Origin of the sequence: Kitasatospora sp. NPDC093679, assembly GCF_040683455.1 — a bacterium.
GTDB lineage: Bacteria > Actinomycetota > Actinomycetes > Streptomycetales > Streptomycetaceae > Kitasatospora > Kitasatospora arboriphila.
This window is the reverse complement of record NZ_JBFBDW010000050.1, coordinates 1-55,604: the sequence shown is the minus strand read 5'-3', so window position 1 is coordinate 55,604 and position 55,604 is coordinate 1. Positions and strand designations below refer to the sequence as shown.

General features: G+C 73.3%; 56 protein-coding genes, 1 tRNA gene and 2 pseudogenes (1 of these 59 running past the window's edge). 35 read left to right on the top strand and 24 right to left on the bottom strand.

Annotated features, from left to right (window positions below):
- Positions 1-2,169: the 3' portion of an FtsX-like permease family protein gene (locus tag AB0O09_RS30570; RefSeq protein ID WP_363547155.1), read on the top strand. It extends 303 nt beyond the left edge of the window; 2,169 of the gene's 2,472 nt are visible here — the last part of the coding sequence; its start codon lies beyond the left edge, outside the window; it ends in the stop codon at positions 2,167-2,169.
- 206 nt (positions 2,170-2,375) lie between these two features.
- Here the strand turns inward: AB0O09_RS30570 and AB0O09_RS30565 are convergent, their stop codons facing one another.
- Positions 2,376-4,229: a glycosyltransferase gene (locus AB0O09_RS30565; RefSeq protein WP_363547152.1), complete on the bottom strand. Its 1,854-nt coding sequence runs from the start codon at positions 4,227-4,229 to the stop codon at positions 2,376-2,378.
- A 368-nt stretch (positions 4,230-4,597) separates the two neighbouring features.
- Here AB0O09_RS30565 and AB0O09_RS30560 point away from each other — a divergent pair, with 368 nt between their 5' ends.
- The 4 genes from AB0O09_RS30560 (at position 4,598) to AB0O09_RS30545 (ending at position 7,528) form a co-directional block, all read left to right on the top strand.
- Complete coding sequence (locus AB0O09_RS30560; RefSeq protein ID WP_363547149.1) at positions 4,598-5,926, top strand: glycosyltransferase; 1,329 nt, start codon at positions 4,598-4,600, stop codon at positions 5,924-5,926.
- A 204-nt stretch (positions 5,927-6,130) separates the two neighbouring features.
- On the top strand, positions 6,131-6,358 hold the full coding sequence (locus tag AB0O09_RS30555) for a hypothetical protein (protein WP_363547147.1): 228 nt from the start codon (positions 6,131-6,133) through the stop codon (positions 6,356-6,358).
- A 35-nt stretch (positions 6,359-6,393) separates the two neighbouring features.
- The gene (locus AB0O09_RS30550; RefSeq protein WP_363547145.1) at positions 6,394-6,684 is read left to right on the top strand and encodes a DUF3040 domain-containing protein; all 291 of its coding nucleotides are present in this window, start codon (positions 6,394-6,396) and stop codon (positions 6,682-6,684) included.
- A 139-nt stretch (positions 6,685-6,823) separates the two neighbouring features.
- The gene (locus AB0O09_RS30545; protein ID WP_363547142.1) at positions 6,824-7,528 is read left to right on the top strand and encodes an SDR family oxidoreductase; all 705 of its coding nucleotides are present in this window, start codon (positions 6,824-6,826) and stop codon (positions 7,526-7,528) included.
- Positions 7,529-7,847: 319 nt separating this feature from the next.
- On the opposite strand, the gene AB0O09_RS30540 is transcribed toward AB0O09_RS30545, so the two are convergent.
- Complete coding sequence (locus AB0O09_RS30540; protein WP_363547140.1) at positions 7,848-8,825, bottom strand: ABC transporter substrate-binding protein; 978 nt, start codon at positions 8,823-8,825, stop codon at positions 7,848-7,850.
- A gap of 258 nt (positions 8,826-9,083) precedes the next feature.
- Between AB0O09_RS30540 and AB0O09_RS30535 the strand changes: the two genes are divergently transcribed.
- On the top strand, positions 9,084-10,532 hold the full coding sequence (locus AB0O09_RS30535) for an aspartate ammonia-lyase (RefSeq protein WP_363547137.1): 1,449 nt from the start codon (positions 9,084-9,086) through the stop codon (positions 10,530-10,532).
- 88 nt (positions 10,533-10,620) lie between these two features.
- Here the strand turns inward: AB0O09_RS30535 and AB0O09_RS30530 are convergent, their stop codons facing one another.
- Positions 10,621-11,895, bottom strand: a complete 1,275-nt coding sequence (locus AB0O09_RS30530) for a cyanophycinase (protein ID WP_363547135.1) — start codon at positions 11,893-11,895, stop codon at positions 10,621-10,623.
- A gap of 356 nt (positions 11,896-12,251) precedes the next feature.
- On the opposite strand from AB0O09_RS30530, the gene AB0O09_RS30525 reads away from it, so the two are divergent.
- The 6 genes from AB0O09_RS30525 to AB0O09_RS30500 all read left to right on the top strand — a co-directional run bounded on the left by AB0O09_RS30525 (position 12,252) and on the right by AB0O09_RS30500 (position 18,643).
- Positions 12,252-13,205, top strand: a complete 954-nt coding sequence (locus AB0O09_RS30525; RefSeq protein ID WP_363547132.1) for an ABC transporter substrate-binding protein — start codon at positions 12,252-12,254, stop codon at positions 13,203-13,205.
- A 1-nt stretch (position 13,206) separates the two neighbouring features.
- Positions 13,207-14,172, top strand: a complete 966-nt coding sequence (locus AB0O09_RS30520) for an amino acid ABC transporter permease (protein WP_363547130.1) — start codon at positions 13,207-13,209, stop codon at positions 14,170-14,172.
- 4 nt (positions 14,173-14,176) lie between these two features.
- Entirely contained in the window at positions 14,177-14,941 is a 765-nt protein-coding gene (locus AB0O09_RS30515) for an amino acid ABC transporter ATP-binding protein (RefSeq protein ID WP_363547127.1), read from the top strand.
- The gene (locus AB0O09_RS30510) at positions 14,938-16,164 is read left to right on the top strand and encodes a M20 family metallopeptidase (protein ID WP_363547124.1); all 1,227 of its coding nucleotides are present in this window, start codon (positions 14,938-14,940) and stop codon (positions 16,162-16,164) included. Before AB0O09_RS30515 ends, AB0O09_RS30510 begins: the two co-directional genes overlap by 4 nt.
- A gap of 145 nt (positions 16,165-16,309) precedes the next feature.
- Positions 16,310-17,617, top strand: coding sequence for a cyanophycinase (locus AB0O09_RS30505; RefSeq protein ID WP_363547122.1), 1,308 nt, complete (start codon positions 16,310-16,312; stop codon positions 17,615-17,617).
- 141 nt (positions 17,618-17,758) lie between these two features.
- On the top strand, positions 17,759-18,643 hold the full coding sequence (locus AB0O09_RS30500) for a MurR/RpiR family transcriptional regulator (protein WP_363547120.1): 885 nt from the start codon (positions 17,759-17,761) through the stop codon (positions 18,641-18,643).
- A gap of 66 nt (positions 18,644-18,709) precedes the next feature.
- On the opposite strand, the pseudogene AB0O09_RS30495 reads toward AB0O09_RS30500, so the two are convergent.
- The 3 genes and pseudogenes from AB0O09_RS30495 to AB0O09_RS30485 form a co-directional block, all read right to left on the bottom strand.
- Positions 18,710-19,216, bottom strand: a pseudogene (locus AB0O09_RS30495) (NAD(P)-binding domain-containing protein); the annotation flags it as partial.
- A 21-nt stretch (positions 19,217-19,237) separates the two neighbouring features.
- On the bottom strand, positions 19,238-19,612 hold the full coding sequence (locus AB0O09_RS30490) for a hypothetical protein (protein ID WP_363547118.1): 375 nt from the start codon (positions 19,610-19,612) through the stop codon (positions 19,238-19,240).
- 20 nt (positions 19,613-19,632) lie between these two features.
- The gene (locus AB0O09_RS30485; protein WP_363547115.1) at positions 19,633-19,989 is read right to left on the bottom strand and encodes a hypothetical protein; all 357 of its coding nucleotides are present in this window, start codon (positions 19,987-19,989) and stop codon (positions 19,633-19,635) included.
- 26 nt (positions 19,990-20,015) lie between these two features.
- Between AB0O09_RS30485 and AB0O09_RS30480 the strand changes: the two genes are divergently transcribed.
- From AB0O09_RS30480 to AB0O09_RS30470, 3 genes are all read left to right on the top strand, one after another.
- Positions 20,016-20,834, top strand: coding sequence for a MarR family transcriptional regulator (locus AB0O09_RS30480; protein WP_363547112.1), 819 nt, complete (start codon positions 20,016-20,018; stop codon positions 20,832-20,834).
- Positions 20,831-21,496, top strand: coding sequence for a TMEM175 family protein (locus AB0O09_RS30475; RefSeq protein WP_363547109.1), 666 nt, complete (start codon positions 20,831-20,833; stop codon positions 21,494-21,496). The genes AB0O09_RS30480 and AB0O09_RS30475 overlap by 4 nt, the downstream gene beginning before the upstream one ends.
- Positions 21,497-21,686: 190 nt before the next feature.
- Entirely contained in the window at positions 21,687-22,385 is a 699-nt protein-coding gene (locus AB0O09_RS30470) for a YoaK family protein (RefSeq protein WP_363547107.1), read from the top strand.
- 306 nt (positions 22,386-22,691) lie between these two features.
- Here the strand turns inward: AB0O09_RS30470 and AB0O09_RS30465 are convergent, their stop codons facing one another.
- The 8 genes from AB0O09_RS30465 to AB0O09_RS30430 all read right to left on the bottom strand — a co-directional run bounded on the left by AB0O09_RS30465 (position 22,692) and on the right by AB0O09_RS30430 (position 32,195).
- A complete protein-coding gene (locus AB0O09_RS30465) occupies positions 22,692-24,227 on the bottom strand; it encodes an NAD(P)/FAD-dependent oxidoreductase (protein ID WP_363547106.1) in 1,536 nt (511 codons plus the stop codon).
- Positions 24,224-24,943, bottom strand: coding sequence for a methyltransferase domain-containing protein (locus tag AB0O09_RS30460; protein ID WP_363547104.1), 720 nt, complete (start codon positions 24,941-24,943; stop codon positions 24,224-24,226). The genes AB0O09_RS30465 and AB0O09_RS30460 overlap by 4 nt, the downstream gene beginning before the upstream one ends.
- Entirely contained in the window at positions 24,940-26,124 is a 1,185-nt protein-coding gene (locus AB0O09_RS30455; protein WP_363547101.1) for a lycopene cyclase family protein, read from the bottom strand. The genes AB0O09_RS30460 and AB0O09_RS30455 overlap by 4 nt, the downstream gene beginning before the upstream one ends.
- Positions 26,121-27,143 carry a DUF5914 domain-containing protein gene (locus tag AB0O09_RS30450; protein WP_363547098.1) on the bottom strand — a complete coding sequence of 341 codons (1,023 nt, stop codon included), beginning with the start codon at positions 27,141-27,143 and terminating at the stop codon, positions 26,121-26,123. The genes AB0O09_RS30455 and AB0O09_RS30450 overlap by 4 nt, the downstream gene beginning before the upstream one ends.
- A complete protein-coding gene (locus AB0O09_RS30445; RefSeq protein ID WP_363547095.1) occupies positions 27,140-28,141 on the bottom strand; it encodes a phytoene/squalene synthase family protein in 1,002 nt (333 codons plus the stop codon). The genes AB0O09_RS30450 and AB0O09_RS30445 overlap by 4 nt, the downstream gene beginning before the upstream one ends.
- Positions 28,138-29,694 (bottom strand): phytoene desaturase family protein, encoded by a 1,557-nt coding sequence (gene crtI / locus AB0O09_RS30440; protein WP_363547092.1) that lies wholly within the window; start codon positions 29,692-29,694, stop codon positions 28,138-28,140. The genes AB0O09_RS30445 and crtI overlap by 4 nt, the downstream gene beginning before the upstream one ends.
- Positions 29,695-29,721: 27 nt before the next feature.
- A complete protein-coding gene (locus AB0O09_RS30435; RefSeq protein ID WP_363547090.1) occupies positions 29,722-30,903 on the bottom strand; it encodes a polyprenyl synthetase family protein in 1,182 nt (393 codons plus the stop codon).
- Positions 30,904-31,718: 815 nt separating this feature from the next.
- Positions 31,719-32,195 carry an SRPBCC family protein gene (locus tag AB0O09_RS30430; RefSeq protein WP_363547087.1) on the bottom strand — a complete coding sequence of 159 codons (477 nt, stop codon included), beginning with the start codon at positions 32,193-32,195 and terminating at the stop codon, positions 31,719-31,721.
- Positions 32,196-33,265: 1,070 nt separating this feature from the next.
- Between AB0O09_RS30430 and AB0O09_RS30425 the strand changes: the two genes are divergently transcribed.
- From AB0O09_RS30425 to AB0O09_RS30415, 3 genes are all read left to right on the top strand, one after another.
- Positions 33,266-34,114: a YihY/virulence factor BrkB family protein gene (locus tag AB0O09_RS30425; protein ID WP_363547085.1), complete on the top strand. Its 849-nt coding sequence runs from the start codon at positions 33,266-33,268 to the stop codon at positions 34,112-34,114.
- A gap of 322 nt (positions 34,115-34,436) precedes the next feature.
- Positions 34,437-35,162 carry an MEDS domain-containing protein gene (locus tag AB0O09_RS30420; protein WP_363547082.1) on the top strand — a complete coding sequence of 242 codons (726 nt, stop codon included), beginning with the start codon at positions 34,437-34,439 and terminating at the stop codon, positions 35,160-35,162.
- Positions 35,159-36,130: a sensor histidine kinase gene (locus AB0O09_RS30415; protein ID WP_363547079.1), complete on the top strand. Its 972-nt coding sequence runs from the start codon at positions 35,159-35,161 to the stop codon at positions 36,128-36,130. The genes AB0O09_RS30420 and AB0O09_RS30415 overlap by 4 nt, the downstream gene beginning before the upstream one ends.
- Before the next feature lie 457 nt (positions 36,131-36,587).
- On the opposite strand, the gene AB0O09_RS30410 is transcribed toward AB0O09_RS30415, so the two are convergent.
- Positions 36,588-37,760 (bottom strand): AI-2E family transporter, encoded by a 1,173-nt coding sequence (locus AB0O09_RS30410; RefSeq protein WP_363547077.1) that lies wholly within the window; start codon positions 37,758-37,760, stop codon positions 36,588-36,590.
- A gap of 177 nt (positions 37,761-37,937) precedes the next feature.
- Positions 37,938-38,786 (bottom strand): SigB/SigF/SigG family RNA polymerase sigma factor, encoded by an 849-nt coding sequence (locus tag AB0O09_RS30405; protein ID WP_363547074.1) that lies wholly within the window; start codon positions 38,784-38,786, stop codon positions 37,938-37,940.
- A gap of 285 nt (positions 38,787-39,071) precedes the next feature.
- Here AB0O09_RS30405 and AB0O09_RS30400 point away from each other — a divergent pair, with 285 nt between their 5' ends.
- The 4 genes and pseudogenes from AB0O09_RS30400 to AB0O09_RS30385 all read left to right on the top strand — a co-directional run bounded on the left by AB0O09_RS30400 (position 39,072) and on the right by AB0O09_RS30385 (position 41,472).
- Positions 39,072-39,932: a hypothetical protein gene (locus AB0O09_RS30400; protein WP_363547072.1), complete on the top strand. Its 861-nt coding sequence runs from the start codon at positions 39,072-39,074 to the stop codon at positions 39,930-39,932.
- Positions 39,933-40,020: 88 nt separating this feature from the next.
- A pseudogene (locus AB0O09_RS30395) lies at positions 40,021-40,140 on the top strand (IS630 family transposase); the annotation flags it as partial.
- Between the two features lie 389 nt (positions 40,141-40,529).
- On the top strand, positions 40,530-40,949 hold the full coding sequence (gene mscL, locus AB0O09_RS30390; RefSeq protein WP_363547070.1) for a large conductance mechanosensitive channel protein MscL: 420 nt from the start codon (positions 40,530-40,532) through the stop codon (positions 40,947-40,949).
- Positions 40,950-40,974: 25 nt separating this feature from the next.
- Positions 40,975-41,472: a hypothetical protein gene (locus AB0O09_RS30385; protein ID WP_363547067.1), complete on the top strand. Its 498-nt coding sequence runs from the start codon at positions 40,975-40,977 to the stop codon at positions 41,470-41,472.
- Positions 41,473-41,551: 79 nt separating this feature from the next.
- On the opposite strand, the gene AB0O09_RS30380 is transcribed toward AB0O09_RS30385, so the two are convergent.
- The gene (locus AB0O09_RS30380) at positions 41,552-41,965 is read right to left on the bottom strand and encodes an ATP-binding protein (protein WP_363547064.1); all 414 of its coding nucleotides are present in this window, start codon (positions 41,963-41,965) and stop codon (positions 41,552-41,554) included.
- A 251-nt stretch (positions 41,966-42,216) separates the two neighbouring features.
- Here AB0O09_RS30380 and AB0O09_RS30375 point away from each other — a divergent pair, with 251 nt between their 5' ends.
- From AB0O09_RS30375 to AB0O09_RS30365, 3 genes are all read left to right on the top strand, one after another.
- Positions 42,217-42,576 carry an STAS domain-containing protein gene (locus AB0O09_RS30375; RefSeq protein WP_363547061.1) on the top strand — a complete coding sequence of 120 codons (360 nt, stop codon included), beginning with the start codon at positions 42,217-42,219 and terminating at the stop codon, positions 42,574-42,576.
- Between the two features lie 134 nt (positions 42,577-42,710).
- Positions 42,711-43,058, top strand: coding sequence for a PRC-barrel domain containing protein (locus AB0O09_RS30370; RefSeq protein WP_363547170.1), 348 nt, complete (start codon positions 42,711-42,713; stop codon positions 43,056-43,058).
- Between the two features lie 452 nt (positions 43,059-43,510).
- Positions 43,511-43,789: a GlsB/YeaQ/YmgE family stress response membrane protein gene (locus AB0O09_RS30365; protein WP_363547058.1), complete on the top strand. Its 279-nt coding sequence runs from the start codon at positions 43,511-43,513 to the stop codon at positions 43,787-43,789.
- A gap of 132 nt (positions 43,790-43,921) precedes the next feature.
- Here the strand turns inward: AB0O09_RS30365 and AB0O09_RS30360 are convergent, their stop codons facing one another.
- The 3 genes from AB0O09_RS30360 to AB0O09_RS30350 form a co-directional block, all read right to left on the bottom strand.
- On the bottom strand, positions 43,922-44,035 hold the full coding sequence (locus AB0O09_RS30360) for an HVA1 family protein (RefSeq protein ID WP_363547055.1): 114 nt from the start codon (positions 44,033-44,035) through the stop codon (positions 43,922-43,924).
- A gap of 83 nt (positions 44,036-44,118) precedes the next feature.
- Positions 44,119-44,718, bottom strand: coding sequence for a hypothetical protein (locus AB0O09_RS30355; RefSeq protein WP_363547053.1), 600 nt, complete (start codon positions 44,716-44,718; stop codon positions 44,119-44,121).
- Entirely contained in the window at positions 44,709-45,362 is a 654-nt protein-coding gene (locus tag AB0O09_RS30350) for an RNA polymerase sigma factor (RefSeq protein WP_363547050.1), read from the bottom strand. Before AB0O09_RS30350 ends, AB0O09_RS30355 begins: the two co-directional genes overlap by 10 nt.
- A gap of 181 nt (positions 45,363-45,543) precedes the next feature.
- Here AB0O09_RS30350 and AB0O09_RS30345 point away from each other — a divergent pair, with 181 nt between their 5' ends.
- The 8 genes from AB0O09_RS30345 (at position 45,544) to AB0O09_RS30310 (ending at position 49,695) form a co-directional block, all read left to right on the top strand.
- Positions 45,544-46,020: an Asp23/Gls24 family envelope stress response protein gene (locus AB0O09_RS30345; protein WP_363547047.1), complete on the top strand. Its 477-nt coding sequence runs from the start codon at positions 45,544-45,546 to the stop codon at positions 46,018-46,020.
- A gap of 34 nt (positions 46,021-46,054) precedes the next feature.
- Positions 46,055-46,231, top strand: coding sequence for a hypothetical protein (locus AB0O09_RS30340; protein ID WP_363547044.1), 177 nt, complete (start codon positions 46,055-46,057; stop codon positions 46,229-46,231).
- Complete coding sequence (locus AB0O09_RS30335) at positions 46,228-46,611, top strand: Asp23/Gls24 family envelope stress response protein (RefSeq protein WP_363547041.1); 384 nt, start codon at positions 46,228-46,230, stop codon at positions 46,609-46,611. The genes AB0O09_RS30340 and AB0O09_RS30335 overlap by 4 nt, the downstream gene beginning before the upstream one ends.
- Before the next feature lie 52 nt (positions 46,612-46,663).
- Positions 46,664-47,338 (top strand): DUF6286 domain-containing protein, encoded by a 675-nt coding sequence (locus tag AB0O09_RS30330; RefSeq protein ID WP_363547038.1) that lies wholly within the window; start codon positions 46,664-46,666, stop codon positions 47,336-47,338.
- 37 nt (positions 47,339-47,375) lie between these two features.
- Complete coding sequence (locus AB0O09_RS30325; protein WP_363547035.1) at positions 47,376-47,981, top strand: alkaline shock response membrane anchor protein AmaP; 606 nt, start codon at positions 47,376-47,378, stop codon at positions 47,979-47,981.
- 244 nt (positions 47,982-48,225) lie between these two features.
- Positions 48,226-48,540, top strand: a complete 315-nt coding sequence (locus AB0O09_RS30320) for a hypothetical protein (protein WP_363547032.1) — start codon at positions 48,226-48,228, stop codon at positions 48,538-48,540.
- 18 nt (positions 48,541-48,558) lie between these two features.
- The gene (locus AB0O09_RS30315) at positions 48,559-48,927 is read left to right on the top strand and encodes a transposase (protein ID WP_363547168.1); all 369 of its coding nucleotides are present in this window, start codon (positions 48,559-48,561) and stop codon (positions 48,925-48,927) included.
- A gap of 42 nt (positions 48,928-48,969) precedes the next feature.
- Entirely contained in the window at positions 48,970-49,695 is a 726-nt protein-coding gene (locus AB0O09_RS30310; RefSeq protein WP_363547029.1) for an HAD family hydrolase, read from the top strand.
- Positions 49,696-49,816: 121 nt separating this feature from the next.
- On the opposite strand, the gene ugpC is transcribed toward AB0O09_RS30310, so the two are convergent.
- The 4 genes from ugpC to AB0O09_RS30290 are packed head-to-tail and all read right to left on the bottom strand — an operon-like array spanning position 49,817 to position 53,949.
- Positions 49,817-50,992, bottom strand: coding sequence for a sn-glycerol-3-phosphate ABC transporter ATP-binding protein UgpC (gene ugpC / locus AB0O09_RS30305; RefSeq protein WP_363547026.1), 1,176 nt, complete (start codon positions 50,990-50,992; stop codon positions 49,817-49,819).
- 34 nt (positions 50,993-51,026) lie between these two features.
- Complete coding sequence (locus AB0O09_RS30300; protein WP_363547023.1) at positions 51,027-51,857, bottom strand: carbohydrate ABC transporter permease; 831 nt, start codon at positions 51,855-51,857, stop codon at positions 51,027-51,029.
- A complete protein-coding gene (locus AB0O09_RS30295) occupies positions 51,854-52,783 on the bottom strand; it encodes a sugar ABC transporter permease (RefSeq protein ID WP_363547021.1) in 930 nt (309 codons plus the stop codon). The genes AB0O09_RS30300 and AB0O09_RS30295 overlap by 4 nt, the downstream gene beginning before the upstream one ends.
- Positions 52,780-53,949: an ABC transporter substrate-binding protein gene (locus tag AB0O09_RS30290; protein WP_363547019.1), complete on the bottom strand. Its 1,170-nt coding sequence runs from the start codon at positions 53,947-53,949 to the stop codon at positions 52,780-52,782. The genes AB0O09_RS30295 and AB0O09_RS30290 overlap by 4 nt, the downstream gene beginning before the upstream one ends.
- A 348-nt stretch (positions 53,950-54,297) precedes the next feature.
- Here AB0O09_RS30290 and AB0O09_RS30285 point away from each other — a divergent pair, with 348 nt between their 5' ends.
- Together AB0O09_RS30285 and AB0O09_RS30280 are read left to right on the top strand one after the other, a co-directional pair.
- A complete protein-coding gene (locus AB0O09_RS30285) occupies positions 54,298-54,774 on the top strand; it encodes an ester cyclase (protein ID WP_363547016.1) in 477 nt (158 codons plus the stop codon).
- Positions 54,775-55,516: 742 nt separating this feature from the next.
- A tRNA-Met gene (locus tag AB0O09_RS30280) sits at positions 55,517-55,590 on the top strand.
- Positions 55,591-55,604 lie beyond the last annotated feature (14 nt).

The window sequence follows — 55,604 nt, the reverse complement described above, 5'->3', positions numbered from 1 at the left end:
GTGAAGGCGGTGGCGACCGAGGTGACCTTCCCGGTGCTGCTGCCCGGCGGCCCCACCGACGGCTCCTGGGGACACGGCTGGGAGTCCGCCCCGCTGGCCGGCCTCACCCTGGCCTCCGGCCGGGCGCCCGCAGCCCCCGACGAGGTCGTGCTCGACGCGGCCACCGCGGCCCGGGCCCGCCTGTCGCCCGGTGCCACCACCGCCGCCCGTACCGCCTCGGGCACGCTGGCCCTCCGGGTGGTCGGCGTCACCGGCCAGCGGTTCGACAGCCAGAGCGCCGTGTTCTTCTCCTCCGACCGGGCCCGCCTGCTCGCCGGCCACGAGGGCCTGGTCGGTGCGATCGGGGTGTTCCCGGCCGCGCCGTCGGCCGCGGCCGACGTCCGGGCGCTGCTCGCCGGCCTCCCCTCCGTCCCGGCCGCCGTGGTCCGCACCGGCGACGACCGCGGGCCGCTGGAGTTCCCCGGGGCCGCCGGCGCCCGGGTCCGCCTGGTCAGCACGGGCGCCGTCCTCGCGGGGACGTCGCTGCTGGTCGCCCTGCTGGTCGTGGTCGGCACCTTCGGTCTGTCGATCCAGCAGCGACAGCGGGAGATCGCCGTGCTGCGGGCGGTGGCGGCGACCGGACGGCAGGTCCGCCGGATGATCGGCGGCGAGGCGCTCGTCGTCGGCCTGGCCGCCGGGACGCTCGGCGCCATCGCCGGTCTCCCGCTGGGCGATCGGTTGCACGGGCGCTTCGTGGCCCTGGACGTGATTCCGGCGAACCTGCCCGTCGTCCACTCGCCCTTCCCGGTGTTCGCCGCCGCTGCCGCGACCCTGCTGTCCGGCTGGGGAGCGGCCCGGATCTCGGCCCGGCGGGCCGCCGCCGTGAGGCCGGTCGAGGCCCTGGGCGAGGCCGAGCTCACGCCGCCGCGCCTGGCGTGGACCAGGATCGGGGCCGGCGTGCTCGCCGCCGCGGGTGCCGTCGTGCTCACCGTCCTGCTCACCGCGCTGCACTCGGACCAGGCGGCGACACCGGTCTGCTTCATCACCGTGCTGCTGTGGTGCACCTCGTTCGCCCTGCTCGGCCCGCTGCTGGTGGGGGTCGGCACCGCCGTCCTCGGCCTGCCGCTGCGGGCGTCCCGGGTCGGCGGCTACCTCGCCGCCCACAACCTCCGGGCCGGCGCACACCGGCTGGCCTCGGTGGTCACCCCGCTCACCCTGCTGATCGCGATGGCCTGCACGATCCTGTTCACCGGCACGACCGTGGACCACGCCGCCACGGCGCAGCGGGACGGCGGCACCGTCGCCGACTTCGTCGTCGGCCCGCGCGTCCCGCCCACCGCCGCCCGGGCGGTCGCCGACGTCCCCGGCGTCCGGACCGTCACCCGGGTGCTGCACACCCAGGTCCGCGACGGGCTGACCAGGCGCAGCGTTCAGGCGGTCACCCCCGAAGGGCTGTCCGACACCCTCGACCTCGGCATCACCGCCGGCGACGTCGGACAGCTGGCGGACGGCACGGCGGCGGCCGCCGACGGGCTCGGCTACCGGCTCGGCCAGCGGATCCGGCTGACCCTTGCCGACGGCACCCCGACCGAGGTGACGGTGGTCGCGCTGTACGGCCGCGGCCTCGGGTTCGGCGACCTGACGCTCGCCCACCACCTGGTCGCCGCCCACGTGGACGTGCCGCTCGACGACGAGCTGCTGGTGCGCGGCGACGGCCTCACCCGGCAGGCCCTCACCGCCGCCCTTCACGGCGACCCGGGACTCGGGGTGCTCGACCGCGCCGCCGCACAGGCCTCGCAGACCCGGGTCGGCGCCCAGGTCGGCTACGTCACCCTCGGGCTGATCACCACCTTCGTGGCCGTCGCCGTGCTCAACACCCTGGCCATGAGCATCAGCGACCGCCGCCGGGAGTTCGCGGCACTCGCCCTGACCGGCGCCACCCGCCGGCAGATCCGTCGGATGCTCGGCTGGGAGACGGCCACCACCCTCGCCATCGCCACCGTCCTCGGCCTTGCCGTCGCCCTCGCGGTCCTCACCAGCTACGCCGAGGGCATCACCCGCGGCACCGCCGGCGTCAGCGCCCCCACCGAAGGCCTCGCCCTCGTCCTCGCCGGCGCCGCCACCCTCGCCGCCGTCGGCACCTGGCTCCCGGCCCGCACCACCCTCCGCGGCCTCCGCCGTCGCTCATGACCACCGGCCCCGGGGCCGGTGGGGCGGAACTGCCGGGTCCGCCCGGCCGGACCCGTACGGCCGGGAGACGAGTCGTCAGTGCGGATCGGGGGCCGTCCGATCACGGGCAACGAGGACGGGTGCGAAACACTGCGCGATGAACGGCCCCAAGGCCACGAGGGACCGTCCGGAGACCGTGCCCGCCGCCCCGCGCGCGACAGCGACGATCAACCTCCGAACGAGGCCGCGTAGGCCTCGGCCAGGGCATCGGCCATCGCACGGACGGAGTAGCTGCGCCGTACCGTGTTCCGGCCGCGCGCCGCGATCGCGGCCAGGCCGGCGTCGGAGACGTCGCACGCCGATGCCAGCGCCGCGGCGAGTTCGGCCGTCGCCGCGGTGGGAAGCAGGAAGCCGTTCAGCCCGTGCCTCATGTAGTGCGGGACGCCGCCCCGCAGCGGGCCCGCGGCGGCGAGCCCGGCCTCCATGGCTTCGAGGATCGCGAGGCCGAACTCCTCCTTGGCGCTCGGGCACACGTACAGCACCCCGCCCGGCTTCTCGGCCGCGAGCATCCGTTCCAGCACGCGCACCTGCCGGTTCGGCACGGCCGGCCACAGCGCCACCCGGCGACGGGCCTCGGGGTGGGGGGCGAGGACTTTGCCGATGGCGGCCCGCATGTCGCTCTCCACCGGTGTCGGCTCGCCCGGGGAGCCGCCGACCAGAAGGAGCGTCGTCGACCGGTGCAGTCCGGCCTGCAGCCATGCCTCGACCAGCCGGTCCTGCTGTTTGACGGGGTGCAGCCGCCCGACGTTCAGCAGCAGCCGCAATCCGCGGTCGGCCGGGTCGAGGCCGTCCGGTCGGCGGCCGTCGGCGAACAGGCGGGCTGCCATCGCCTGCGCAAGTCCGTCATCACCCGGTTGCGGTACGAACGGCGGAATCCCTTCCGGCACCTCGACAACAGGCCGCGGCGAGGGGCCGGCGAGCTGCGGGAAGTGCGCGGCGAGTTCACGACTTCCCGCGCGCCCCGGGATCCCCACCAGGAGGTCCGCGCGTGCGACCAGGCGGTCCGCGACGAAGATCCGGTGCAGGTCGGCGCGGAGCGCCCCGCCGGTGTCGACGTCCGGCAGGGCCGGCAAACCGGCGTGGCGCTCGGCCATCGTGCGGTGCGGGTCCGGCGCCACGGTGAAGGCCACCCCGGCCCCGCACCGTCGGGCCGCGTCCGCGACCGCGAGTGACCCGTCGTCGGCGAACCGCACGTGGACCAGGCGCGGTCGGGCTCCCGGCAGTTCCAGCAGGCGAGCCGCCCACCAGGCGAGAGCGGAGCGGTGCTCCGCAATCACTGCCGGATCCGGGGGACCGTCGGCGTCCACGGGGATGCCGACCTGCCAGTGGCTCGGGCCGAACGGGGACACCAGGCCGGCCCGCCCGCCGCGCAGGGCGGCGCGGTCGGCGGTGACCAGGGTGAGGACCCGACCGATCCGGCCGGTGCCGGTGAGCGCCCCACCCAGGGCGGCGAGCAGAACGCCCATCCCGCCGCTCATGCCGACCCCCGGCTCGGCCGGATTCCCCAGCAACACGGACTGCGCCACCACCGGGCCCGGTTCCGCGCCGGGCAGGGCCTGCACGGTGTTCCGGAACGCGGCGGCCTGCGGCGCCCGGGGGCGGGCCCGGTGCCAGCACGCCGCGAGCAGCAGGACCTCGTACGCGTCCGGTGGGTGAGGTGCGGTCGACGGCAGCACCTCGTACCCACGGGGGATGCCCGCCAGGTAGCGCCACGCCGCGTGCCGCACCCGCCGGTCCGGACACAGCCAAGGAGCGCATTCGACCGGCCGCAGCGGGCGCAGCCCCGTCGCCTCGGACAGGTCCAGCAGGAAGGCGGCCTCGGCCGCGGGCGGGCCCGACAGGAGCCGCGTCCGCACCTGGGCGGTCGCCGCCTCCGGGTCCGTGGCGGCGTACCGCGTCCAGACCTCCGTGAGTGCCGTCCCCAGTTCCGGTGAACGGGGCGCCAGCAGAAGGAGATCCGGCCGAGGAGCCGTCCCGGGGCACCGGGCGAGCCTGCGCACCGCCGCGACGGCCAGGTCCACGGCCCGTCCGTCGCGGTCAGCGGTCCGCGGCAGATCCGGGCCAGGCCGTCCGCCACGGCGGTACTCGGCGCCGGCGAGTATGCCGAGAAGGTCCCGCGGCGCGCCGGGCGGAGCATGGCCTGCCCAGAAGTGGCGGCGCCACGCCTGCAGTTCGTCGGCCACGCCCGACGCCCGCGCACGTTCCTCCTGCTGCTCGTACCACCCCGGCTGCGACTGCATCCGTTCCTGCCTCCCATGCACGGCGGATTGCCGGGGGACGGTTCGGTGCGTGGGCCGGCACGGATTGGTCGCGCTCCCTCGCCTGCCGTGCACGGGCCGGCCTGGCATCATCGACGGCAGCCGCGATGCCTGCCGAGGGAGGATCCGTCGTGCACGTGGTCGTCATCAGCCCGCCGTTCGCCTCGCACGCCGCGCCGCTCGCGGTCCTCGGCGCGGCCCTCCACCGCCGCGGAGCACGCGTCGACCTGGCCTGCACCCGCCCCTTCGCCCCGCTCGCCGCCCAGGCCGGCCTCGGCTTCCTCGACCTGTCGGTCACCCGCAACGCCAACCACGGAATCGCCGAACGGACCCGACAGGACCCCGCGGAGGAAGCCCGCCTGCGCGAGTTCCTCGCCGCCACCGCCGACGGCCCTGCCGCTGCGCTGCTCACCCAGGCCGCGCACCGCCGGGCCGACATGCTCGCCGAACCCGACCGGGTTCTGGCGGACGTCCGGGACCTCCACCAACGGCTGCGGCCCGACTGGTACCTCGTCGACCAGCTCGCCTACTCGGCCACTCTCGCCCTGCACTGCCTCGACCTGCCGTACGCCACGTTCTGCCCCGGTCACCCCACGTACGTCCCGGCCGGCCCCGATGCCTACTTCGGCCTGCCCTACGCGTGGCCGGACACCGTCCGGCCCACGCCCCGAGACCTCGCCCGCCTGACCCGTGCCGTCGCCGAGAACGACCGCGCCTTCACCGCCGCCTTCCACCGGGTCGTCGAGCGCCACGCCCCGCATCGGCCCCGCCCCGAACGGGCCTTCGCGCTCACGTCCTCCCGCGCGGTCGTCCACAACTACCCCGACCTGCCGTGGCTGCCCGCCGCACCCGCGGGCACCGCCGTCCACTGCGGCCACTGCACCCCCGACACGCCGCCGTTGGACGATCACTGGACCACCGTGGTCGACCGCCTCACCGCCGACGGCCGACCGCTCGTCCTCGTGGCCCTCGGCACCTTCCTGTCCGCCCGCCACGACGTCCTGGCGACGGCGGCGGCCGGGGTGCTCGAACACACCTCGGCCGCGGTGATCGTCGCGGCCGGAGACCGCGTGCGCGAGGTGTCGGCAGCCCTCACCGCTTCCGGCGCTCCGGCCGACCGCCTCCACGTGGCACCGCGCATCCCGCAGCACGCCCTGCTGTCCAGGGCGTCCGCCATGGTTCACCACGCCGGCAACAACTCGTTCACCGAATGCCTCGCGGCGGGCGTGCCCGCCCTCGCCCTGCCCTTTTCCAGCGACCAGTTCGCCATCGCCCACGACCTCGAACGAGCTGCCCTCGGCCTGTGCCTCGACCCGAACACCCTCACGCCGGCCGTCGCCGGCGCCGCTGTCGCCCGGCTCCTGGCCGACGACGCAGCAGCGAGCGAAGCGGTGCGCGAGGAACTCCACCTGCGCGGCCCGCGCTGGGCCGCAGCACAACTGATGCACCTCATGGCGTGACACCGCCCCCCGGGCCCGCTCCGCCCCGCGTGTGCGCGTGGGGCGCTGCAGGGCTCCGAGGTGGCGGCCCCGCGCCGACAGCGGTGGACGGTCATCCACGGCGATCGGCGACGGCTCCCTCGGCGGCCGCTTGACCGGCGTCCCGGTCCTGCGGATGCCCGTGCAGCCGTCGCCATGGATCCGCAGGCGATGACCGGGCCGCCCGTGGTTGCGACTCCCGCCGGCGACCTCGGGCAGCTCGACGACCTCGACGACCTCGACGACCTCGACGACCTCGACGACCTCGACGACGTGGAGCCGCGGACCGCGGCCGCCGACGACCTGCACGAATGCCCCGCCACCGACGGCCCGGTCGAAGTCCTGCCGCAGGACAGCACCCGCCTACCGAGATGCGCAAACGCTGCGACTGCCGTCGAGACCCCCGGGCGGTGACGCTGGACCCACGACCACGAACGGGGGTGCTCACCGTGACCGCGCCACTGACCGCCGGCGAACTGCGGACGCTCCACGAGATCGAACAACACCTGCGACTCACCGACCCCGGGCTGGACAGGGTGCTCGGCACGTGGAACACAGCGCGTCGGCTCGCCTGGCACCCCAAGGTGCTGGTCCTCATGGTCGGCCTGTCGACCCTCGCCGCCGCCGCTTGCGCACTCTGGGCCGCCGCAGGCACGCACACAGCCGCCGTCCCCGCCGCCGCCGCGACCGCGGTGCTCGCCGCCGTCTTCCTCAGACTGGGCCGACTCAACCGCCCCTGACACATGCCACCCGCGCGACGCACCACGGCGCGGACACCTTCTCGAAGCCCGCAAGCTGCGCGAGCACCCGTCCGGTCCCGCACCGGACCGGCAGCGGCCCGAAGCACCCCGGAGCCCGACCTGTGGAGAAGAACCGGCCATGGAAGCCGCCGACGTGAGAATCCTCGTCGCAGGGGCAACCGGCGCACTCGGCAGTGCAGTGGCCGTACTGGCCGCAGAGCGAGGCGCCCGTGTCGTCCCGGCCGGCCGCGACCCGCACCGACTGGAGCAGGTCGCCGGGCGCCTGGGAAGCCCGGCGATGCTTCGATTCGACGCCTACGACTCGGACGGCTGTACCCGCCTCGCCGCCCGGGCGGCCGATCGACTCGGGGGACTCGACGCCGTGCTGGTGACCTCCGGGACCGTCGCCTTCGGCCCCGCGGAGCGGACGTCGGCAGTGATCGAGGAGCACCTGATGGCCGTGAACGCACTGGCACCGATGGCGGTGCTGCGCGGAGCGCTCGCCGTCATCGGCCCGGGCGGTGCCGTCGGAGCGATCACCGCAGCGATCGTCGACCGGCCCGTGAAGGGCATGGCCGCCTACCAGGCCTCCAAGGCCGCCCTGTCGGCGTGGCTCGATGCGGTGCGGACCGAGCAGAGACGAAACCGGATCTCGGTGTTGGACGCGCGCCTGCCGCACCTGGACACCGGCCTCGTTGACCGCGCGGTGGCCGGGACCCCACCGCCGACACCACCGGGCGCGGACCTTTCGGCCTGGGTCGCCGCCCTCCTCGAAGGCATGATCTCCGGAGCGTCCGTCCTCATGCCCCACCCCGTCCACGGCGCACCCACGCTGCGCCGCTGAGGCAGGGTCAGGGCGGGCGTCCGTGGGGAACGATCGGCCGGGGCGGCCGGACGCGATGGGGACGTCACCGCCTCACTTCGCTTGACAGGTGGGCCCGGTAGGCGTCGCACACGCCGAGCAGACACCGGTGCCCCGTCGAGGACCGAGCCCCACCTCGACTGAACAACCTCCGGGCGTGCCCGCACCGGCACGCCCGTCCGTGCGCGCGATACGGCCGGGCCGCGGTTCCTGCCCCAGGAGCCGCGGCCCGGCCGTGGTCGCGACCGGCTGCCGGTCACAGGTGTGCCGTGCGCCCCGTCGGCAGAATCCGCTGCACCGGTCAGTCGAGGGCGCCGTTGATCGTCGCCTGCGGGATGGCGATGTTCGGCACGTGGTAGGCCTCCAGGATCTTCTTGTAGGAGCCGTCGTCCATCAGGGACTGGAGTGCCGCCCGGACGGCCTCCTTGAGGCCGGGAACCGACTTGGAGATGCCGATGCCGATGGGCGACGCGCTGGTCGGCCCGACGGCCTCCTTGCCGGTGACGGTGTCGAAGGCGGTGCCGTTGTCGGCCGTGTCGGCGACGAAGGCCGCGGTGACCTCGTCGAGGAAGTCGGCGGAGACCTTGCCCGAGCGCAGCGCGAGCTGGGCCTCGGAGTCCTTCGGGAACGCCAGGACGGTGATGGCCGGCTTGCCCTGCTGCTTGCACAGCTCCTGCCGCTGCTCGAGGATCTTCTGGTGGTTGGTGCCGGTCTGGACCGACACGCTCTTGCCGCAGACGTCCGTGACGACCTTGATGCCGTCCGGGTTGCCCTTGCGCACCAGCCACCCGGGACCCGCGTTGACGTAGTCGACGAAGTCGACCGCCTGCTGACGCTCCTTCTTGTCCGTCATCGCCGACATCACGGCGTCGAACTTGCCGGCCTGGACGGCCGGCAGCAGGCCGTCGAACTTCTGGCCGGTGAACTCGAACTTCACGCCCAGCCGGGCGCCGATGGCCTGGCCGAGGTCGTGGTCGATGCCCGTGATCTCCTTGCTGCCCTCGGAGACGTACATCTCGAACGGCGGGTACGGCACGTCGGTGGCGACCCGCACCTTGCCGGCCTTGCGGATCGCCTCGGGGAGCGTGGCGGTGAGCTTCCCGTCCGCCGAGATCGGCACGCCCTTGACCGTCACCGAGGCGGACGGTGCGGCGGCGGCCAAAGCCGCGTCCGAGGACTTGCCGGAGGAGCTGGAACAGGCGCTGAGCGACAGTGCGGAGGAGGCCAGCGCGAGGGTGACGGCCGCGTGGCGGAGCAGGGGGGAGCGGAAGGAGGTCATGGGGCGCCCTCTGTCGAAGGAGGAAGGGGTGGCGCGCCGTCATCGGCGCGAAGCAAAAGTTACATCCATGCGATGAACCGGGTGAATGTATCGAACGTTACGTTACGGCAACGGTGCATTCCCGCGGGTGGGAGTAGCGATCGGCCTGGCATGGGCGGTGGCTTCGCTATCCGCGTCCGTTACATATGGACTCGATGCATCCAGCATTGTAACGTGCGATACATCCCTTCGGCTCCCAACCCCACCTGGACCCCTTTCATGACCAGCACCAGCGGCCCCGCCTCCTCGCCACCTTCCTTCGAAGCCCGTGGATCCCTGCGAACCGAGCACGACCTGATCGGCGACCGCGACCTCCCGGCCGACGCCTACATCGGCATCCACACCCTGCGAGCCGTCGAGAACTTCCCGCTCAGCGGCATCCCGCTCTCCGCCCATCCCGAACTCGTGTCCGGGCTCGCCTCCGTCAAGCAGGCCGCCGCCCTCGCGAACCGCGATCTGGGCGTCCTCGACCCGGAACGGGCCGGGGCCATCGCCCGCGCCTGCGAGGAGATCCGGGAAGGCGCCCTCCACGACCACTTCCTCGTCGACGTCCTCCAAGGCGGCGCCGGCACCTCGACCAACATGAACGCCAACGAGGTCGTCGCCAACCGCGCGCTGGACTTCCTCGGGGCGGCGCGCGGCGACTACGTCCGCCTCAGTCCCAACGACCACGTCAATCTCGGGCAGAGCACCAACGACGCCTACCCCACCGCCGTGAAGACCGCGCTGTACGCGGCCGCCCGCGGACTGAACCTCGCCCAGGGCGTCCTGGCGGACACCTTCGCCGACCGCGCCCACGCGTTCGCCGACGTCGTCAAACTGGGGCGCACCCAGCTGCAGGACGCCGTCCCCATGACGCTCGGTCAGGAGTTCGCGGCCTTCTCCCTCGGGGTGCGCGACGACACGGCGGCGATCGAGCACGCCGCCCGCGCCCTGTGCGAGATCAACATGGGCGGCACCGCCATCGGCACGGGTCTCAACGCCCATCCCGGCTTCGCCGAGGCGTGCACCGGCCACCTCGCCCGCATCACCGGCATACCGGTACGGACGGCCCGCGACCTCGTCGAGGCCACCCAGGGCGTCGGAGCGTTCATCGAACTCTCCGGCGCCCTCAGGCGGTTCGCGCTCCGCCTGGTCAAGGTCTGCAACGACCTGCGCCTGCTCGCCTCCGGTCCGCAGGCGGGCCTCGCCGAGATCCGGCTGCCCGAACTCCAGGCGGGGTCCAGCATCATGCCTGGGAAGGTCAACCCGGTGATCCCCGAGGCCGTCACCCAGGTCTGCTTCAACGCCGTCGGCGCCGACACGACCGTCGCCCTGGCCGCCCAAGCCGGCCAGCTGCAGCTCAACGCCTTCGAGCCGCTGATCGCCCACGCCCTCCTCACCGCCCTGCGACGCATGACCGCCGCCTGCAGGCTGCTGGCCGAGCGCTGCGTGGCCGGCATCGAGGCCGATGCGGAGCGCACCTACGCCCACGCCAGCGGCTCCGCGGTCCTCGCCACCGCGCTGAACCCGGTGATCGGCTACCGCAGGTCCACCGAACTCGCCCGCCGCTGCGTCGTGGAGCGCCGCACGGTGCGCGATCTCGCGGGAGAGGCGCGCGTGCTGCCGTCCGAGCAACTCGACGGCATCCTCGATCCGCGCCGACTGACCGGGCTCCAGCCGGACTGACGGCACGCCGGGCGCCGGGGCGCCGAACGGGCCGGGCCGGCGCGCCGCACGGCGCACCGGCCCGGTTCCGCGGTCGGACCGCGGAAGCTCAGTAGACGTACAGGTGGGTGTTGAGGTTGGTGAAGGACACGGCGGTGCCGCTCTTCCACGCCTGGTAGCCCGTGCCCTTGGTGAGGTCGGCCTCGAAGGTGGGGCCGCTCTCGTAGCTGATGCCGTACTGGTAGGTGCTGCGGCCGGCGTTGACGAGCTCCCTGGCCATGTTGACCATCTGGTAGGGGTGGTCGGTGGAGGAGTCGGGCGAGGAGAAGACGTCGCTCCAGCGACTGCCGACGCTGCCGGTGCCCGGTGCGTAGCCCGGCTTGGTGGAGGACGCCGTCCACGTGGCGGGGGTGTAGGTGTCGCCGCTGGTCAGGTAGCTCCACTTGACGTTGTCGATCGACCAGTAGCCGCTGTGGGTGCCGACGGTGGCGGTGCGGAGGTCGAAGACGGAGACGCCGTTGGTGCCGACGACGGCGTCGGTCTCGTTGGCGGAGCCGGGGTTGGTCACGACGAGTGCGGTGTCCTCGTCGATGCCGAAGGCACGGGTGTGGGCGGTGTCGGCCGCCAGGCGGGTGAGGCGTCCCTGGCGTCCGCGGGCGGCGAAGTGGGTGTCGAGCAGGCCGGAGGTGAAGAAGTTGAAGCCGCCCGCGGGCCGGTAGGTGAGGTCGTCGGGGTGGCTGCTGCTGACGGTGGTGTAGGAGCCGTAGCGCAGCGCGTCCCAGCTCTCGCCTCCGGTGACCATGTCGCGGCCGTTGGCGATGGTGGTGCCGGCGCTGGTGCCCATGACGGCGGCGCCGGCGGTGAACCTGGCGCGGATGGCCGCCAGGGCGGGGGAGTCGCTGTTGTCGCTCTTGAGCAGGGTGGTGACCAGGCGGCTCTGGTCGCCTCCGCCGAAGAAGAAGCCGGTCATCGAGTTGATCTGGTTGATGACGCTCTGGCTGGAGTTGTTGGCGATGTGGTCCAGGTCGATGGGGATCCACTGGGCGTCCGCGGCGCCGTAGGTGTTCTTCAGCAGGTCGACGTAGTAGGTGCCGTTGCAGACCGAGTTGCTGCAGGTGGCGGGGTCGCCCGCGTTGGGGTCGTTGGCGGGGACGTCGGAGGCGGCGGTGATGACGCCGATCCGTGCGCCGCTCCCGCCGGCCTTGGTGAGGAACGTTCCGTAGACCGCGGAGTTGGTGGGGGCGACCGCGCCGCCGGCGAGCACCAGGCTGCCGGTGATCGGGGCGGCGTGCGCGGCCTGGGCGGGGGCGAGCAGCGCCAGGGCGAGCGCGGCGGCGCCCGCCAGGGAGGCGGTGCGGACGGCGGGACGTGCGGACACGGACATGCGTGCTCCTCGGGGAGGCCGGCCCCGGAGTCGTGGGGCGGGGCCGGCGATGTGGGGGCCTGCCCCGGGCGTACGGCCCGGGGCAGGGGAGGGCCGCCGACGGGGGAGCGGCGGCGCGCCGAACGGCGCTCGGGAACGGAAGATACAGATCCCGCGTGGTCGGCGATAGATGTAACGGAAGTCCGGGGGGAAATCTTGGTCTTGCGGTGCGGAAACGATGCAGCGGCAACCCGAGGGCCGGGCCGTTATGCATTTGTATCTTGTGTTACATCTGTTCATCTTCCAGCGTTAGATGTAACGTCATGGCTCGCGGCGCGGCCCCACGGGCGCCGCCAAGGTTCCCGAAAGGTAGCGACGTGAACTCCCTCGTCTTCCGCAGACCGGCCCTGCTGGCGGCCGTCACCCTGTGCGGATCCCTCGCCCTGTCCGCCTGCACCGGTGGAGGCGGCGAGCCGGCTCCCCCCGCGGCCGCCCCGGTCACGATCGCGGGCGTCACGATCACCCCCGACGCCGCCCTGCACGCCTCGCTGCCGGAAGCGGTCAAGAAGTCGGGCAAGGTCCGCGTCGCCACCGACATCCCGTACCCCCCGTTCGAGATGTACGTCTCCGAGGGCAGCAAGGAGATGACCGGCCTCGACCTCGACCTCGGCCGGGCCCTCGCCGCGAAGCTCGGCGTCACGTTCGAGTTCCAGGCCCAGAAGTTCGACGGCATCGTCCCCGCCATCCAGGCCGGCAAGTACGACGCCGCGATCTCCGCCATCACCGACAACAAGGAGCGCGAGCAGGTCGTCGACTTCGTCGACTACTCCGCCTCCGGCACCGGCGTCATGGTCGCCAAGGGCAACCCGCAGAAGATCGTCACCCTCGACGACCTGTGCGGCCGCTCCGTCGCCGTCCAGACCGGCACCAACCAGCAGAAGCTCCTCGAGAAGCACCAGGAGAGGTGCCGCGAGCTCGGTAGGAACGCCATCCACCTCCAGGCCTTCCCCAAGGACTCCGACGCCCAGCTCGCCCTGCGCTCCGGCAAGGTCGTCGCCGACGTCCTCACCAAGCCCGCCGCCGGATGGACCGTGAAGACCGCCGACGACGGCGCCGCGTTCGAGGTCGTCGACGACCCCGCCGCACTCGGCGGCTACAACGCCTCACCCAACGGCATCGCGATCGCCAAGAACCTGCCGCAGCTCACCGACGCCGTCCAGAAGGCACTCCAGCAGCTGATCGACGAGGGCTCCCTCGCCACGATCCACGCCAAGTACGGCGCCGCGTCCATCGCCGTCAAGCAGGCCACCAAGAACGGCGCGGTGGACTGACATGACCGCCTCTCCCGCCTCCGCACCCGCGACCCGGACCGAGGAAGCCGCCGTGCGCGCCGACGAACTCACCGCCGTCCCCGTACGCCACTGGGGCCGCTGGATCGCCACCGCCCTCGCCCTGCTCTCCCTCGTCGGACTCGTCGGCTCCCTCGCCAAGAACCCCAACCTGCACTGGGACGTCGTCGGCCACTACCTCTTCGCCGACCTCATCTTCGACGGCCTTGTCACCACCCTGTGGCTCACCGCCGCAGCCATGGCGATCGGCCTGGCCCTCGGCACCCTCGTCGCCGTCATGCGACTGTCCGCCAGCCCCGTGCTGTACGCACTCTCCTCACTGTTCGTCTGGCTCTTCCGCGGCACCCCGCTGCTCGTGCAGATCATCTTCTGGGCGTACGCCGCCGCCCTGTACAAGCACGTGATGATCGGCATCCCGTTCACCACGGTCACCTTCGTGCAGTTCGACACCAACAGCCTGCTCACCCCGTCGATCGCCGCCCTGCTCGCCCTCGGCCTCAACGAGGCCGCCTACGCCTCCGAGATCGTCCGCGCCGGCATCCAGTCCGTCGACCCGGGCCAGACCGAGGCCGCCCACTCCCTCGGCATGAAGCCCGCCCTGACGATGCGCCGCATCGTCCTGCCGCAGGCCATGCGGGTCATCATCCCCCCGATGGGCAACGAGACCATCAACATGCTCAAGACCACCGCCTACGTTTCGGTGATCGCCGCCCACGACCTGATGTCGAACATCCAGGACGTCTACGCCCAGAACTACCAGGTCGTCCCGATGCTCGTCGTCGCCGCCCTCTGGTACCTCGCGCTGACCACCGTCCTGTCCGTCCCCCAGGCATGGCTGGAGCGCCGCTACGGCCGCGGCACCACCCGCATGGCCCAGGTCTCACCGCTGCGCCGGATGTTCGTCGGCGTCACCGACCTCCTCACCACCAACCGCGAACGGAAGGGCTGAACCGATGGCCCAGCCCATGGTGCACGCCGAGGGCGTGCGCAAGCACTACGGGAAGCTCGACGTCCTCAAGGGCATCGACCTCACCGTCGAACGCGGCCAGGTGTGCTGCCTGCTCGGGCCCTCCGGCTCCGGCAAGTCCACGTTCCTGCGCTGCATCAACCACCTGGAGAAGGTCGACGGCGGCCGCCTCACCGTCGACGGCGACCTGGTCGGCTACCGCCAGGCCGGCACCCGCCTCCACGAACTCCGCGAGTCCGAGGTCGCCGAACGCCGCCGCGAGATCGGCATGGTCTTCCAGCGCTTCAACCTCTTCCCGCACATGACCGCCCTGGAGAACGTCATCGAGGCACCCGTCAGGGTGAACGGCGTCAACAAGGCCGACGCCCGCGCCGAGGCGCAGCGCCTGCTGGACCGGGTCGGCCTCGGCGACCGCGCCGGCCACTACCCCTCCCAGCTGTCCGGCGGCCAGCAGCAGCGCGTCGCGATCGCCCGCGCGCTCGCGATGAAGCCGAAACTGATGCTGTTCGACGAGCCGACCTCCGCGCTCGACCCGGAGCTCGTCGGCGACGTCCTGGACGTCATGCGGGACCTCGCCGCCGACGGCATGACGATGGTCGTGGTCACGCACGAGATCGGCTTCGCCCGTGAGGTCGGCGACACCGCCGTGTTCATGGACGACGGCGTCGTGGTCGAGGCCGGCGACCCCCGGACCGTCCTGGTGGACCCGGAGCAGGAACGCACCAAGGCGTTCCTGTCCAAGGTCCTGTGAGCGCCCCCGCCGAGCAGGCGCCCACCACGGACCGCCGGCCGGCCGGCCCCGCCGTCCTGCGGGCCGCCGCCGAGGCGGCCCTGCCGGACTACCTCGCCGACCTCGCCGACCTCGTCGCCCTCGACTCCGGCTCCTACAGCCCCGCGGGCGTGAACCGGGTCGCGGACTGGGTCGAGCATCGGCTGGACCGCATCGGCTTCACCACCGAGCGCATCCCCACCCGTCTGCCCGACGGCCGACCGTGCGGCGACGTCCTGATCGGCCGTCTCGCCGGCACACTGCCGGCCGCCGACGGCGGGGCCCGGATCGTACTCGTCGGCCACATGGACACCGTCTTCGAGGACGGCACGGCCGCGGCCCGTCCCTTCCGCACCGACGGCCACCTGGCCCACGGCCCCGGTGTCAGCGACGACAAGGGAGGACTGCTCGCCGGCATCACCGCCGCCGACCTCCTGGTCCGGCAGGGGCGGACCGCGTTCGCCGAGCTGATCGTCCTCGCCACCCCGGACGAGGAGATCGGCTCGCCCGCCAGCCGCCCGATCACCGAACGCGTCGCCGCCGGAGCCGACTACGCCCTCGCGCTCGAGTGCGCCCGGGAGAACGGCGACCTGGTCGTCGAACGCAAGGGCGTGGCCGACCTCCTCGTGACGGTCACCGGCCGCGCGGCGCACGCGGGCATCGAACCCGAGCGCGGTGCCAACGCCGCCCTCGCCGCCGCCCACCTCGTCGTCGCCCTCCAGGCGCTCAACGGCCGATGGCCCGATGTCACCCTCAACGTCGGCGTGGTCCGGGCCGGTACCCGGACCAACATCGTCTGCCCCGAGGCCGAGCTGCACATCGAGGTCCGCGCCACCACCACCGCCGGACTGCACACCGCGATCACCGGAATCCGGCAGGCCGCCGACCGCACCGTCGTCGAGGGCACCACCGCCCGCGTCGACCAGCTCGACCTGTGCCCGCCGATGGAGAACACCCCCGCCGCACAGGCCGTCCTGACCCTCGCCCGGGAGGCCGCCGCCGAACTCGGCCTGGACATCGACGGTGCCTCCACCGGAGGGGTCGGCGACGCCAACCTCACCTCCGGCCTCGGCATCCCCACCCTCGACGGCCTCGGCCCCGTCGGCGGCGCCGACCACACCCCCCAGGAGTGGCTCGACGTGGCCAGCGTGCCCGGCCGGATCACCCTGCTCGCATCCCTGATCGAGCGCCTGCGCCGCACCTGAGCACGCACCCAAGGACAGGCCCGGACGGACGCAGCGGCACCCGCCGGCCGTCCGGGCCGCCGGCACCGGGTGCGCGCCGCCGGCGGGCCGCGCGCACCCGGAACCGCACGGTTCCCACCCCCCTCGACCCTTCGGGAGAACCCGGATGAACCGACACCACCTGTCCCCGCGCGCGGCGATCGCCGCGGCAGCCGCCCTGGCCGTCGTCGCAGCAGCCGCACCCACCGCCTCCGCCGCCCCGCGGACCCCGGCCCGCCCGGACCACCGGGGCGGCGGCACCCTGATCCTGGTGGGCGGAGGTCTCAAGGACGACAACACCGAGATCTACCACGAGATCATCGCCAAGGCGGGCGGCGCCGGCCGGGCCCGCATCGGCGTGCTCACCGCCGCCTCCGTCCCCGAGAGCCAGGACCCCGACGCGGCGGACCCCGACCGGTGCTCCAACTCCGTGTGCAACGGCAGGTACTACGCCGACCTGTTCAAGCACCACGGAGCAGCCGACGCCCAGTGGATCCCGATCGACATCGAACACGTCGACGCCGCCGACTCCGACGCCGTGGTCGCCCGGGTGAACGCCATGACCGGCTTCTTCTTCGGCGGAGGCGACCAGTACCGCTACATCACCGGCCTGCTGCACGGCGACGCCCACACCGACTCCAAGGTCCTCGCCGCGATCCGCGCCAAACTGCGGGCCGGAGCCGTGGTCGCCGGCTCCAGCGCCGGCGCGCAGATCGCATCCGGCCCCGACATGGTCAGCGGCGGCGACAGCTATCCGGCCCTGCGCGACGGCAGCGCACCCGGCTACTTCGAGGACCCCGGCCGCCTCGGCTACATCCCCGAGGGCGGCTTCGGCTTCTTCGGCTCCGGCCTCATCGACACCCACACCGGCACCTACGGCCGCGAAGGCCGTGCGATCCGGCTCGCGGCCGACACCGGACACACCCGGGTGTTCGCCCTCGACGAGAACACCGCCCTCGAGGTCGAGCACGCCGGATCCGCCGACGAGTCCCTGCGCGTCCTGGGCACCCACGGCGTCTCCGTGTTCGACCTGCGCCGAGCCCGCACCGGCACCACCGGCGGTCGGTGGAGCATCGAAGGCGTCCGCTACAGCTACCTCACCGACGGCGACCGGTACGACGCCCGGACCTGGCACATCGAGCCGGCCGACGGCAAGACCCCGCTCACGCCCGACCCGCAGAACACCGTTCCGGCCAACCACGACGCCTTCTACTCCGTCGACGACCCCGACGGCACCCCCTACTCCTTCTCCGGCACCGCCCGGGCCCTCACCGCCGCCGACCGGCGCACAGCCACCGCCACCACCTTCGAGACCGGCCCCACCTTCGAGATCACCTTCCGCAAGCGGGGCGACAGCCGCGCCTGGAGCGCGGACGGCACCACGGCCGCCTCCTTCAGCGACCTCGACGTGCGCATCGCCCCCGCCACCGACTGACCGCCCGAACCACCCGAGCACCTCCCCGCAGCCCGGCACTTCGCTAGGCTGCGGGGATCACGATCAAGCTCCCGCCGCCCAGGCCGCCGGGGCGGCGGCCACCGCCGGCCTCTCCGAGCCGCAGACCGGGAAAGGACCCCCATGGCCCCCGTCACCCTCGCCGAGGACATTCGGCAGCGACTCGGCGAATGCAGCCCCGCCGAGCGGAAGGTCGGCCGGGTCCTGCTCGCAGGCTGGCCCGCGTCCGGGTTCGAGACCATCGCCACCCTCGCCGAACGCGCCGACGTCAGCGCCCCCACGGTCATCCGCTTCGTCAACCGACTCGGCTACCGGGGCTTCCCCGACTTCCAGGCAGCGCTGCGCGCGGAGCTCGACGAGCGGAACGCCTCCCCGCTCACCCTCTACACGGCGGGTGGCTACGGCGCCCCCACCGAGGACGACTCGGTGGACCGGACGGGACCGGCAGGCCTGCTCGCCCACGGCAGGGAGGTGTTCACCTCGGCTGTCGACCGCACCCTGGCCGAAGTCACCCCGCACGACCTGGAGCGGGCCGTGCAACTCCTCGCCGACCCCAAGCGTCGCATCACGCTGGTCGGTGGCCGCTTCAGCCATCTGTTCGCCCAGTACCTCGGCCTGCACCTGATGCAGATGCGCGACGAGGTGCGGATCCTGCCCGACCGGCCCGTGGAGCGCACGGCTCAGCTGTCCTCCCTGGGCCGGCGGGACGTCCTCGTCGTGTTCGACTACCGCCGCTACGAGGAGGACAAGGTCACCATCGCCGAGCTGGTCCGCGAGGCGGGCGGGCGGGTCGTGCTGTTCACGGACACCTGGCTCTCGCCCGTGAGCACCCAGGCGGAGGTGGTGCTCTCCAGCCAGGTCGGGGCCCCCTCGCCCTACGACAGCCTGGTGCCCACGCTCGCCGTGGTGGAGACCGTGGTCGCCGGAATCGTCGCCGAGCTCGGGGACAAGGCGCACGGCCACATGCAGGGCGGTGAGGAGACCGCCCGCCGGCTCGGTCTGACCTGACGGCCCCTCGGACGTGCGGCGGTCCGCGGAGCAGGATGCCCAGCGGCCGCCGCACGTTCACGGTGCTCAGCAGACTGCCGTCCCGGAATAGAGGTCGGCGTCGGCGACGCCGTTGGTGACGCTGCGGGTGCAGTAGCTGCGGTCCGACTCGGGGACGGAGTAGAACATGTCGGCGGGTGTGCCGTCGAAGTGGGGATCGGCGAGGTTCTCGCCGCCGAGGGTGTTGAAGGCGCGGGCGTAGCGGGCCTTCGGGGCGAGACGGGCGACGAGGTCGGCGTGGTGGGCGACGGGGCCGGTGATGTTGTTGGCGGCGTCCACGACGAGCTTGCCGACGAGTGCGTCGCCGTGGGTGGTGAGGAGTTCCTCGACGGCGGCGCCGGGGACGGCGAGGACGACGGTGTCGGCTCGGGCGATGGCGTCGGCGACGGTGGCGGTGGTGGCGCCGCTGTCCTGTGCGGCGCTGTCGGTCTCGGGGGTGCGTGAGCCGAACACGGTGCGGTGGCCGGCGCGGGCGAAGGCCCGGCCGAGGGTGCCGCCGATGAATCCGCTTCCGATGACCGCGACGTTCACGGCTGTTCTCCTTCGTGGTTGGGGTCAGGCGCCGACGGCGGCGATGACCGCCTGGGCGACCTTGCGGCCGGAGTACTGCTGCTGGCCGGTGACGAGACGGCCGTCGCGGACGGCGAAGTGCTTGAACAGGCCGGCGCTGATGTAGTTGGCGCCGCGCTCGCGCAGGGCGCCCTCGGCGCGCCACGGCATGATCCGGACGCCTGCCGCACGGTCGCCGTAGTCCTCCTCGGTGTCGGAGAAGCCGGTGACGGTGCGTCCGGCGACGAGCGGGACGCCGTCGGCCGGCGTGCAGTCGACGAGGGCCGCGACGCCGTGGCAGTAGGCCGCGACGGTCTTCTCGGCGTCCCAGAAGGTGCGGACGGCCCGGTGCAGCGTCGTGTTGTCGCGGAAGGTGAACATCGGCGACTGTCCGCCCGCGATCAGCAGAGCCTCGTAGCGGCCCAGGTCGAGGGGTCGCGGGGGTCCGAGAGGGCGTCCATCTCGACCCTCCCGCCGTCCGGGGAGGCGACGGTGACCCGGAAGCCGGCCTCGGTCAGCTCGTAGCAGGGACGGGTGAGCTCGGCGCCCCAGAAGCCCACGGGCCGGTCGTTGTTGCTGCTGACGGCCGGGTTGGCGACGACGATCAGGACCTCCCGCGGCAGGTCGGTGCGGGAGTCGACCCGTACGTGGTGGTCGGACGAGATCGCGGCGACGTCGGCCGTGATGTCGGCATGGCGAGAACCTCCGAAGGGAACGGCCCCCGAGCAATACTGCTTGAATCCAAGCAATCGTGCCAACGGAAGTATTCCTCTATCCTGAACGGGTGGCGGACACGGACAAGGGCATCCACGACAGCGTCGACGCCGTTCTCGAGCAGTGGCGGCGGGAACGCCCCGACCTGCCGGTGGCCCCGGTGGGAGTGATCACACGCCTGGCCCGCGTGCGAACCCACCTGGACACCGCCCTGGCCGAGGTCTTCGCAGGCTTCGACCTCACCCCCGCCGACTTCCAGGCCCTGGTCAACCTGCGCCGCGCCGGCGCCCCCTACCAACTCGGCCAAGCACGGCTCATGGCCGCACTGGGCCTGACCTCCGGCACCGTGAGCGTGCGCCTGACCCGCCTCGAACGGCGCGGCATCGTCATCCGCGAACCCGACCCCGACGACAAGCGCAGCTACACCGTCCGCCTCACCGGCAAAGGCCTGGAGCTGTTCGACCGGATCGCACCCCTGCACCTCGCCAGCGAAGAACTCCTCCTCTCCGCCCTCACCCCCGACGAACAGACCCGACTCGCCGCACTGCTCCGCAAACTCCTCACCTCCTTCGAACACACCGGGCCCCACGCCACCCGGCTGTGGGGCATGACCCTCGAACCCGCCCGCATCGCCCGCCGCCGCCGCACCGCCGTCGGCCTGAGCGACCACCCGGGCCTGCTCGTCACCGCAATCACCCCCGACGGCCCGGCCGCACACGCCGGCATCCGCCCCGGAGACCTCCTCACCCACCGCGACACCGCCGAAATCCGCACCTGCGAAGACCTGAACCCCACCACCGGCGGCCCCGTGATCCTGCGAATCCTGCGCGCGGAGCAGCCCCTCGACATCACCATCGACCCGGACCAGCCCGCTTCGGAGAACCCATGACCGGCGACGACCTGCCCGCGACCGACGCACCGGCGCAGGCAGCGGACTTCAGCACCAACCGCCTCGAAGCGTTCAGCGACGGCGTCTTCGCCATCGCCATCACCCTCCTGGTCCTCGACCTGAACGTGCCCGAACCCGACAGCCTCCACGGCGAGTCCCTGACCGCGGCCCTCGCCCACCAGTGGCCCTCCTACTTCGCCTACCTGGTCAGCTTCCTCGTCATCGGCATCATCTGGATCAACCACCACGCCATGTGCGCGCTCGCGCGCCGCGTCGACCGGCGCACCCTGTTCGCCAACCTCTTCCTGCTGCTCACCGTCTCGGTCATCCCCTTCCCCACACGGCTGCTCGCCACGTACCTCACCGCGGACGACAGCGACGCCCACACCGCCGCCGCGATCTACGCCGGCACCATGGTCGCGATGGGCATCGCCTTCTCGCTGCTCTTCCTCGCCTTCACCCGGGACGCCCGGCTGCTGCACCGGCCCATCCCGCCGGAGGCACTGCGCACCGCGCTGCGCCGCTTCGGCATCGGCGGGCTCGGCTACCTCGCCACCGTCGGCCTGGCCTACGTCAGCCCCGTCGCCATGCTCGCCACCCACGCGCTCCTCGCCGTCTACTACTGCTTCGACCAGCTCGCACCCGCCCGCGCCACGCGCTGACCAGCACCGAACACGACCAGCAGTCCCCGACCCGCCGTGCCCGGACCGCCGTGCCCGGACCGCGCCCCGGCGGCACCACGAACTCCGGCTCCGGGCCGGGTGGCCGACTCCCGGCACGTCCGGTTCGGGAAGGGGTTCGGGAAGACGCAGGTAGCGGGGTGCGACCACCGGTATCCGGAAGAATGACCGCATGGTGACGATCCATCGCCGTACCGACAGACTTCCCACTGGTGCGTTGCTGGCATCGGTCGGCGGCTTCCTCGATGCGTACACGCTCACCCGCTACGGAGTGTTCGCGAACCTGCAGTCGGGCAACGTCGTGCTGTTCTGCGTGCAGGTGACTTCCCGGCACTGGCACGCCGCTGCCCTGCGGCTCGTTCCCGTGGGTGCCTTCATCATCGGCGCGCTCGCCGTGGAACTGCTGGGAACACCTCGCGCGGTCACGATCGTGCGTCGACCGATCCGGTTGGTGCTGACGATCCAGATCGCCCTGCTCACCATGCTCGCCACCCTGCCGGACGACGCACCGGAGCCGGTGACGACGGTGACCGTGGCTTTCGTCGCCGCGCTGCAGTTCTCGACGTTCACGACACTGCACGGCGCGCCGTACGCCACCTTGATGACCACCGGAAACATCCGACAGTGCGTCGTCGCCGGGCACCAGTGGCTGACCCGAAGGGATCGCAGGAGCGCACGCCGAGCGCAGCTCTACGGGGTCGTCGTGGGAGCGTTCTCCAGCGGCGCACTGGTAGGGGTGATCTGCACGCGCCTGTACGGCGGGCCGGCGATCGCGGTCGCGGCCGGTCTGCTGGTCGGCGTCCTCGCGTTGCTGATCCGGGAAACGCGTCAGCTGGAACGGGCCGGCGGCGAGGAGCCTGCGAACACGTGAGCACCAGGGGGCCGTCCATCGGGGCATGGTCACGTGAACGGCGGTTCGACCGTCCGAGCCAGGGGCGTGGGCGGCGCCGCGGGCGAAGGCCCTCCGTGTCGTCGGCAGTTCGGGGTCACGGGCGGCCTGGAGGACGGCACGTTCCTCGACCGCAAGACCGAGGCCGGTCGGTTCGGTGCGGCGGGCACCGGTCGGCGGAGCGCGCTCGTAAGGGTCCAGGACCCGGCGGAGCACGGCGGACTCGCCGCGGGCCTCCGACCACGCCGGTGCTGCCGTGCGGACCCGGACACCGCGGGTGACGCCCGGTCAGGCCCGCGACAGGGCACGGAGGAGCGGGTTGCGGCCGCGTACCGGCACGGACCACAGGTCGTGGCCGAGGAGGCCGAAGGACCGCAGCAGCCTGTTGGCGGCGAGGAACCCCGTGGTCGCGGCCCGTTCCATGAGTGCGGTCGGCAGAGGGCAGCGGACACCGTCGCCCGCGACCACGAGGCGCTCGTACGGGGTGCCGATGTCGGGGCGCTGCCGGTACCCGCCCACCGCGAACCGCGGGCAGTCCGACCGCCAGACGTGCCGGCTGTCGACGATCCCGGCCGTCGCGAGTTCCGGGTACAGCCGGCGCAACCGGGCCACGAGCTCCCGCTCCGTCCGCGTGCGGTCGGCGGTGTGCGGGACGGCGTAGGCATGGAGCTCGATCACGGAACCCCCGCTCTTCGCCGCCCAGCGCGCCGCCTCGCCCTCCCACCGTTCGACGACGCTGACGTTGTCGAGCGGCCCGTAGCCCGCGGTGCCGAGGAACCCGGCCCGGTCGGGGCGGGCGGCGGTGTCGGTCCAGTGCCTGCTGACGAGGAAGGGCGGGGCCGTGCGGACGCCGGTCACGGTGGAGCGCCAGGCCGTGCTGCCGAGGCCGGGCGAGTCGGCGACGAGAGCGCTCAGGGCGCCGGGGTCGGTGGCCAGCACGACGGCGTCGCAGCGGACGGTGCCGCCCGCTGCGGAGACCTCGAAGCGGCCGTCGGGGCGGGGGAGGACGCCCTCGACGGCGGCACCGGTGTGGATCCGCACCCCCGACCCCGCGAGGCGGGCCGCGAGGGGGTCCCACAGCGACACCGGGAAGGGCTCGCCGGCGACGTCGAAGAGGAGCCCTTCGGCGGAGCCGAGGAAGTAGATGTGGAACATCAGGACGAGCTCGGCCGCCGACAGCGCGTCCGGGCTGCTGAAGAAGCTCCGGGAGAAGACGTCGAACGCCAGGTGCCGGGCCCGCGGCGGGAAGTTGACGGCGGCCAGGAAGTCGTCGGCGCTGATGTGGTCGAGGGCGTCGTACACGGTCGCAACGGTGACGCCGGCCAGCTGCCGGGCCGCCCGGGCGTCGATCCGCGCCATGTCCCGGAGGCCGAAGGTGGGGCTGCGCAGGGCGAAGGCCAGCGCGTTCCACGGAGGTGTCCGGGGCAGCCCCGCGAAGCCGTCGGTGCCGCCCGTCCGGTGCCGCAGCGGATAGTCGGGCAGGGCCTTCAGGAAACCGAGGGAGGGGTCGATGCGCCGGAGCAGCGCCCGGAGGTTGTAGTACTGGCGGAAGAAGGCGTGGAAGCCGCGGTTCATCGTGACGCCGGTGCCGTCCGCGAGCCGGGTGGGCCAGCCCGCGAGCCTCCCACCGAGGTGCGGGTGCCGCTCGTAGAGGTCGACGCCGATGCCGCGTTCGGCCAGTGCGGTGGCGGCGGACAGGCCGGCGATCCCGCCGCCGACCACGGCTGCGCGGGGCGCCGGCGAAGCCGCGCACGGCGCTCCCGGGTGGGCGGGCCACAGCACGGCGCGGCGGTCGCGGGCGCCCGGCGGGAGCGGGCGGTTCACGGCCGGTCCTCCGGACGGTCGGCGGTGAGGGTGTGGACGAGCCCTGCCTGCCGGCCCCGGGCCGGGTGGACGCGCACGCCGGTGAACCCCGCCGTTGCGATCCGGGCGGCCAGGACGCCCACCGGGTCGAAGCCGATGACGCTGCGGCGCAGGTGCCGGTACAGGCGCGGACCGCCGGGCCCGAGGGCGCCGAGGGGGATGACGATCCCGTAGCACAGCGCGTTCCAGGCCACCGTGTCGACGCGTCTGCCGCGCAGGGTGTAGTCGTGCACGACCAGGCGGCCGCCCGGGCGCAGGACGCGGCGGATGCCGGCCGGCACGTCGTCCGGATCCGCGGTGTTCCGCAGCAGGTAGCAGGCGAGGACCGCGTCGTAGGGGCCGCGGAGGGGCGGGGTGCCGAGGTGCTCGGCCCGGGCGTGGACGAAGCCGACCGCGGCCGGCCACGGTTTGGCGCGTGCCCGCTGCAGCATGCCGGTGGAGGCGTCGGCCGCGGTGACGGTGGCCTCCGGGACCGCGGCGAGGACGGCGCGGGTGGACGCTCCCGTGCCGCAGCCGAGGTCGAGGACCCGGTCCGGACGACCGGTGGCCGGCCTCAGCAGGGCGGCAGCGGAGGCGAGTTGGCGGTGGTAACCGGGGCTCAGGGCGGTGAGCCGGTCGTAGGCGGCGGCGGACCGGTCGAAGGCGGCGGCCAGGTCGGTGCCGTGGAGGACGGTCATGGGGGCTCCGGGGTGGCCGGGCCGCGGAGGCGGGGGCGGGCGGTGTCGAGCGAGCTGCGCAGCATCGCCCGGAGCGGACTGCGCAGGCCGATGGCGAGCTCCTGGGCGGGGGTCGAGGTGCCGTCCAGGAACCGCAGCACGTTGCCGGTGCTGTTGGACCGGAAGAGGCCGGTGAAGAAGTCCGGTCCGATCCGGCCCCGGTCGAGCGCGCGGAGCAGGACGGCGTCCATGAGCAGGTGCCGTCGGGGGTAGGGCCGCGGCGGCGTCGGAGGGCGGCCGGCCAGGACGGCGCGGGCGGCGGCGCGGGCCTGGCGCTGGCTGGCGGCGAAGCTGTAGCCGGTGGAGGGGCGGACGGCGCCGCCGGCCGCGCCGATGCGGAAGTGCCGGGGCCCCTCGACGCGGAGGTGCCGCGCGTCGGTCATCGGCACCGTCCCGGCTTCCACCGCCTCGACGCGGTGGGCGCGCACGCCGAGGACGTCGTGCAGGTAGCGGGTGAGGGGGAGGTCGTAGGCGTCCTCCGGCCACGGCTCGCGGCCGAAGACGGTGTATTCGACGAGGGCGCGCCGGCTGTCGGTCGGGAGGACGTACCCGAAGGCCAGGCCCGTGTCCGGTTGCGGCACCCGGAAGTCCATGAGCAGGGGAGCGGCGGGGTCGAAGGCCGGTCGCTCGGTGCGCACGGTCCAGCCGCGGAAGTGCTGCACCAGCGCGGTGCGGGGAGCCCGGACGGGCGGCCGCGGCCGCGAGTCGAACACCCAGCCGGCGCGCAGCGCCGTCCCGTCGCCTTCGAGGGTGAGACGGGCACCCGCCGGCCCCGCCCGTACGTGCGAGACGGCTCCGACGAGGCGCCCGCTGCCCGGGGTCCGGGCGAGCCGCTCCTCGACGGCCCCGGCCAGGACCTCCGAACCCAGCATCTTGTACCGCGCCGGCCCCAGGGGGTGCCGGGAGCGCACCCCGTCACCGGAGCAGACGTCCACCGACGCCCAGCTGGCGGTCAGGAGGTCGTCGAAGGCGCCGTGCCCGTCCTCCCAGTAGCACCAGGTCCGGGGTGCCGGCCGGCGCAGGTCTCCGGTGTCCGGTTCGACGAGGACCACGCTCGGTCCGCCCGGCACCGCGCACAGGTGGTGGGCGAACGCCAGCCCGGCCGCGCCGGCGCCGATGACGGCGATGTCGACGGTCCTCACGCCTCCGCGCCCCCCTGCCGGGTCCGCAGTGCGTGACGCCGCTCGGCGTAGGCGAGGTCGTCGCGCCACAGCCGGGCCGAGCCCCTGCGGACGGCGGGCCGCACCAGCGGTGCGAGCGCGCGCGCCACCGCGAAGCCGCGCCGGGCGGAGGCCGCGACGACCGCCTCGGTGACGATCGTGCGGGCCGGTTCGCCGGGGCCGGACACGGGCGTGGCGTGCGTCTCGACCACGCTCCCGACGCCTTCGCCCTCGACGATCTCCATGACCACCGTGCGCGGCCCCGGGGCCGTGAAGGCGGCGGTGACCGGTACGGCCAGCTGCCGTCCCAGCCGGAAGTCCACCCGGACGAGGAAGCGGTCCGCGTCGGCGGACTCCGTCACGGGGAGCGTCGCCGCAGGGCTCTCCAGGACGGTCAGGGCACCGAAGGAGTAGGGGTGGAACCAGGCGCCGTGCCAGGGGTCGAGCCGGTTGGCGACCACGTCCCGCGGCTCGCACCTGCCCGCCAGCGAGACCACCGCGGTCAGTGCCGTCCGCAGGTCCGGGCGGTGCCCGGCCGGGGGAGCCTTCGTGGCCTCCTCGCCGCCCAGGTCGTCCAGCCGCACCCACAGCAGCACCCCGTCGTCGTGACACGGGTTCGTCGGCCACGCCGGGCTGCCGGCGGGGCCGAGCCGCATCCCGTGCCACCGGCACACCAGGTCGTGCCCGTCGACGGGAGCGTCGCACAGCGGTGCGCCGAGGTGGGGGCAGGCACCCGGCCCCGCGTGGACGTCGCCCGCGGGAGCGCGCCACACCACGAGCTCCCGGCCGGCGACCCGGCGGGGGACGGCCCGGCCCGGACGGACCGCCCCCGAGGAGCCGACGACGTACCAGTTGCCGGTCGGCCGCCGGGCGGCGCGGTCGGCCGCGGCCTCGATCGTCGCGACGCCGGCCTCCTTCCACGTGGGCTCCTGGTCCAGCCACCGCTGTCGGCGCACCCGCCGCAAGGGAAGGCTGCGGGCCGTCCGCCGTCGGCCGTTCATGCGGCACCACCTCCGTGCGCCCGGGACGGCGGGCCGTCACCGACGGCCGCCGCCGGCCGCGACGTGTGCGCCAGGCGGGCGGCCATCGCCCCGTAGAGCCCTGCGGCCGCCACCCGGGCACGCCGGCGGGTGGGGACCGTCACCCGCCGGTGGAGGACCGCCGTCGGACCGGCCCGCTCGATCTCGTCGAGGATCCCGCGGTACAGCACCAGCGCCGTCCGGACGCACGGCCGGGACTCGCCGGCCAGCATCGGCACCCCCAGCGCCGCCCACCGGTAGAGCCCCCGGGCGTGGGCGATCCGCTCCCGCAGCGCCGCGACGACCCGGGTGTCGCCCCGGCCGGTGCGCCGGCACCAGACCAGCAGCTCCCGGTCGACACCGTGGGCGGCGAGCTGGTCGGCGGGCAGGTAGATCCGCCCGCGGTCGAGGTCCTCGCCCACGTCGCGGATGAAGTTGGTGACCTGGAACGCCACCCCCAGCCCCGCCGCGTGCGGCGCGGCCGTCCGGGGGTCGGTGACCGTGCCGAGCACCGGCAGGCACTCCAGGCCGATCACCGCCGCCGACCCGTGCATGTACCCCATCAGGTCGGCGAAGCTCGCGTAGTCGGTGATGGCGAGGTCCTGGCGCATGGCGGCGAGGAAGTCCGCGAAGTGCCGGTACGGGATGCGGTAGCGGCGCGCCGTGTCCGCGACGGCCAGGCACACCGGCTGCCCGCTCCACCCCGTCGCCACCGCCGCGCGCAGGTCGTCCTCCAGCCGCTGCAGCGCCGCGGCCCGCCGTTCCACGGGCACCCGCCGCGTCCGGTCGTCCACGATCTCGTCCGCCCACCGGGCGAACCCGTACAGGGCGTGCACGGCGGGCCGGCGGTCGGGCGTGAGCATGCGGGTGGCCAGGAAGTAGGTGCGGCCGTACCGCGCGTTGATCGCCCTGCAGTACCGGTACGCCTCGCGCACGGCCGGCTCACGGACACCCGCCGGAACGGGCTCGCGCGACGTCACGGCCTCGCCCCGCTCCGGACGCCCCGCCCGGCGTCCCGTGGGACCGTCCGGGCGCCGGTGGCCCGGGTGCCGCCGGTGATCCGGGCGGCGGCGAGCTTGCCCGAGACCAGGACGGTGGGCACCCCCACGCCCGGTGTCGTGCCGCACCCGGCCAGGACGACGTTCTCCTCGCCGGGCACCAGGTTGCGCGGCCGGAACGGCCCGGTCTGGGCGAGGGTGTGCGCCGCCGAGAACGGCGTGCCCGCGCCGTGCCCCTGCGCCAGCCAGTCCGCGGGCGTGACCACCCGCTCGAACACGACCGCCTCCCCGAGCCCCTCCAGCCCCCGGCGCTCCAGCTCCCGGACGAGGCTGTCACGGTAGGCCGGGGCCGTCCGCGCCCAGTCGATCGGTCCCGTCTGCAGGTTGGGGCAGGGCGCGAGCACGTGGTGCAGGTGCCGGCCCGGGGGTGCGAGCGCCGGGTCGGTGGCCGTCGGATTGGTCACCAGCAGGGACGGATCGCTCATCACCCGTCCACTGCGCGTGAGTTCGGTGAACGTGGACTCCCAGGCAGCGCCGAAGGACAGCGTGTGGTGGGCCAGCCGGTCCCACCGCCGGTCGGTGCCGAGGTGCAGCAGGAACGCGGACGGCGACCAGCGCAGCGGAACGGCCCTGCGCGGCCGGCGGCCCAGCAGTCGGTGCGCCGCCGGCAGGTCGGCGGTGATCACCACCGCGTCGCAGGGGGTCCTGCCGCCGTCGGCCGTCCGCACCGCGACGACCCGGCCGGACGGGCCGCGCTCCAGCGACACCACCGCCCGCCCGTACCGCAGCCCGGCGCCGGCCTGCGCCGCCGCGGACGCGAGCGCGCGCGGCACCGCGTGCATCCCCCCGCGCGGGAACCAGACCCCGGCCACCGTGTCCATGTACGCGATGACGGCGTAGGCCGCGAGCGCCCGGGCCGGTGCCACACCGGCGTACAGCGACTGGAAGGAGAAGATCCGCCGCAGCCGGTCGTCGTGCAGGAACGACCCGATCCTCGGGCCGAGCCGGCCGAAGCCGCCGAGGGCGGCCAGCCGGGCCAGGTCGGCGCCCAGCAGGCCGAGGGGCGAGTCGAAGTTGGCGTCGATGAACGAGTGCATCTGCGCCCGGTACACCTTCTCCAGCCACGACCGCAGCCGCCGGTAGCCGGCCGCCTCCGCCGGGCCGGCGACGGACCGGATCTGGGCCTCCATCCGGTCGGGGTCGCTGTGGACGTCGATCGCCGTCCCGTCGGCGAACTCCGCCCGGTAGGCGGGATCGAGCCGGACCAGGTCGAGCCGCTCGCGCAGTGAGCTCCCCCCGGCGGCGAGGGCCTCGTCGAGCAGGTCCGGCATGGTCAGGACGGTCGGCCCGGTGTCGATGCGGTAACCCCCGCTCCGCAGGACGCCCGCACGGCCGCCGGGCTGCGTGCCGCGTTCGAGCACGGTGACGCGCCGACCCGCGCCGAGCAGGTGGAGGGCGCAGGAGAGGCCCGCGAGGCCCGCACCGACGACCACCACGTGGTCCGTCCTGCCCGTGACGGTCTTGACGGTCTTCATCGCGCTGTCCCTTCCGGACCTGATGCGTCAGAGCGGGGGAGCGGCGGCCGCGTACGCCGGCCGGGGGCCGAGCGCCTGCGGTACCGCCGTGAGCCGCCGGGCGACGGCCAGCAGCCGGCCGCGCGCGCAGTCGTCGAAGCGCTCCGCGGACAGGAACGCGCACGCCTCGTCGCGGAGCCGTGCCACCAGGGCGCACACCTCGTGGTCGGCTCCGGTCTCCGACACGGCGGCCCGTACCCGCTCGACGACGGCGCCGTCGGCGCGGCCCGACGCCAGGGCCGAGCGGATCAGCTCCTCCTCGTGCCGCATGCCGCGTGCCGCGGCGGTCTCCAGGGCCCGCAGAACCAGGTAGGTCCGCTTCCCCTCCGCGATGTCACCGCCGGGGTCCTTGCCGAGCTCCGCCGCGTCGCCGAACAGGTCCCGCAGGTCGTCGGCCAGCTGGAACGCCAGCCCGACGCGCTGCCCGAACCCGCTCAGCGCGGCCTTCCGGCCGCGCGTCGCCCCCGCGAGGTCGGCGCCCAGTTCGAGCGGCCGCTGCACGCTGTAGCCGCCGCTCTTCAACGACGCCACGGTGAGGGCCAGCTCGGACGATCCGCCCTGCTCCGCCTGGAGCCGCAGTTCGAGCGCCTGGCCCGCCACCATGTCGGCCCGCATGCGCCGCCAGGTCTCCAACACCGCTCCTCCGCGCCCTCCGATCTCCCGGGCCACGGCGGCGGCCAGGTCGTCCGCGCGGGCCAGCGCAAGATCGCCCGCCAGGATCGCCATGGAGACCCCGTAGCGGTCGCTGCTGCCGCTCCACCCGCCCGCGCGGTGCTGCGCACTCGCGGAGACGTGCAGCGCAGGCCCGCCGCGCCGCAGCGCGGACGCGTCCATGACGTCGTCGTGGACGACCGCACAGGCCTGGATCAGCTCGAGGGCGGCGGCCAGCTCGACCACCCGGGGGTGGGTGTCCGCGCTCCGTCCCCGCCGCCGGCAGGCGAGCCAGGCGTGTCGCAGCAGTCGCGCCCGCATCCGCTTCCCGCCCGTCACCAGGGAGTCCGTGAACGGCTGCACGGCGGTCGCACCGTCCTCGCCGTGGCGTTCGGGCCGCAGGGAGTCGGTCATCGCGTCCGTCACCTCGCGGCAGAAGGCCGCGTCGTCCGGCAGGGCCGTGGACGGCCTCGACGAGGGGGCGGCGCGCAGCGCCCGGCGAAGTCCTGCGGCTCGCATCGCGGCACCTCCATCGCGCGGCGGTCGAACGGAACGGACGCGGTGTTCTCGTCGCCTCCCCGGATGCGCCGACCCCGATCCTCCGACCAGGGCCGCAACGTGCCCGACCCGGAGCCGCGACGCATCCCACTCTCGGTGCCGTGGCATTCCGGGCACAGCCGCAGCGGTCCTGCATCGCTGCCGCAGGCGTGGGCCGTCAGCGGACGCCGACCCGGTGGACGCAGGCCCGGCGCAAGGCCGCGGGACGCAGGCGGGGACGCGTGAACGCGGCCGCGGCGGTGCCGCGGCCGCGCACGTTCCGCTTCGCGGTGGGTCCGGCCCGCCTGCGACGGGACCGGGAAGAGTCGCCCCTGATCGACACCGGCACGGCGGGCCGCGGGAAGCGGGTCGAAGGGGCGCTGGACGGTGAGCCGCTCGAGCATGTGGTGCGGGGCGTCATGCGGCCGCATTCCCGGCGGTCCGGAGTCTGCGGGCACATGAGTCGGGACGGGGCCGGACCACGGATCGGCCCGGACCGAAGGGTCCTGACGGAGTGTCGGACGAGGTGGCGCACCACGGTGACACCGTCCGGGTGCAGGAGTGGGCCGACACCCCGGCCCGGGGCGGTGCGTCGTCGTCCTCGACGGGACCGGCGTGGGCGGGTCCGGCGGCACCACGCCCAGCACGGTCGCGCAGGACGACCTCCTCCGCCGGCCGCGGTTCCGGAGGCGCCGGTGGGGCGGCTCGCCGGGTCGGCCCGCCCGGATCCGCCGGATGATCGGCCCGTCGGCCACCCGGAGGGCCGAGGCGGCGGGCGATCTCGCGCCCCTCGGCTCCTACGGGTGGGCGGGATGCCTTCTGCGGCCGTGTTCCGTCGGGCCGAGCAGGTGGCTCAGCACACGGCCGAAGACCACCCGCCCCACCGGAGCGACCACCGCTTCGAGGGCGCCGGGGAGTGCGGCGACCGTGAGTTCCTCGGTCCAGGTCACGTCGGTGCCGCTGTCCCCGGGCCTCCGCCGGACACCGAGTTCGGCCCATCCGCGCACCACGCGTCCGCGCTTCTCCAAGCGGCAGAACCCCGGTCGGCCGGGCCCCGGAGACTCCAGCGCGACGATCTCCATCGGGTCGTCGAACGTCATCGGCCCCACGGCCGTTCGGGCCAGGATCGTGTCGCCGGCCTGCCGGCCCGAACCGTGGACGACGGAGACCTCCGTGAACGGCACCCGGTCACCGTGCCGGGGCCAGTCGGTCAGGCGCTCCCAACAGACCGCCGGAGCGAGCGGGGACCGGCGGGTCAGCACGATGCGAGCCATACCTCAGGGTAGATGCCGTCCGGCGTGGACCGTTTCGCCGCGCAGGACCGCGTGGCGCCATCCGAAGGCGCGCCGGCGACGAAGCAGGGGTGCCACGGCCACGTGTGCGACAGGCGGAGGCGGAGGAGGAGTCCCGATGACCGGCGTGAAGCGCACCACCGTCCCCCACCGGTCGGCCGTGACCGACGGTCCGCCGTCGGGCACCACCTTCGCGGGCCGGTTCCGGACGCCGGGGGCGGCGGACCACACCGGGGGAGCGGGATGACTTCCACCCGTGGGCACGGTCCGGGGCCGCAGGACCTGGTGGAACGGATCTGCCGGGCGGTGGCCGCCGGGGACGGCTTCATGCTGGACGCGCTTCTGGCGGTGCTGGAGGCCGTGGCCGACGAGACCCTCCTGCGGAGGCTGGCCGAGGCGATGGGACGCGTCGCCCCGCCACCCCGCCGTGGCCGGAGCAGGGCCGCGCGTGCCCGCCGACCGGTCCACGCAGGCACGGGGCCGCATCCCTCCGGGCCCGACCCGCGTCCCCCGTCGGGCCGCCGGCCGTGAGACGGAGGCGTACCCCGTCCCCCCGGCGGCCCGATCCCTCGTGACCACCCGCTCCGCTGCGCCCGTCCCGGCCCGGTCCGACGGCGGCGTTCGACGGCGCGCCGACCGCACCGGAGGAGGAACGACCGGGCCCGGTCCGGGAAGGCGGTGCCGGCACGGCGGGTCACGGGTGACACAGCCCGCTTCCCCCGGCCGTGGCCGTCCCCGCCGTCCCCGTGCCGCCGTGGTCGGCCGCGTGGCGTAGGAACCGGGTCACGCATCCGCAGGAATCCCGGTGTGCGACCGCGTCGCGGTGGGCATCCGGCCGGTGACACCCTGACCCGTCGGAGAGCAGTCACATGGGCATTCGCAGACCGGCGCAGGGCGAGCCGGCGCAGTCGGCAGCAGTTCCCGCACCACCCGGAAGCACGGCGGACCGGAACCGGGACGGGGCGCCCGAGTCGAACAGCACCTCGTGCGCGGCAACGCGCCCGGCCCGAGGGGCCGTCCGTCGCCCCGCTCTCCGAGCCGTACCGCTGGCGATGTGGCGCGACGACGTCACCGACGACGCGGCCGCACTCACCTACTACGCCGTGCTCGCCGTGCTGCCCGCACTGCTGGTCACCGTCATCACGCTCGGCCTCGTCAGCCCTGCCACCGCGCAGACGTTCATCGTGCACGTCACCGTCTACGCCCCGGGGAGCTCCGGCAGCCAGTTGCACGACGTCCTGACCGGCATGCTGCGCACGGACTCGGTGACCTGGGGCCTGCTCTTCGGCGCCGCAGGCAGCGCCCTGTGGTCCGCCTCCAGCTACCTCGCCGTCTTCCGGCGCGCCCTGCACCGCATGCACGGCGCACGGGACCAGCGCTCCGGCTGGCGGACCGCCCCCAGGATCGTCCTGACCGCCGCGGCCCTCCTCGGCCTGCTCCTGCTGAGCTCCCTCGTCCTGGTGCTCACCGGCACCGCGGCGGAGAGCACGGGCCGGCTCCTGGGCGCGGACGCGACGGCCGCCTGGACCTGGAGCCTCCTGCGCTGGCCGCTGCTGCTGCTCCTCGTCACGGTCCTGGTGATCGTCGTCTTCCGCACCGGGCCGGAACCCGCGCGCCGGCGGGCCTTCAGCGTGCCCGGTGGCGCCCTGGCGGCCGTGCTGTGGCTGGCGGCATCGATCGGGTTCGCCCTGTACACCTCGGCGATGGGCGCCTACAGCGCGCTCTACGGCTCACTCGCCGGCGTGGTGGTGTTCCTGGTCTGGCTGTGGCTGTCCAATCTCGCCCTGCTCGCCGGGGCGCAGTTCAGCGCCGAACTCGCGGCGCGGCACCCACCGCACCGGTCGGCCGACACCGCTGCACCGGCGACGGTACGGCAGCGCACCACTCGGCCCGCCCGGTGACCGCGGACCGTGGGCTCCGCGCCGTCCGTCACACCGAGGGAGCAGGCCCGCGCCGGCGGGCGCAGGAGAACGCCCGCCGGAACGGGTCCGCTGACGGGCCCCGCTGCGGCGCAGCCGGGTCCGTCCGGGTGGCTTCCGGCTACCGGTCGAGCCGTGCGGACGCACCACTCGGCGGGGACTTCCACACCACCGGGGGCCGCGCACCCGGGCGGCAAACCGCCGGAACGGCCGGCCGGCGTGCCGATGCGGTTAGGGTGGCATGAGGGTGGGGGCGGGAGGAGTGGAAGTGAGGACGGCACACGGAGTGGCGACACTCGATCCGGTGGACGTGGGCGATCACGTGTGCTGGATGGTCGGACCCGGTGACGACCTCGCCGGGCCCGTGAAGGCATTCGTCGCCGACGGCCAACTCTTCGGGGACATGGTCCTGGTGCTCGGCGAGAGGGCCGGCGCCGTGGGCCCGCCCGGTTCCTGGGAATCGCTGATCACCGCCGTCAGCCGCGGGACGGAGCGTGCCACCCGTGAGGGCTTCCGCACCCTGAGGGTCCTGGCGGACCTCAGCACCCTCACCGCCGCCGACACCCGCCCCGACGTCCTCGCCCGGCACGAACTCAGGCTCGACGCCCTCGCCGCCGACAGCGGCGCCATCCTCGTCTGCGCCTACGCCCGGGAGGCCCTGACGCCCGAGGCCGCCCACCAGGCCGCCGGCGTCCATCCGCACCACCTGGGCCGTCCGGCCGCCGCCCCGGCGTTCCGCCTCTTCAGCTCCGCCCGCGACAGGTGGAGCCTGAGCGGCGTCGTCGACACCGAAGGCGCCGACGCCTTCCGCACCGCACTCGCCGAACTGCTCCCGCTGGGACCGGTGCTGCACCTGGACTGCACGAACCTGGACTTCATGGACAGCGCCGGACTGACCACCCTCGCACTGGCCGCCCGCGGGCGCCTCGACCGCCGGATCGTGCTCCACCACGCCAACGAGACCGTTCGACGCAGCTGGTCGCTGCTCGGGTTCGACAGCCCGGACATCCCCGTGGAGCTGAAGCAGTGAACGACTCCGGCACCCCCGCCTCCACCCCCGGACCGGGGAGGGGACTGCGCCACATCCTCTTCCCGTTCGAAGGCGAGGACCGCTTCCTGGCCGGTGCGTTGTCCTTCGTCGAGGGTGCCCTCGGCGCGGACGAAGCGGTCGTGGTCGCCGTCTCGGACCCGCACGAGGAACTCATCCGCCAAGCCCTGGCCGACACCGGAACAGCCGACCGGGTGTCGTTCCTCGACACCGCCGAGCTGAGCCGCAACCCCGGGCGGCTGATCCCGGTCTGGCAGGCATGGATCGAGAAGGCCTCCCAGGAGGGCCGTCCCGTCCGCGCCATCAGCGAGAACCCGTGGGCGGGCCGCACCTCCGCGGAGAGCACGGAACTGCGCTACCAGGAATGGCTGTTGAACCGGGCCTTCGCCGACGCGCCGATCTGGTGGCTCCTGTGCCCCTTCGACACCGTGGCCGACGCCGCCGGTACCACCCTGGCAGCACTCGAGCGCACCCATCCGCTCGTCCTGCGCGACGCAGGGCCGACCACCGGCAGCGCCTACACCGACGAACCGTACGCCTTCGAACCGCTCACCGACCCGTGCGACCCGGACGAAGCACTGGCCTTCACCGCCGGACACCTCGCCTCCGTCCGTGACCGGATCACCGTCTGCGCCGGCAGGCACGCCCTGGCCGGCGACCGCCTGCGCGACCTGCTGCTCGCCGCCACCGAAGTCGCGGCCAACAGCATCAAGTACGCGGGCGGCGGCACACTCCGCACCTGGGCCGAGGAAACCCGGTTCGTCTGCGAGTTCCGCGACAGCGGCCACATCGCCGACCCGATGGCCGGACTCGTCCGGCCGACCGTCGGCCAGGTCGGAGGCCGCGGGCTCTGGCTCGCCCAGCAGATGTGCGACCTCGTCCAGATCCGCAGCAGCGCCGAGAACGGAACCACGGTCCGCCTGGCGATGGAAGGCGTGAACGGCGGGTAGCGCCACGGCTCCCGCTCCGCCGCGGTCGGCGCGGTGCGGCATCCGACGTCCGGCAGGGCCCCGGGCCGTCACCACCGCGTGGCGGTCTTCATCGGCACGCCCACCCACGGCACGGGTACGGGCAGGCTGCCCATCGCGGTCCGTGCCCGGGCCGCGGACGGACAGCACCGGAGCCGGGCGGGACAACGCCCCGTCACACGGTCACAGCGGCCTGACAGCCGGTCGGTACCGGGACGGACGACGGAGTCATGGCTGTCCCGGCCCGCTGCTCTCCCGACGGCCGGCCAACCGACGCTCCAGCCGGCCCTCTTCAGCCTCGGCAAGGCCCGAACTCCGCAGAGACGACGGTGGACCGGCCGGGGCGGCGGGCAGCGGGATGCCCGCAGCTCGTGGTGCGGAAAGGCCGTCGGCGCGGGTGAGGAAATCTTTGGGAACCGCCGGTGCGCGAGCGCGCCGCTCAGGAGTTCTCCAGCCGGGGGAAGACGCATTCCTTCAGGGCCATCTCCAGAGCCACCGCGGCCGGCACCGCGACCAGGGCGCCGATGATGCCCATGAGGACGCCGCCGACCAGGACGGCGAGCACCGTGACCAGCGGGTTGACGTCGACGGTGTACTTCATGGTCCGCGGCATGATCAGGTAGTCCTCCAGCATGCGGAAGCCGATGTAGAACGCGGCGGTGGCCAGGGCCACGGGCCAGGAGACGGCCAGGGCGACCAGGCTGACCACCACGCCGGCAACGGTCGAGCCGACCATCGGCACCAGGTCCATGAGGGCGACGAACATCCCCAGGACGGCGGCGTACGGCACCGACACCGCCACGCACCACGCGAAGGTCGCCAGCCCTGCGACGGCCGAGGTGAGGAGGTTGCCGAGCATGTAGCGCCCGGTGCGGGCGAGCACCTCCTCGGTGATCTCCCGGGCGCGCCCGCGCCGACTCCGGGGGACGAAGCGGTAGCAGAACTCCTTGATCCCGGGCAGGCCGGTCATGAAGTACAGGGTCAGCGTGACCACCACGACCAGGGACGCCACCGTGTCGAGCACGAGCCGGCCGGCGCCGACGACCCCGCCGACCAGATCCGTGCCGCCCCCGCCGACCGCGTGCCGGGCCCGGTCGACCAGGTGGTAGTGGTCCTCGACCCGGCCCAGCACCGACTGGTGGTCGTGCAGTTGCCGGAGCCACCCCGGCACCGCGTCGGCGAGGACGGCGGCCTGCCGGCCCACCGGCGGGATCACCAGGACGAGGAAGCCGGCGGTGACGGCGCAGAACACGGCGAGGACGGCGGCGACCGCCCATCCGCGGCGCAGCCTCAGCCGCACCAGCCCTCCGACCAGCGGTTCCAGTCCCACCGCGATGAACGCCGCCAGCACCACGAGTGCCAACAGCTGTTCCAACCGCAGGAGCTGGCGGACCAGGAACCATCCCAGCAGGGCTCCCAGGGCCAGGCGCAACCCCGCCGAGAACCAGGAGCCGTCCGGCCGGACCGCCCGTCCTCCTCGATCGGGACGGGCGGCGGCCGGCGGCTCATCGGCCCGGACCTCGGGCGGCGCCTCGTCCGGCACGAAGAAGTGGCGCCGCACCCCGTCTGCGGCCACGGTCGTCAGCGCCCTCAACCGCGGTGGTGTCCTCAAGGCCCGCCCCTCCTTCCGTCCCGGCCCCTTCGCCGCTTTCTCCGTCCCCGCTCTGCGCCGGCGCACCCGCCCGCCCCGTTTTCTCCGCCGCACCCCCGCGCCTTCGCCCCCGGGAAGCCGCATTCGGCGCACCGCCGACGGCCGGCCCCGCGTCACCCCCGGTCCGAGCACGGCCCGTCACTCGGCGAAGAAGCCCTTCCGCAGCTGGGTGAGGATGCGCGTGAGGATGCGCGAGACCTGCATCTGCGAGACGCCCAGGCGCTCGCCGATCTCACTCTGGGTCATCTCGGCGCCGAACCGCAGGGAGAGCACCATGCGGTCGCGGTCGGGCAGCGCACCGAGGAGGGGCTTGAGCGATGCCAGGTCGAGGACCTTGTCGAAGCCGGTCTCCTCCACCGCGTGGCGGGCACCGAGGACCTCGCCCTGCTCGTCGTCGGCGGAGGACGCGTCCAGCGAGTGCGCCGCGTAGGCGTTGGCGGCCTTCATGCCCTCGATCACCTCGCTCTCCTCCAGGCAGAGGTGCGCGGCGAGTTCGGCCACCGTCGGGCGGCGGTCCAGCAGTTGCTCCAGCTCGTCCGAGGCCTTCGCCAGGACCGTCCGGAGCTCCTGCATGCCGCGGGGCACGTGGACCATCCAGGAGGTGTCGCGGAAGAACCGCTTCATCTCGCCGGTGATGGTGGGCAGGGCGAAGGTGGTGAACTCGATGCCGCGGTCCGGATCGAACCGGTCGATGGCCTTGATCAGGCCGATCGTGCCGACCTGGACGATGTCCTCCATCGGCTCGCTGCGGCCGGCGAAGCGCCGGGCCGCGAACCGCACCAGCGCCATGTTCAGTTCGACCAGCGTGCCGCGGACGTAGGAGTACTCGGCGCTGCCCTCGTCGAGCGCCTGCAGTCGGCGGAAGAGGTCCCGTGACAGCTCCTTGGCGTCGGCGGGCGCGACGCTGCCGGGATTCTCGATCCGCGGCGTCACCGCCGTCCGCCGGTTCGTGAGCTGCCGGGTCGCTGCATCCTGAAGGGCTGCCATGCTCTCGTCCTCCTGCGTGAGGGTCCATCGGCGGTGCCGTGTTCCGCGGTCCGCTGCCCGCCGGCGCATCCTCCATGCGGCGGTCCGCGGAATCCGGCCGGTTTCCGCCGGTGTGCGGCGCGCGGTGGTCGGGCGCGGTCAACGGGGGGCCGGGGACGGGCGCGGTCAACGGGCGGTCTCCGACCCGGCAGTGGTGATCGATCGGGCGTCGTCGACGTGCTACGGACCTGTCACATTCGGGTCAACCCCCGCGGGCCGGCCCCGGCCGCGTACCAGACTGGCCGCATGACGTCGATCAACCGCACCGCCGGCCCCCTCACCGCCCGAACGGCCACCGGCCTGGCCGCCCTGCTGCTGGCCGTCCCGGTCATGACGGCCTGTTCGGGGCCCATGGTGGACGGCTCCGCCCCGGAGCGTCGTTCCGCCGTGCTGTACACGCCGGACGAGCCGCTGAACGACGCCCAGCTGAAGCTCGCCGCCGGTCTGCTGCAGCGCCGCGCCGAGAGCGTCGGCCTGTACCACGTGGCGGCGGAGGTGGCGGGCCCGGCGGTCCGGTTGTCCGCCGGGGGCGACGTGACGAAGGAGTTGTCCGGCCTGGGCGCCCGCGGCGCCCTCTCGTTCCGGCCGGTGGTGGCGGTCGCCACGGCGGGTGCACCCGCCGTCGGCACCGTGCCCGATCCGCTGCGGCAGCAGTTCTCCGCCCTCGACTGCGCCGGCGCCACCCCTCCGGCCGGGCCGGAACCCGCCGGGGCGATGGTGGCCTGCGGCCGCGAGCCGGCTGCGGCCGGCGGCGGTGCCAGTGCGTTCGTGCTCGGCGCGGCGGTGGTGGACGGGGCCCAGATCGCCAAGGCCAGGGCCTTCGACAGCCCGCTGTCCGGCGGCTGGCAGGTGGATCTGACCTTCACCGCCAGTGGTGCCAAGGCCTTCGGGGAGCTGACCACGGCGGCGGCCGCCGGGACCGGGCCCACGAACCAGGTCGCGGTCGTCCTGGACGGCACGGTCATCTCCCATCCGCTGGTGTCGTCCGCGATCACCACCGGCACCGCGCAGATCACGGGCGGCTTCGACCGCGCGCAGGCCACGGCACTGGCCGCCCAGCTGTCCACCGACCGGCTCCCCACGGCCATGCGGGCGAGCACCCCCTAGTGCTGCGACCTCACAGGCACACCGGGTTGGCGTCGGTGCCCGTGGGCCGGTCGGACGTCGAGAGGCATCCAGTTCGGGAGGGGCACGGGTGGCGGAACCGGTCAAGGTCCGGAGACCGACCTCCCCGGAGGGGCAGCAGTCACAGAGGATCGTGCGGCGGGGCAGAACCGGTTCGGTGCGCTACCGGCGGGCGATGACGCTGCCGGCCCCGCCACCACTCCGCAGCTGCGCACCCGCACGTGCGCAGGCACGACCCGGCTGCGCACCTGCCCACCGTCGGCCGCCGGCGTGCGCACCGTGCCGGAAGAACCGGACGCAGACGCCAGCACTGCGCCGCTGGCCAGTGCGTGGCCCAGAACCGTTCTCGTGGACAGAGTCACTGCCGTCCTGTCAGACCTCCACGCCTTTGGGCAGCGCCGCAGGGACGGCCCGACGCACGGGGCGTGCATGGCAGTAGCCCGGGCAGACGACTGCCGCCCCGGCCCCTGTCGGTCCTGCGCGGTGCCTGCCGGCAGTGTGCGCAGGCAGAGGCGCGCACACGGTTGCCGGGGTACGACCGGACCGAACAGGTGGTGCCGAGAAGGGAGAGGGTCCTCCGTGAAGGGTTTCCGAGGGTTCGTGCTGCGCGGCAACGTCGTCGACCTCGCGGTGGGTGTGGTGATCGGTGCGGCCTTCACCGGGGTGGTCACCGCCCTGGTCCGCGCCTTCCTCACACCGCTGGTCGGCCTCGCCACCGGCGTCGCGGGTGACTTCAGCCGGCGGTCCCTCACCGTCCATCACGTGCAGTTTCCCTACGGCGCGTTCATCGACGCCGTGATCGGCTTCTCGCTCACCGCTGCCGTGCTGTACTTCCTCGTCGTTCTGCCCGTCAACAGGCTCCACGAGCGGTACGCCCCGCACCACGACGTGCCGGCGCCGAAGCGCGACTGCCCGGAGTGCCTGTCCGCGATCCCCGCGCAGGCGCGCCGCTGCGCGTTCTGCACCGCAGAACTCGTGCGGGCACCGGAGCGGCCGTGAGCGCTCGCGGCCGGTGGCCTGCACGGTGGCGGAAGGCCGCCGCGGGCTCACCTGCCTCGGCCACGTCTGCGACCAGCTCGGCTCGGTCCTGCGCGGACTGGACGACCTCGCCCGCGGTGAACGCCGGCTGCCCCGCGAAGCGGCGGCCCGTGCCGAAGCCTGCGCGAGGACGGAGCCGCTCGGCGACGTCCTGCACGCCGTCGGCGACGCGCTGGACGCCTTCGCCCGGATCCAGCGCGACCTCGTCCGCAACCCCGCCCACACGGACGCCCTCACACAGGCCCTGGACCGCGGGCAGGACCGCCACACGGCAGCCGCCGACGCACTGTGCAGCGCCGACCGCGGCCCCGCCCTCCGGTCCCTGCACGGATCGATCACGGACGAGACGCAGCAGATCCTCCACGAGCTGGACCCGCGCGGCGGACCGCACCCCACCGCCCTGCACCCCCGGCCCCGACGCGTTCCTGCACCACGTCGCGCAGACACGGCCACCGACACGGCAGCGGCGCAGGCCGCCCCCTGACCGGTCCAGGCCCAGCCCCGTCCCGGCGGCGACAGGAAGCCCGCAGCCGCCCGGACATCGAGTCAGGGCCCGGCCGGGCCTACCAGGGCAGCAGGGCGTGGATCTCCTTGCCGCCCGGGTGGGAGCGGACGTCGAAGTCGATGGCGAGGGGTTCGATGATGGCGGACCAGCCGAACCCGCCGGTGCCGCCGAGCAGGTCGGGACTGCGGGGCTCGGGCAGGACGGGGCTGGTGTCGCGCACGGTGATGCCGATGCCCCCGTCCTCGGCGTCAAGGGTCAGCACCACGGGACCGGGAGCGTGGCGCACAGCGTTCGTGACGAGTTCGGAGACCACCAGCAGGGCCTTGTCGAACCGGGTCGCATCGGCGGGCGGGGCCTGGTCGGCGATGGCGGTCAGGAACGCGGCGGCGCTCTCCCGCGCGTGCAAGGGGGTGCCGGGCCCGCCGTCGAAGGCGGCGTACCACGGCCCGCTTCTGGAGCTTGCTGCCGTCATCCCCGTGAGCCCTCCACTCGCTCTCCCTGCGTCTTTCCGGCGGCCCGCCGCCTGTGTCCGCCGGCAACCTTCCCATGTCCACCGGCCTCGGGTCACACACGTCCACAGTGCCGGGCACAAGCATGTCCGCCGGCGTCGAGCACGGGCACGGCGAGGCCCCGCGTCCGCACGGCCCGGTCCACCGTACGCTCCAATCGCCTACCCTGGAGCGGGTCGTGCAGCGCAACCGGCAGCGGCAGAGGGAGTTCGACATGACTCACGGCAACGGTGCCCGCTTCACCACCACCGCCCGCCCCGGGACCGACGGTCCGGTCCTCGCGGCCGCGGGAGACCTCGACCTCGCTTCCGCACCCCTGCTGTCCCGGGCCATCGAACAGGCCCTGGACGAGCGCCCTTCACCGTCCGTGCTGACCGTCGACCTCGCCGGCGTCGCCTTCTGCGACTCCGCGGGCCTCAACGCCCTGCTCACCACCCGGACCCGCGCCCGCAACCAGAGCACCGAAATGCGCCTGGCGGCCCCGTGCGAGCAGGTCGTCATGCTGCTGGAGATGACCGGCGCCGACGCCCTGTTCCCCCTCGAACCCGCCGGGCCCGCCAACAGCCCGAGCTGACCCGGTCTGCTCCGGGTCCGGTGCCGGCCGGGTGGTCGCGGCCGACCGGCCGGGCGGTCGTGGACGCATGGATGCGTCCGGCCGGGGGAGACGGCGTGTCGGATTCCGTCAGCGAGGAGGCAGTTGTGAGCGGCATGTGGGACTACCGGAACGCGGTCGGCTACACCCCGGGCACGGACCTGACCGGCTACCGGGTGGAGGCCGCGGACGGCCACATCGGCAAGATCGACAAGCACACGGAGGACGTCGACTCCGCCCACGTCGTCGTCGACACCGGCCCGTGGATCTTCGGCAAACACGTCCTGCTCCCCGCGGGCACCGTCCTTCGCGTCGACACCGGGAAGGAGACGGTGTGGATCAACCGCACCAAGGACGAGATCAAGAACGCGCCGGAATTCGACCCGCACCGGCACACCGGCGACAGCGGCTACCACGAGCAGGTCGCCGAATACTACGGCCGGGGCATGGAACCCCGCCTCTGACGTGTCGACACCCGCCGCCGGGCCCGGCCCCTGCCAAGGGGTCGGGCCCGGCGGCGTTCGAGCCGAACCGTTGCCGGCCGGCACTGCTCGAAGGCCGCGGTGGCGCGGGCCTTCGAGTGCGTGGAAGCGGGCGCCGAGGTTGTCGTCCGGTCGAGGTACACCGGCGCGGTGAACCAGGCTTCGGCCGCCTCGGGGCCGCGGCGGCGCAGCAGGTCGGCGCCGGAGCACCGCCGAACCCGTCGAAGCAGCCCGGTACGTCGCCGCCTGCAAGCACGTCCGTTCCACCGTCCGGCACGGCGACCACCACCGTGCGGGCGACGGGTGCGGACCTGCCCGGTGCGGTCCGACGGCCGTCCGGACCGAGTGGGCGGAGATCCGGGCGTTTGGGATTCACGGCGCGGTAAAGACGGGTGCTGACAACGGCTTTACCCCCTTCGAAGCAGGAGGAGCACATGGGCGTCATTGCCTGGATCTTGATCGGACTGTTCGCCGGCCTTATCGCGAAGGCGCTGATGCCGGGCAAGGACCCCGGAGGCATCATCGTCACGATCCTCATCGGGATCGGGGGCGGGCTGCTGGGCGGCTGGCTCGGCAAGGTCATCTTCGGCGTCGACTCCATCGACGGCTTCTTCGACCTCTCCACCTGGATCGCCGCCATCATCGGCTCGGTCATACTCCTTGCCCTCTACCGACTGGTCACGGGCAACAAGCACCGCCACCGCCACGCCTGAGCGCCCGGACGTGGACGAAAACGGCTCCCCCTCCCAGGAGGGCGGAGCCGTTTCGTCTCCCGTCTCCGCCGGGCGGTGGAACGTGGTCCGGGTCTCCTGCGGGTCGGTTTCGGCCGCCATGGCGTGCGCTCCTCACTTCCGCTCCTTCTTCCACGCGGACGGCTCGTGCACGGCCCAGCGCCCGGACTCGTCGCTGCGCACCCGGGACCGGGGATCGCCCGGGGAGGCGGTCACGGTGCGGCCCACGTCCGCTTGATGATTTTCCTCTCCGCACTGCCCGACGTCTCACCGCCGTGGCTGCGCCAGGTGACCTCGTCACCCCGGCCCGGCTAACGGGCCCCACGGGGCGACTCAGGCGGCACGGGAAGGACGTCGGTGATGTACAGGTCGACTGCGTGGACGGTCAGGCCCAAGGTGCGGGTGGCGGTGGCGAGGACGACGTGGCGCACCTTCTCGGCCTGTTCGGCCAGCGGGCGTCCGTAGGCGGCCCGGAGCGTCAGGGCGATGGTGACGTCTCCTCGGGGATTCGGTGCGAGGCGGCAGCTGGCGACGAGTGCGTCGGTCGCGGTGTCGACGGCGCGGCGCAGTGAGGCGGCGGCCGCCGCCTCCCAGATGTACGCGGGAGAGCGCGAGGGGACCGGCAGGAGCCGGCCGCGGCGGATCTGCCGGCGGACGGCGGCCAGGATGCGGTGGGTGAGTTCCGGTCGCAGGACGACCGGCCGGGCGGTGAGCGCTTCGGCGGCGCGGTGGACTTCGGCCAGGGCGGCCCGCGCCCGGAGGCAGTAAGGGCAGCGTTCGGTGTGCCGGTCCGGGGGTTCCTCCCAGGACTCGCCGATGGTGCGCCCGCAGGGAAGCGGTTCGTCCGGCCGCGGGACGAGCCGGCCCGGCCGGGAGGGGGCCGACGGCAGGGTGCGGGGTTCTATCGCCATGGGGCCAGCACCTCCTGGAGGGTTCGGCGGGCGCGGAAGAGCCGGCCGCGGACGGTCGGCTCGCCGACGCCGGTGATCTGGCAGATGTCGCGGTAGGACAGGCCCTGCAGTTCGTAGAGGACCCAGCAGATGCGTTGGTGCGCGGGCAGGCGCTCCAGGGCGGCCAGCAGGGCCCCGGCCAGGGCGTCGGCTTCGGCCGCCGAGCTCGGCACGCCGCCGGGGTCGGAGTCGGCCGGTTCGGGCACCTCGTTCAGCGGCAGGAGGGTGCGGTGGCGACGCCGCACGTTCAGGCAGCAGTTGATGGTGATCCGGTGCATCCAGGTGTGGAAGGACGCCCGGTGGTGGAAGGCCGCCAGGCGGCGCCAAGCGCTGGTGAACGCGTCCTGAACGGCCTCCTCGGCATCGGGCAGGTTGCCGAGCAGGTGGTAGGCGAGTTTCAGTAGCCCCGGCGTGTGACGCCGCACCAGGACGGAGAACGCTTCCTGGTCGCCCTCCGCGGCCCGGACGGCCAGGACGTCATCGGGCAGTCGCCGGCAGCCGGCGTCCGCCTCCGCCGAGGCGGACGCCGCCGGGGCGGGCACCCGGTGCGGTGCGGGGGGAGTGAGGCCGTCGTCCGGGGGATGCGGGCTCGTCTGGTGTGCCATCGCCGAGATCCTTCGCGTGATGCACGCGGTCGGGCCTTCTCCTCGCGTGCCACCGGGAACGCGCCTTTACCGATTCGGAGATTTCATCCCTCGGAGGAGCGACCGTGAGGATCGCGCCTCCGTGGGTGTCCAACCATGTGACGGCCCCGGACGGGGCCCTTCCAGGACAAGGACCAGGACCATGACGGATCCCAGCAACCTTTCCGGCAGCCGCGACCAGGGAACGACGCCGACGTTCGGGACCCTCTCCCGCGACGGCGGGCAGCCGGCCGAGTTGCGCGGCAAGACGACCATCGCCGACGGAGTGGTCGAGAAGATCGCCGGCATAGCGGCCCGACAGGTCCCCGGCATCTACAACCTGGGGGCCGGCATGGCCCGCACGCTCGGCGCGGTACGCGATCGTGTTCCCGGCGGGCGCCCCAGCGTCAGCCGTGGTGTGAAGGTGGAGGTGGGCGAGCGGCAGGCCGCCATCGACCTCGACCTCGTGGTGGAGTACGGCCCCTCCATCGCCGACCTGGCCGGCGACGTGCGCGTCAGCGTGATCGACGCGGTGGAACGGATGACCGGACTCGAGGTCGTCGAGGTCAACGTGACCGTCGACGACGTCCACCTGCCCGAGGACGACGAGGACGCGCAGACCGAGAGCCGCGTGCAGTAGGGGGCACCCTGTGCGCAAGGACGGTGAGTGAGTGATGAGTGCTGCAATCGCGGGCCTGCTGGCAGGCATCGCCCTGGGGTTCGCCGGCTACTTCGGTGGCTTCTGGGCGTTCCTGCTGGCGGCAGTGCTGGGCGCGATCGGCCTGTTCGTCGGGCTGCTCGTGGACGGCACGCCGGTCGGGGACATGTTCCGTTCCCGGGACCGTAGGTGAGCACCGGCGCGCCGGCCGCCCGCAGCGGCCGGGCCGTGGCACTGCCCGCCGCGGCCGAGCGGGGCGCCACCGTGATCCCCGACCGGGTGGTGGCCCGGCTCGCCACCCACGCCGCGCGCGAGGCACTCACCCGCCTCGCAACCGGGGCGTTGCGACCCGACGCGGGCGCCGCCCGCGCGCAGGCCTCCGTCCGCGCGGGTGCGGCGCGGCTGGAGGTGAGGGTGGACCTTCCCTACCCCGTCGACATCTCCTCCGCGGCCGAGGCGGTACAGCGACACGTCGCCGAGCAGGTGGAAGAGCTGACCGGCCTGTCCGTCCACGAAGTCGACCTGACGGTGCGGAACCTGTACCTGGCCAAGGCTGCGGGCCGGGTCGCCTGACCCTGCAACCCCGACCCTGCAACCCCGACCCTGCGACGAGGAGGCGGAGCAGATGGGAAACGACCACCCGCACGAGGGCTCCGGCCCGGCCGGCGACCGGGTCCGTGCGCCCCGGCCCGCGGCAGCGGTCCTCACCGAGGGCACCGACTCCACCGACCCGGTGCCCGAAGACGGGACGAAGAGCCGCCGCGGCCACCGGATGTGGTCGGCGCGGCGCTGGCCGGCCGCCGTCGCAGCAGCACTGATCACCGCCGGCGCGGGACTGCTGCTGTACGACGTGTGCGCCGTCCGGGCCGGCCGACGCGCCTCCACCTGGCGCACCCGCCTCGCCGAGGAGCTCGCCACCCGGCCGGTGGACGACACGTGGATCCTCGTCGGCGCGACCGTGGCGGCGGCCCTGGGACTGCTGCTCCTGGTCCTCGCCCTCACCCCGGGGAAGGCCGGACTGCTGCCGATGCGGGCACCCGAGGGCGGACCCGGGATCCGGGCGTATCTGGAGCGGCGCGGTGCGGAAACCGTCCTGAGGGACGCGGCTTGGCACGTGCCGGGTGTCGCCCGTGCCCGCATAGCCGCGCACCGCCGCCGGATCGACGCCCGCGCCGACGTCCGCTACCGCGACCTGCAGGAAGTCCACGACGACCTCACCCAGGTCCTCGGCGCCGCCTGCGACGGCCTCGCGCTGACCCGCCCGCCCCGCCTGAAGGTCAGGGTGCGCCGCTCCCGATGAACCGCCCCCGGCCCGCTGAACGAACCGAGGAGGAGCGATGAGGAAGCGCTCCACGATCAACCGGACCCTGCTGGCCCTCATCGGCCTGACCCTGCTGATCGGCGGCCTGCTCGTCGTCATGGGCAGCCTCGACCTCTACCGCCGCTGGCACCTCGACCCGCCCGCAGGCTGGCCCCTCACCTCCCCCGGCGACGTTCTGCTCCCCGCGGCCGACCGGACCCGCTACACCGCTGAAGACTGGTGGTGGCCCGCCGTCATCGGTGGTCTCACCGTGCTCACCTTCCTCGCCCTGACATGGCTGCTCATCCAGGTACGCCGATACCGGCCCCGCACCCTCACCGCCGGCGCATCCCGCCCCCGGCACGCGGTCGACATCCGCAACCAGGCCCTCGCCGACGCCGTTGCCGCCGACACGGCCCGCCTGCCCGCCGTCGACGGGGCCCGGGCCACCATCACCGGCACCGCCGGACGTCCGGAACTGCACCTGCACCTCACCCTCGTCCCCGGCGCGGAACCCGCGACCGCCCTGAACGCCGTCCGCGAGGAAGCGCTCGCCAACCTGGCGGCCTCCACCGGATGGCACGACATCCCCGTCCACGTCCGTCTGCGCATCGCCCCCCACCCCGCCCGGCACATCGACTGATCCACCAGCCGCGGAGCCACTCGGCATCGAGCCGTTCGCGGGCCACGCGCACCCTCCTTTCACCGCCGTGGTCCGTGTCGCGGTGATCGGCCTCATCACCGGCCCGAGCGCCGGGGTGTCGGTGCGTGGGCGGTTCGCTGCTGCCGGTGGGGGCTGCGCTGCAGCCGAGCGGGGCGGCGCACGCAACGGGTGACAACCCCGGCACCGGGGTTTCCCGACCCCGGACGGGGTGAGACGCAGCGGCATGGGTAGCTACGTGATCACTGTTCCCGGAACCATTCGGAAGCCGATGGACCTGTCGGCGCGCCGGGCCCTGCTGGCCGTCGTCCATGGGGCCGATCCGGAGGAGGTCGGAGGCCAGGTGCCCGACCTGGATGTGCTGACCCTGGACGAGCCCGACGGCACCTTCGTACTGCGGCTGGAAGTCGAGGCCGCCGACCGGACCGCCGCCGGCGAAGAAGCGGTGGAGCTGACCCGGAGGGCCTTCACGGCCGCCGGCTACGACTCGGACGGGGTGAGCGTGGGCACTCCCGCTGTCACCGCAATCGACGTGGGCTGACAGACCTTCACATCGGGGATCCGCACCGCCCGGGACCGCGCCCACGCAGAGAAGGCGATCCAAGAGTCCGTTCGCACCTACGGCACGAAGTGGCCCAAGGCCGTCGCGAGGATCACCGAGGACCGGAAGGAGCTGCTCGCGTTCTACGACTTCCCGGCGGAGCGCTTGGTCCGCCTGCGGACCACGAACCCGATCGAGTCGACGTTCTCCACGGTCAAGCTGCTGACCGAGGTCACCCGCGGATCCGGCAGCCCGGCGGCCGCGTCGGCGACGGTGTTCAAGCCGGTCGAGTCCGCCCGGGAACGCCGGCGGACGATCACCGGAGCCCCTCCTCGCCCTGGTCCGCTCCGGCGCCGAGTCCAAGGACGGCGTCCTGGTCGAGCGTGAGGAGACCACCGCAGCGTGAACAGCAGGGCCTATGCTGCGGGAATGATCAAGCCCATCGAACTCGTCATCTTCGACTGCGACGGCGTGCTGGTCGACAGCGAGCGCATCGCCGCTCGTGTCCAGGTCGCCCTCGGAGCCGAGCTCGGGTGGCCGCTGACCGAGGACGAGGTCGTGGACCGGTTCATCGGGCGCTCACACGCCGCCATCCACGATCAGGTCGCCGCCCGGCTCGGCCCGGACACGGCCGCGATCTGGTCGGAGAGGTTCGAGCAACTCCACCGGGAGGCCGTGGACGCCGAGCTTGCCCCGGTCGACGGCTTGCCGGAAGCACTCGACGCGCTCACTCTGCCGACATGCGTCGCCTCCAGCGGCTCCCACGACAAGATGCGGCACACCCTGGGCCGCACCGGGCTCTACGAACGCTTCGCAGGCCGCATCCACAGTTCCACCGAAGTCTCCCGCGGCAAGCCCGCCCCCGACCTGTTCCTGCACGCCGCCCAGCAGATGGGCGTCGATCCCGAAGCCTGCGTGGTGGTCGAGGACAGCCGGCCCGGCGTCCATGCCGCCCGCGCCGCCGGCATGCGAGCCTTCGGCTACGCCGGCGGACTCACCCCGGCCGAGCGCCTCGAAGGCCACAACACCGTCGTCTTCCACGACATGCGCCAACTGCCGGACCTCATCGCCGAACGGCAGCCGACTCTCCACCGGGCACCGCACACCCACACGATTCGACAGTTGCCCACCGCAGACTCACCGGCGAGGAATTAGTCACCGCCGTTCCCGGGCGCCGACCCGCCGATCCCCGCGTCACGTGTTCCGCCGGGCCGGCACCGTCCTCGTGGACGGCAGCGGTCGCCCCGCCCGGGCCGACGCCTCCGCGCCGGGCGAGTCACTGTTCGCGGGTCAGGTTCGCTCCTGTGGACGGGTCGAAGACGTGCACCCGTCGGCTGTCGAGCCACAGCTCCAGCTGTTCACCCTCGGCGGCACGTGTCTGGGCGTTCAGCCGGGCGACGACCGTGTGTTCGGTCATGCCGGTGTCGGCCCGTCCCGAGTCGGCGGCGAGTTCGGCGAGCTCCTCGGTGCGGGCAGGCCCGCCCTCCTCGGTGAAGTGCACGTACACGTCGGATCCGACGGACTCGCGGATCTCCACGGTGGCGGTGCAGGTGATGCCGCCGGCGTGGTCGTCGATCAGTGAGGCGTCCTCGAAGTCCTCGGGGCGGATGCCGACGATGACCTCGCGCGGTGCGTCCGCGCCCTCGAGGGCGCGCCGCATCCGGTCGTCCAGCGGAAGGTCGCCCAGCGAGGTGCGAAGCGTGTTCCGTTCGAGGGTCGCGCCGAGGAAGTTCATGCCGGGCGAGCCGATGAACCCGGCGACGAAGAGGTTGACCGGTGCGTCGTAGAGGTGCTGGGGTGAGCCGACCTGCTGGACGACGCCGGCGCGCATGACGACCACCCGGTCGCCGAGGGTCATGGCCTCGACCTGGTCGTGGGTGACGTAGACGGTGGTGGTTCCCAGGCGCCGTTGGAGGGCGGCGATCTGGGTGCGCATCTGGACCCGGAGTTTCGCGTCGAGGTTGGACAGCGGCTCGTCCATGAGGAAGGCCTTGGGGTCGCGGACGATGGCGCGGCCCATCGCGACGCGCTGGCGCTGTCCGCCGGAGAGGTTGGCGGGTCTGCGGTCGAGGTGCTGGGTGAGGTCGAGGATGCGGGCGGCCTCCTCGACCTTGGCGGCGATGGTGGCCTTGTCGGTCTTGGCCAGGCGCAGGGCGAAGCCCATGTTGTCGCGGACGGTCATGTGCGGGTAGAGGGCGTAGCTCTGGAAGACCATGGCGATGTCGCGGTCCTTGGGAGCGCGGTCGTTGACGATCTTCCCGCCGATGCTGAGCGTGCCCTCGGTGATGTCCTCCAGCCCGGCGATCATGTTGAGGGTGGTGGACTTGCCGCAGCCGGACGGGCCGACGAGGATCACGAACTCGCCGTCGGCGATGGTGAGGTTGAAGTCTTTGACGGCGAGTGCGCCGTCGGGGTAGCGCTTGGTGATGCCGTCGAGGACGATCTCGGCCACGGTTCGCCTTCCTGGTCCGCCCGGTGGGGCGGTCTCATCCCTTGACTGCGCCGGCGGTCAGGCCGGCGACGATGCGGCGCTGGAACAGCAGAACGAAGATCACGATCGGAATGGTGATGACCACCGCGGCGGCCGCGATGGACCCGGTCGGCTGCTGGAACTGCGAGCTGCCGGTGAAGAAGGCGATCGCGGCCGGCACGGTCCTCGCCGCGGTGGTCGAGGTGAGCGAGATGGCGAACAGGAAGTCGTTCCAGCAGAAGATGAAGACGAGGATGCCGGTGGTGAACACCCCGGGTGCGGCGAGCGGGGCGATGACCAGGCGGAAGGCCTGCCACGGTGTGGCGCCGTCCACCTTGGCCGCCTTCTCCAAGTCCCAGGGGATCTCGCGGAAGAACGCCGACAGGGTGTAGATGGCCAGCGGCAGCGAGAAGGTCATGTAGGGGATGATCAGGCCCGCCCAGGTGTCGAAGATCCCGAGCGCGCGCTCGATGTTGAACAGCGGTGACACCAGCGAGATCGGCGGGAACATGGCGATCAGCAGGGAGACCCCGATCAACAGCCGCTTGCCGGGGAAGCGGAGCCGGGCGACCGCATAGGCGGCCATGGTGCCCAGTACGACGGCGATGGTGGTGGCGATCACCGAGATGCCGATCGAGTTGACCAGGGCGCGGGTGAACTCGGAGGTCTTGAAGATGCCCTTGTAGTTCTCCCAGGTCCACTCGCGCGGGATGAAGTCGCCGTCGGTGAGGGTGCTCGGGTCCTTGAAGGACAGCGCGACGATCCACCAGACCGGGAAGAGCGCGTAGAGGACGACGATCAGGTTGGCGACGCCCCAGCTCGTCAGGGTACGGGTGCGGTTGTTCATCGGCGCTCCGGTTCGCCACCCGGCGCAGCGGCGCCGAAGACCTTGATGAAGACGAAGGCGATGATCGCCACGCAGAGGAAGATCAGCACCGAGATCGCCGACCCGATGCCCAGGTTGAGGGCGGTGAACAGGTTGTCGTAGCCGAGGATCGACACCGAGCCGGTGTCGTTGGAGCCGCCCGTCAGGACGTAGATGTTGTCGAAGATGCGGAAGGCGTCCAGGGTGCGGAAGAGCAGGGCGACCAGGATCGCCGGCTTCATCAGCGGCAGGATCACCAGCCGCAGCCGCTGCCAGAACGTCGCACCGTCCACCATCGCGGCCCGGACGGTCTCGTCCGGCACCAAGGCGAGGCCCGCGAGCAGGAGCAGCGCCATGAACGGCGTGGTCTTCCACACCTCGGCCAGGATGATCAGGCCGATCGCCTGCCACTGGTCGGTGAGCGGGGCGCTGCCCTCCGGCAGGAGGGCGGCGAGGTAGCCGACGCCGGGCGTCCAGGCGTACTGCCAGGAGTAGGCGGCGACCACGGTGACGATGCCGTAGGGGATCAGCACCGCGGTGCGGACGGTGCCGCGGCCGAACACCGCGCGGTGCATGACCAGGGCGAGGGCCATGCCGAGCACCAGCTCGATCGCCACCGACACCACGGTGATCAGCACGGTCACCCACAGGGCCTGCCACCAGAACGGCGAGGTGAGCACCGCGCCGTAGTTGGAGAACCCGACCCAGTGTGCCTGCTGCGGAAACCGCAGGTCGTAGCGTTGCAGCGAGAGGTAGATCGCATACGCGATCGGGTAGGCGGTGACCGCCAGCATCACGATCGCGGCGGGCGCGCAGAGCAGCAGGCCGAGCCGGCGTTCCTGGCGGGCGCCCTCGGACTCCGTGGTCCTCTTGTCGGTCCGAGGGCCGGGTGCGGTGTCAGGCGTCACGGGATCAGCCCCTTGGAGCCGAGGGCGTCCTCGATCTGTCCGCGCAGATCGGCGACGGTGCTCTCCGGATGGATGTCGGCAGGCGGGGAGAGGGTGTGCGAGATGGCGATCGACACGTTCTGGTAGGCCGGTGTCTGCGGCCGCACACTCGCGGTGTCCAACGCGGTCAGCACGTCCGCCGCGAACGGGTAGCTGTCGGTGAGCTCGGCCGCCTGGTACAGACTGCGCAGCGACGGCGGCAGACCGCCCTTCAGCGCGTTGGTGAGCTGGTTCTCGCGGTCCCGCAGGCACAGGGTCGCCTCGAAGGCGAGGTCCGGGTGCTTGCCGTACGCGCCGACGGCCAGGTCGATCCCGCCGATCGTCACGGTGGCCGGCCGGTCGGGCAGCACGGACGGGTAGGGCGCCCAGCGGAAGTGCTGGAACAGCTCGGGCTGATTGGCCTTCATCGACGGGTAGACGAAGGGGTAGTTGAGTTCGAAGGCCGCGGTTCCGGACTCCATCGCCAACCGGTTCTGGTCCTCCATCTGGTTGGGCAGCGAGGGATCGGCGGCTGACGAGGTGGCGGTGTCGTGCATGACTGCGGCCGCGACGACCGCGGGCGGGCCGAGCGAGGGGGCCTGCGCGTCCGGGGTGAGGATCGAGCCGCCCGCGCTGGTCACCAGGGTGTTGAACCACACCGTCAGGCCCTCGTACTGCGCACCCTGGATCTCCACGTAGTGCGGCTTGCCCTGCTTCGCCAGGGCGTCCGCCTGGGCGAGCATCTCCGCCCAGGTCTTCGGCGGGTTCGGCACCAGGTCGTCCCGGTACCAGAGCAGCTGCGTGTTGGAGTTGTACGGCGCCGCGAAGAGCCGGCCCTGCCAGGTCGCGGTCTGCACGGCCGCCTTGAGGGTGTCGGCGGTGGCCTTCTCCTTCACCGCCCCGGTCCACTCCCGGATCCACCCTGCCTCGGCGAACTCGGCGGGCCAGGTGACGTCCAGGCCGATGATGTCCACGCCCGTGTCGTGCGCGGCCATCCGACGCACCAGTTGTTGGCGCTGGCCGTCGGCGCCGCGCGGCAGCTTGTTGTACGTGATGGTGTAGCGGCCGCCCGACTGCTGGCCGCAGCGGTCCGCGGCCTGCTGGAGGGCGCCCGAGTCGTCGGGGAAGTTGTACCAGTTCAAGGTCACCGGCCCGCCCTGACCGCTGCTACCGCAGCCCCCGAGTACGGACGCGACCGCGCACACGCCGGCGGCGGCCGACAGCCAACGCGACCGGAGCCTGCAGACGCTTGTCATCGCACCCCCGACACGGAGACCCATGGAGGCCCCGAGACTAACCACGAGCCGATCCGGCGAGGCGTGCTGTGCTCCCCGTGTCGGAAGGTTCCTTCGGACGGAGCAGTTCGCTCCGCGCAAGGAGCCCCGGACGGGCCGCTCTCGCATGCCCGCGCGCGGGCAGCGCCCGCGCAGCGGGCTCGGCCTACTGGCGGTGTCCTCCTGCGGTTCCTACGCTCGAAGGAGGAGCCGTGAGAGCCCGTGACCAGGAGCACGACCATGGACGTCACCGACATGCGCCGCCTGTTCGAGGCCCACCGCGAAGCGGAAGCGTCACGCGACATCGATGCCATCCTCACGACCTTCGTGCCCGACTGCTTCCTGGAGACCGCAGCCCTCGGGCTGCGCAGCCAGGGCCGGACGGCGGTGCGGGCCGCGTACGAGCAGCAGTACTTCACCGCCTTCCCCGACCTCGCCCCGCAGGACCAGGGCATCGCCTTCGGTGACGACGTCCTCGCCGTGTGGGGCGTGTTGCGCGGAACCAGCCTCGGCGAGTGGATCGGCATCGCGCCCGGCGGCGGCGGTTTCGAGGTGCCCTTCGCCAACGTCGTGCCGTTCCGGGAGGGACTGATGGCAGGCGAGACGATCTACTTCGACCTGGCCACCCTCTGCGAACAGGCCCGGATCCCCCTGGAACAGATCCGCGCTGCGGCAGCCGCCCGACGGACACCCCCGTAGATCCCGCTCCGGCGCCAGCGGCGGAAGCACCGGCAGGGCCCGGCATGCGCGACCGCTGCCCGTCCCTCCTGCACCTTCTGCTGCCGCCGGGGCCGATCGTGCGGCGTTGGCGTGCTGTCGGCCCACCGGCGTGTTCCGGTCGGTTCGTCCGTATCGATGAAGTGCTGCACCGCGAAACGTGCTGACTGGAAGTCATGTACGCGGTGGTCTGCCCGGCCACACCGGGGAGACTGCAGGGGGGGGGAGGGCGGGGGGCGGGTCGGTCGTGGGTGCATCGGCGGAGGGGCCGTCCAGGAGCAGGCGCCGTGCGCGTCTGATCGCGACCGCAGCGGCCCAGCACGGGTGACATCCGGCTACGCCCCGCGGCTCGGCGTCCGGCCCGCACCCGGCGTCCGAAACTCCGCGGGTTCGCGGAGCCGAACCCCGAGGGCGGCCGGCTGCGGAGACCGGACGCTCTCGCGCGGCCCTCGGCGCGTCCGCTCCCGGCAGCAGCCGGAAGCCGCGCTGCGCTGCGTGGGGAGGCATGCTGACGGTGCGTCGGGGCCGCAGACGCAAGACGGCTCCCAGGTGGGCGATCGAGACCCCGGGAGCCGAGGCGATCTTCTCGCCTCCGCACGGGCCCTGGCCATCGGGCCCGTTCCCGCGGGGCAATTCGAGCGGCTCCACCGTCCGCCGCACTGCTTCGCCCTGCCGGAATGCGTTTCCCCGAACGCTCGCGGTGTCGTGGAGTCGCTTTCACCGACGCGGGGTGGAGCAGCTCGGTAGCTCGCTGGGCTCATAACCCAGAGGTCGCAGGTTCGAATCCTGTCCCCGCTACTGAAGATCAGGGC

Coding starts and splice junctions, on each gene's coding strand:
- AB0O09_RS30300 (WP_363547023.1), bottom strand. CDS start 51,857: ATGAACAACCGCACCCGTACCCTGACGAGCTGGGGCGTCGCCAACCTG.
- AB0O09_RS30505 (WP_363547122.1), top strand. CDS start 16,310: ATGAACCGACACCACCTGTCCCCGCGCGCGGCGATCGCCGCGGCAGCC.
- AB0O09_RS30520 (WP_363547130.1), top strand. CDS start 13,207: ATGACCGCCTCTCCCGCCTCCGCACCCGCGACCCGGACCGAGGAAGCC.
- AB0O09_RS30530 (WP_363547135.1), bottom strand. CDS start 11,895: ATGTCCGTGTCCGCACGTCCCGCCGTCCGCACCGCCTCCCTGGCGGGC.
- AB0O09_RS30370 (WP_363547170.1), top strand. CDS start 42,711: ATGTGGGACTACCGGAACGCGGTCGGCTACACCCCGGGCACGGACCTG.
- AB0O09_RS30490 (WP_363547118.1), bottom strand. CDS start 19,612: ATGTTCACCTTCCGCGACAACACGACGCTGCACCGGGCCGTCCGCACC.
- AB0O09_RS30545 (WP_363547142.1), top strand. CDS start 6,824: ATGGAAGCCGCCGACGTGAGAATCCTCGTCGCAGGGGCAACCGGCGCA.
- crtI (WP_363547092.1), bottom strand. CDS start 29,694: ATGAAGACCGTCAAGACCGTCACGGGCAGGACGGACCACGTGGTGGTC.
- AB0O09_RS30470 (WP_363547107.1), top strand. CDS start 21,687: ATGGTGACGATCCATCGCCGTACCGACAGACTTCCCACTGGTGCGTTG.
- AB0O09_RS30345 (WP_363547047.1), top strand. CDS start 45,544: ATGACGGATCCCAGCAACCTTTCCGGCAGCCGCGACCAGGGAACGACG.
- AB0O09_RS30320 (WP_363547032.1), top strand. CDS start 48,226: ATGGGTAGCTACGTGATCACTGTTCCCGGAACCATTCGGAAGCCGATG.
- AB0O09_RS30540 (WP_363547140.1), bottom strand. CDS start 8,825: ATGACCTCCTTCCGCTCCCCCCTGCTCCGCCACGCGGCCGTCACCCTC.
- AB0O09_RS30405 (WP_363547074.1), bottom strand. CDS start 38,786: ATGGCAGCCCTTCAGGATGCAGCGACCCGGCAGCTCACGAACCGGCGG.
- AB0O09_RS30400 (WP_363547072.1), top strand. CDS start 39,072: ATGACGTCGATCAACCGCACCGCCGGCCCCCTCACCGCCCGAACGGCC.
- AB0O09_RS30310 (WP_363547029.1), top strand. CDS start 48,970: ATGATCAAGCCCATCGAACTCGTCATCTTCGACTGCGACGGCGTGCTG.
- AB0O09_RS30475 (WP_363547109.1), top strand. CDS start 20,831: ATGACCGGCGACGACCTGCCCGCGACCGACGCACCGGCGCAGGCAGCG.
- AB0O09_RS30435 (WP_363547090.1), bottom strand. CDS start 30,903: ATGCGAGCCGCAGGACTTCGCCGGGCGCTGCGCGCCGCCCCCTCGTCG.
- AB0O09_RS30430 (WP_363547087.1), bottom strand. CDS start 32,195: ATGGCTCGCATCGTGCTGACCCGCCGGTCCCCGCTCGCTCCGGCGGTC.
- AB0O09_RS30460 (WP_363547104.1), bottom strand. CDS start 24,943: ATGACCGTCCTCCACGGCACCGACCTGGCCGCCGCCTTCGACCGGTCC.
- AB0O09_RS30450 (WP_363547098.1), bottom strand. CDS start 27,143: ATGAACGGCCGACGGCGGACGGCCCGCAGCCTTCCCTTGCGGCGGGTG.
- AB0O09_RS30365 (WP_363547058.1), top strand. CDS start 43,511: ATGGGCGTCATTGCCTGGATCTTGATCGGACTGTTCGCCGGCCTTATC.
- AB0O09_RS30515 (WP_363547127.1), top strand. CDS start 14,177: ATGGCCCAGCCCATGGTGCACGCCGAGGGCGTGCGCAAGCACTACGGG.
- AB0O09_RS30355 (WP_363547053.1), bottom strand. CDS start 44,718: ATGGCGATAGAACCCCGCACCCTGCCGTCGGCCCCCTCCCGGCCGGGC.
- AB0O09_RS30330 (WP_363547038.1), top strand. CDS start 46,664: ATGGGAAACGACCACCCGCACGAGGGCTCCGGCCCGGCCGGCGACCGG.
- AB0O09_RS30340 (WP_363547044.1), top strand. CDS start 46,055: ATGAGTGCTGCAATCGCGGGCCTGCTGGCAGGCATCGCCCTGGGGTTC.
- AB0O09_RS30535 (WP_363547137.1), top strand. CDS start 9,084: ATGACCAGCACCAGCGGCCCCGCCTCCTCGCCACCTTCCTTCGAAGCC.
- AB0O09_RS30375 (WP_363547061.1), top strand. CDS start 42,217: ATGACTCACGGCAACGGTGCCCGCTTCACCACCACCGCCCGCCCCGGG.
- AB0O09_RS30425 (WP_363547085.1), top strand. CDS start 33,266: ATGTGGCGCGACGACGTCACCGACGACGCGGCCGCACTCACCTACTAC.
- AB0O09_RS30350 (WP_363547050.1), bottom strand. CDS start 45,362: ATGGCACACCAGACGAGCCCGCATCCCCCGGACGACGGCCTCACTCCC.
- AB0O09_RS30500 (WP_363547120.1), top strand. CDS start 17,759: ATGGCCCCCGTCACCCTCGCCGAGGACATTCGGCAGCGACTCGGCGAA.
- AB0O09_RS30380 (WP_363547064.1), bottom strand. CDS start 41,965: ATGACGGCAGCAAGCTCCAGAAGCGGGCCGTGGTACGCCGCCTTCGAC.
- AB0O09_RS30325 (WP_363547035.1), top strand. CDS start 47,376: ATGAGGAAGCGCTCCACGATCAACCGGACCCTGCTGGCCCTCATCGGC.